This window comes from Herbaspirillum sp. GW103, from assembly GCF_000261365.1.
Classification (GTDB): Bacteria; Pseudomonadota; Gammaproteobacteria; order Burkholderiales; family Burkholderiaceae_D; genus Herbaspirillum.
Map to the genome: position 1 here is coordinate 403,701 of NZ_AJVC01000004.1, position 57,671 is coordinate 461,371.

46 protein-coding genes and 1 other RNA gene (1 of these 47 only partly in view) are annotated in these 57,671 nt (G+C 60.1%); 22 read left to right on the forward strand and 25 right to left on the reverse strand.

The genetic code is table 11. The annotated features are described in order from the left end of the window. A protein-coding gene (gene pepN / locus GWL_RS13990) for an aminopeptidase N (RefSeq protein WP_008331253.1) crosses the window boundary here: on the reverse strand, positions 1-1,249 show its 5' end (the start). It extends 1,448 nt beyond the left edge of the window; the window shows 1,249 of its 2,697 coding nt (coding positions 1-1,249); it begins with the start codon at positions 1,247-1,249; the stop codon falls past the left edge of the window. Positions 1,250-1,673: 424 nt separating this feature from the next. Here pepN and GWL_RS13995 point away from each other — a divergent pair, with 424 nt between their 5' ends. Further along, complete coding sequence (locus GWL_RS13995; protein WP_008331254.1) at positions 1,674-2,327, forward strand: DUF4136 domain-containing protein; 654 nt, start codon at positions 1,674-1,676, stop codon at positions 2,325-2,327. Between the two features lie 6 nt (positions 2,328-2,333). On the opposite strand, the gene GWL_RS14000 is transcribed toward GWL_RS13995, so the two are convergent. The 6 genes from GWL_RS14000 to GWL_RS14020 all read right to left on the reverse strand — a co-directional run bounded on the left by GWL_RS14000 (position 2,334) and on the right by GWL_RS14020 (position 8,628). Continuing rightward, entirely contained in the window at positions 2,334-3,269 is a 936-nt protein-coding gene (locus GWL_RS14000) for a DMT family transporter (protein ID WP_008331255.1), read from the reverse strand. Positions 3,270-3,376: 107 nt separating this feature from the next. Beyond that, positions 3,377-4,465 carry an ABC transporter substrate-binding protein gene (locus GWL_RS14005; protein WP_008331260.1) on the reverse strand — a complete coding sequence of 363 codons (1,089 nt, stop codon included), beginning with the start codon at positions 4,463-4,465 and terminating at the stop codon, positions 3,377-3,379. A gap of 260 nt (positions 4,466-4,725) precedes the next feature. Then, entirely contained in the window at positions 4,726-4,896 is a 171-nt protein-coding gene (locus tag GWL_RS23670; protein ID WP_008331263.1) for a hypothetical protein, read from the reverse strand. A gap of 48 nt (positions 4,897-4,944) precedes the next feature. Continuing rightward, complete coding sequence (locus GWL_RS14010) at positions 4,945-5,919, reverse strand: quinone oxidoreductase (RefSeq protein ID WP_008331264.1); 975 nt, start codon at positions 5,917-5,919, stop codon at positions 4,945-4,947. A 75-nt stretch (positions 5,920-5,994) separates the two neighbouring features. Next, positions 5,995-6,915 (reverse strand): DMT family transporter, encoded by a 921-nt coding sequence (locus GWL_RS14015; RefSeq protein WP_008331269.1) that lies wholly within the window; start codon positions 6,913-6,915, stop codon positions 5,995-5,997. 69 nt (positions 6,916-6,984) lie between these two features. Beyond that, positions 6,985-8,628, reverse strand: coding sequence for a helicase HerA-like C-terminal domain-containing protein (locus GWL_RS14020; protein ID WP_008331276.1), 1,644 nt, complete (start codon positions 8,626-8,628; stop codon positions 6,985-6,987). A gap of 228 nt (positions 8,629-8,856) precedes the next feature. On the opposite strand from GWL_RS14020, the gene GWL_RS14025 reads away from it, so the two are divergent. The 14 genes from GWL_RS14025 to GWL_RS14090 all read left to right on the forward strand — a co-directional run bounded on the left by GWL_RS14025 (position 8,857) and on the right by GWL_RS14090 (position 23,309). Further along, entirely contained in the window at positions 8,857-9,582 is a 726-nt protein-coding gene (locus GWL_RS14025; protein ID WP_008331277.1) for a YebC/PmpR family DNA-binding transcriptional regulator, read from the forward strand. A 72-nt stretch (positions 9,583-9,654) separates the two neighbouring features. Continuing rightward, a complete protein-coding gene (gene purD / locus GWL_RS14030; RefSeq protein WP_008331278.1) occupies positions 9,655-10,923 on the forward strand; it encodes a phosphoribosylamine--glycine ligase in 1,269 nt (422 codons plus the stop codon). 178 nt (positions 10,924-11,101) lie between these two features. Next, a complete protein-coding gene (locus GWL_RS14035; protein ID WP_008331279.1) occupies positions 11,102-11,932 on the forward strand; it encodes a mechanosensitive ion channel family protein in 831 nt (276 codons plus the stop codon). A gap of 133 nt (positions 11,933-12,065) precedes the next feature. Continuing rightward, complete coding sequence (gene hemF, locus GWL_RS14040) at positions 12,066-12,986, forward strand: oxygen-dependent coproporphyrinogen oxidase (RefSeq protein ID WP_008331280.1); 921 nt, start codon at positions 12,066-12,068, stop codon at positions 12,984-12,986. Then, entirely contained in the window at positions 12,986-13,654 is a 669-nt protein-coding gene (locus GWL_RS14045; RefSeq protein ID WP_008331281.1) for a nicotinate-nucleotide adenylyltransferase, read from the forward strand. The genes hemF and GWL_RS14045 overlap by 1 nt, the downstream gene beginning before the upstream one ends. Continuing rightward, on the forward strand, positions 13,654-14,418 hold the full coding sequence (gene rsfS, locus GWL_RS14050) for a ribosome silencing factor (RefSeq protein ID WP_008331282.1): 765 nt from the start codon (positions 13,654-13,656) through the stop codon (positions 14,416-14,418). The genes GWL_RS14045 and rsfS overlap by 1 nt, the downstream gene beginning before the upstream one ends. After that, on the forward strand, positions 14,418-14,888 hold the full coding sequence (rlmH, locus tag GWL_RS14055) for a 23S rRNA (pseudouridine(1915)-N(3))-methyltransferase RlmH (RefSeq protein ID WP_006464668.1): 471 nt from the start codon (positions 14,418-14,420) through the stop codon (positions 14,886-14,888). Before rsfS ends, rlmH begins: the two co-directional genes overlap by 1 nt. Positions 14,889-14,945: 57 nt before the next feature. Next, on the forward strand, positions 14,946-15,560 hold the full coding sequence (locus tag GWL_RS14060) for a nucleoside triphosphate pyrophosphatase (protein WP_008331290.1): 615 nt from the start codon (positions 14,946-14,948) through the stop codon (positions 15,558-15,560). Next, entirely contained in the window at positions 15,557-17,020 is a 1,464-nt protein-coding gene (gene rng / locus GWL_RS14065) for a ribonuclease G (RefSeq protein ID WP_008331299.1), read from the forward strand. The genes GWL_RS14060 and rng overlap by 4 nt, the downstream gene beginning before the upstream one ends. Before the next feature lie 81 nt (positions 17,021-17,101). Continuing rightward, positions 17,102-18,328: an O-antigen ligase gene (locus GWL_RS14070; protein ID WP_008331301.1), complete on the forward strand. Its 1,227-nt coding sequence runs from the start codon at positions 17,102-17,104 to the stop codon at positions 18,326-18,328. A gap of 46 nt (positions 18,329-18,374) precedes the next feature. Beyond that, positions 18,375-20,117 carry a lipid A export permease/ATP-binding protein MsbA gene (gene msbA, locus GWL_RS14075; protein ID WP_008331303.1) on the forward strand — a complete coding sequence of 581 codons (1,743 nt, stop codon included), beginning with the start codon at positions 18,375-18,377 and terminating at the stop codon, positions 20,115-20,117. A gap of 2 nt (positions 20,118-20,119) precedes the next feature. After that, positions 20,120-21,223, forward strand: a complete 1,104-nt coding sequence (locus GWL_RS14080; protein WP_008331305.1) for a glycosyltransferase family 9 protein — start codon at positions 20,120-20,122, stop codon at positions 21,221-21,223. After that, positions 21,223-22,209, forward strand: coding sequence for a glycosyltransferase family 8 protein (locus GWL_RS14085; protein WP_008331307.1), 987 nt, complete (start codon positions 21,223-21,225; stop codon positions 22,207-22,209). Before GWL_RS14080 ends, GWL_RS14085 begins: the two co-directional genes overlap by 1 nt. Positions 22,210-22,271: 62 nt before the next feature. Then, complete coding sequence (locus GWL_RS14090; RefSeq protein ID WP_008331309.1) at positions 22,272-23,309, forward strand: glycosyltransferase family 9 protein; 1,038 nt, start codon at positions 22,272-22,274, stop codon at positions 23,307-23,309. A 21-nt stretch (positions 23,310-23,330) separates the two neighbouring features. On the opposite strand, the gene GWL_RS14095 is transcribed toward GWL_RS14090, so the two are convergent. The 3 genes from GWL_RS14095 to dnaE all read right to left on the reverse strand — a co-directional run bounded on the left by GWL_RS14095 (position 23,331) and on the right by dnaE (position 29,212). Next, positions 23,331-24,758 (reverse strand): O-antigen ligase, encoded by a 1,428-nt coding sequence (locus tag GWL_RS14095; protein ID WP_237713575.1) that lies wholly within the window; start codon positions 24,756-24,758, stop codon positions 23,331-23,333. Then, positions 24,692-25,684 carry a glycosyltransferase family 8 protein gene (locus tag GWL_RS14100; RefSeq protein ID WP_157174249.1) on the reverse strand — a complete coding sequence of 331 codons (993 nt, stop codon included), beginning with the start codon at positions 25,682-25,684 and terminating at the stop codon, positions 24,692-24,694. The genes GWL_RS14095 and GWL_RS14100 overlap by 67 nt, the downstream gene beginning before the upstream one ends. A gap of 69 nt (positions 25,685-25,753) precedes the next feature. Further along, positions 25,754-29,212 carry a DNA polymerase III subunit alpha gene (gene dnaE / locus GWL_RS14105; protein WP_034350853.1) on the reverse strand — a complete coding sequence of 1,153 codons (3,459 nt, stop codon included), beginning with the start codon at positions 29,210-29,212 and terminating at the stop codon, positions 25,754-25,756. Between the two features lie 219 nt (positions 29,213-29,431). Between dnaE and GWL_RS14110 the strand changes: the two genes are divergently transcribed. After that, positions 29,432-30,313 (forward strand): sulfurtransferase, encoded by an 882-nt coding sequence (locus tag GWL_RS14110; protein WP_034350854.1) that lies wholly within the window; start codon positions 29,432-29,434, stop codon positions 30,311-30,313. A gap of 85 nt (positions 30,314-30,398) precedes the next feature. Here the strand turns inward: GWL_RS14110 and GWL_RS14115 are convergent, their stop codons facing one another. Both GWL_RS14115 and GWL_RS14120 read right to left on the reverse strand, forming a co-directional pair. Beyond that, positions 30,399-30,974 (reverse strand): flavodoxin family protein, encoded by a 576-nt coding sequence (locus GWL_RS14115; protein WP_008331321.1) that lies wholly within the window; start codon positions 30,972-30,974, stop codon positions 30,399-30,401. Between the two features lie 101 nt (positions 30,975-31,075). Then, positions 31,076-31,777: a pirin family protein gene (locus GWL_RS14120; protein ID WP_008331323.1), complete on the reverse strand. Its 702-nt coding sequence runs from the start codon at positions 31,775-31,777 to the stop codon at positions 31,076-31,078. Between the two features lie 149 nt (positions 31,778-31,926). On the opposite strand from GWL_RS14120, the gene GWL_RS14125 reads away from it, so the two are divergent. Together GWL_RS14125 and gluQRS are read left to right on the forward strand one after the other, a co-directional pair. Then, positions 31,927-32,865 (forward strand): LysR family transcriptional regulator, encoded by a 939-nt coding sequence (locus GWL_RS14125; protein ID WP_008331325.1) that lies wholly within the window; start codon positions 31,927-31,929, stop codon positions 32,863-32,865. Next, positions 32,862-33,755 carry a tRNA glutamyl-Q(34) synthetase GluQRS gene (gene gluQRS / locus GWL_RS14130; RefSeq protein ID WP_008331327.1) on the forward strand — a complete coding sequence of 298 codons (894 nt, stop codon included), beginning with the start codon at positions 32,862-32,864 and terminating at the stop codon, positions 33,753-33,755. Before GWL_RS14125 ends, gluQRS begins: the two co-directional genes overlap by 4 nt. 24 nt (positions 33,756-33,779) lie before the next feature. Here gluQRS and GWL_RS14135 read toward each other — a convergent pair whose 3' ends face one another. Together GWL_RS14135 and GWL_RS14140 are read right to left on the reverse strand one after the other, a co-directional pair. After that, a complete protein-coding gene (locus tag GWL_RS14135) occupies positions 33,780-35,243 on the reverse strand; it encodes a DEAD/DEAH box helicase (RefSeq protein WP_008331329.1) in 1,464 nt (487 codons plus the stop codon). A gap of 325 nt (positions 35,244-35,568) precedes the next feature. Beyond that, on the reverse strand, positions 35,569-36,252 hold the full coding sequence (locus GWL_RS14140; RefSeq protein WP_008331332.1) for a fumarylacetoacetate hydrolase family protein: 684 nt from the start codon (positions 36,250-36,252) through the stop codon (positions 35,569-35,571). Between the two features lie 297 nt (positions 36,253-36,549). Here GWL_RS14140 and GWL_RS14145 point away from each other — a divergent pair, with 297 nt between their 5' ends. Continuing rightward, positions 36,550-38,361: a tetratricopeptide repeat protein gene (locus GWL_RS14145; RefSeq protein ID WP_008331334.1), complete on the forward strand. Its 1,812-nt coding sequence runs from the start codon at positions 36,550-36,552 to the stop codon at positions 38,359-38,361. Positions 38,362-38,533: 172 nt separating this feature from the next. Further along, complete coding sequence (locus GWL_RS14150) at positions 38,534-39,538, forward strand: glucokinase (protein WP_034350855.1); 1,005 nt, start codon at positions 38,534-38,536, stop codon at positions 39,536-39,538. A gap of 168 nt (positions 39,539-39,706) precedes the next feature. Here GWL_RS14150 and ffs read toward each other — a convergent pair. Both ffs and ubiD read right to left on the reverse strand, forming a co-directional pair. Continuing rightward, positions 39,707-39,805, reverse strand: an RNA gene (gene ffs, locus GWL_RS23045) — signal recognition particle sRNA small type. A 163-nt stretch (positions 39,806-39,968) separates the two neighbouring features. Then, positions 39,969-41,453: a 4-hydroxy-3-polyprenylbenzoate decarboxylase gene (gene ubiD / locus GWL_RS14155; RefSeq protein WP_008331348.1), complete on the reverse strand. Its 1,485-nt coding sequence runs from the start codon at positions 41,451-41,453 to the stop codon at positions 39,969-39,971. A 463-nt stretch (positions 41,454-41,916) separates the two neighbouring features. On the opposite strand from ubiD, the gene GWL_RS14160 reads away from it, so the two are divergent. After that, positions 41,917-42,912 carry a lytic transglycosylase domain-containing protein gene (locus tag GWL_RS14160; protein ID WP_034350857.1) on the forward strand — a complete coding sequence of 332 codons (996 nt, stop codon included), beginning with the start codon at positions 41,917-41,919 and terminating at the stop codon, positions 42,910-42,912. A 143-nt stretch (positions 42,913-43,055) separates the two neighbouring features. Here the strand turns inward: GWL_RS14160 and GWL_RS14165 are convergent, their stop codons facing one another. From GWL_RS14165 to dusA, 5 genes are all read right to left on the reverse strand, one after another. Then, entirely contained in the window at positions 43,056-44,237 is a 1,182-nt protein-coding gene (locus GWL_RS14165) for a pyridoxal phosphate-dependent aminotransferase (RefSeq protein ID WP_008331352.1), read from the reverse strand. Positions 44,238-44,331: 94 nt separating this feature from the next. Further along, positions 44,332-44,802, reverse strand: a complete 471-nt coding sequence (gene nusB / locus GWL_RS14170) for a transcription antitermination factor NusB (RefSeq protein ID WP_008331354.1) — start codon at positions 44,800-44,802, stop codon at positions 44,332-44,334. A 104-nt stretch (positions 44,803-44,906) separates the two neighbouring features. Beyond that, positions 44,907-45,392, reverse strand: coding sequence for a 6,7-dimethyl-8-ribityllumazine synthase (ribH, locus tag GWL_RS14175; protein WP_008331356.1), 486 nt, complete (start codon positions 45,390-45,392; stop codon positions 44,907-44,909). A gap of 57 nt (positions 45,393-45,449) precedes the next feature. Beyond that, positions 45,450-46,571, reverse strand: coding sequence for a bifunctional 3,4-dihydroxy-2-butanone-4-phosphate synthase/GTP cyclohydrolase II (gene ribBA, locus GWL_RS14180; protein ID WP_008331358.1), 1,122 nt, complete (start codon positions 46,569-46,571; stop codon positions 45,450-45,452). A 66-nt stretch (positions 46,572-46,637) separates the two neighbouring features. Further along, positions 46,638-47,708: a tRNA dihydrouridine(20/20a) synthase DusA gene (gene dusA, locus GWL_RS14185; RefSeq protein ID WP_050978138.1), complete on the reverse strand. Its 1,071-nt coding sequence runs from the start codon at positions 47,706-47,708 to the stop codon at positions 46,638-46,640. A gap of 59 nt (positions 47,709-47,767) precedes the next feature. On the opposite strand from dusA, the gene GWL_RS14190 reads away from it, so the two are divergent. After that, positions 47,768-48,814, forward strand: a complete 1,047-nt coding sequence (locus GWL_RS14190) for a site-specific integrase (protein ID WP_237713576.1) — start codon at positions 47,768-47,770, stop codon at positions 48,812-48,814. A gap of 241 nt (positions 48,815-49,055) precedes the next feature. On the opposite strand, the gene GWL_RS14195 is transcribed toward GWL_RS14190, so the two are convergent. From GWL_RS14195 to GWL_RS14210, 4 genes are all read right to left on the reverse strand, one after another. Further along, positions 49,056-51,212 carry a hypothetical protein gene (locus GWL_RS14195; protein WP_034350860.1) on the reverse strand — a complete coding sequence of 719 codons (2,157 nt, stop codon included), beginning with the start codon at positions 51,210-51,212 and terminating at the stop codon, positions 49,056-49,058. Positions 51,213-51,356: 144 nt separating this feature from the next. Then, positions 51,357-52,604: a hypothetical protein gene (locus GWL_RS14200; protein WP_008331364.1), complete on the reverse strand. Its 1,248-nt coding sequence runs from the start codon at positions 52,602-52,604 to the stop codon at positions 51,357-51,359. A 401-nt stretch (positions 52,605-53,005) separates the two neighbouring features. Further along, positions 53,006-53,701: an endonuclease NucS domain-containing protein gene (locus GWL_RS14205; protein WP_034350866.1), complete on the reverse strand. Its 696-nt coding sequence runs from the start codon at positions 53,699-53,701 to the stop codon at positions 53,006-53,008. A gap of 208 nt (positions 53,702-53,909) precedes the next feature. Beyond that, positions 53,910-57,032 carry a type ISP restriction/modification enzyme gene (locus tag GWL_RS14210; RefSeq protein ID WP_008331366.1) on the reverse strand — a complete coding sequence of 1,041 codons (3,123 nt, stop codon included), beginning with the start codon at positions 57,030-57,032 and terminating at the stop codon, positions 53,910-53,912. Between the last annotated feature and the right edge of the window lie 639 nt (positions 57,033-57,671).

A 57,671-nucleotide genomic window follows, 5' to 3' on the forward strand; every position in this document is an offset into this window, starting at 1 on the left:
ACAGGTCCATGCCCTTGCGGAAGCCATCGCGGCCCAGCAGGGTCTGATACATGCGCACGACCTCAGCGCCCTTTTCGTAGACGGTGACGGTGTAGAAATTGTTGATTTCGACGAAGGAGTCAGGACGCACCGGGTGTGCCATCGGACCGGCATCTTCCGGGAACTGCGCCTGGCGCAGCACGCGCACATCATCGATGCGCTTGACGGCGCGGCCGCTGTCGCTGCCGATCATGTCGGCCGAGAATTCCTGATCGCGGAAGACGGTCAGACCTTCCTTCAGGGACAGCTGGAACCAGTCGCGGCAGGTGACGCGGTTGCCGGTCCAGTTGTGGAAATACTCGTGGCCGACCACCGCTTCGATGTTGGCGAAGTCGACATCGGTGGCGATGCGCGGATTGGCCAGCACGTACTTGGTGTTGAAGATGTTCAAGCCCTTGTTTTCCATGGCGCCCATGTTGAAGTCACCGACGGCGACGATCATGAAGCGGTCCAGGTCGAGGTCCAGGCCGAAGCGTTCGACGTCCCAGGTGATGCTGTTCTTGAGCGAATCCATGGCGTGCTGGGTCTTGTCGAGGTTGCCCTCTTCCACCCACACCTGCAGCAGCGCATCACGGCCCGAATGCAGGCGCACGGTTTCTTCCTGGCAGACCAACTGGCCGGCCACCAGGGCGAACAGGTAAGAGGGCTTCTTGAACGGATCTTCCCACTTGGCATAGTGGCGGCCATCGGGCAGGTCGCCCTGCTCGATCAGGTTGCCGTTGGACAGCAGCACCGGATAGCGGGCCTTGTCGGCGCGCAGCATGACGGTGAATTTGGCCATCACGTCCGGACGGTCCGGGAAGTAGGTGATCTTGCGGAAACCTTCGGCTTCGCACTGGGTGAAGAAATTGCCGTTGGACACATACAGGCCCATCAACGAAGTATTGCGGTCCGGATGCACCAGGGTCTCGATCTCCAGCGTCACCTTGGCCGGGGCGGCGGGGATGGTCAGCACACCGCCGGCGATGCGGAAATCGCCCTGGGCCTGCGAGAGCGTCTTGCCGTTCAGGCGCAGGGCCACCAGTTCCAGCTCTTCGCCGAAGAGCACCAGGTCGCGGCCGCGGGCGGCGGGGTTGCGGGTCAGAGTAATGCGGGTGGCTACACGGGTGTCGGCGGGATCAAGGTCGAAACCCATCTCGACGGTGTCGGCCAGGTAGTTGGGAGCGGCGTAGTCTTTACGGTAGATCGTCTGGGGCGTATCGGTGCGCATGGAGGCCTGTCCGGGAAGGGAAATGGAGGTCAAAAATGATGGCTAAGGTGAAGGCTAAGACAGCAGGAAGCCAATTCAGGTGCAGCAAAAACCCGATTTTACCAATCATCCCGCACTGCGCGAATGGAATCGGCCTGAATTGCTGCGCCGCCCTCCCTCAGGGACCATCGGCGGGAAACATGGTTCATATCGCCCTCTGGCCAGTACAATGACCAAACCGGCACTTGCCCCGCATCGGGATGCGCCGGGCAGGCGCCATGCGGCTTTGCGGCGAGCACTCGCCGCCCGGGATCAAAATGGCCTCGCGCAGAGTCTGACCAGGCCCGGCTTTCTGCCTTTTGCTTCATATCGCCGCGCAAGCGCCCTGCCCATGGCATCCTGGCCTTGCACCCGATGCCGGACCTTTTTCTGATGGAGTTCGTTCATGAAACGCTGGCTTTACCCCCTTCTTGCAGCGGCCAGCTTGCTGCTCTCCGGTTGCGCCTCGGTCATCGAGAGCAACGTTACCGCTTTCCACGCCTGGTCGCCCGGCGACAACCAGAAGGACTATGCCTTCGCCCCGGCCAAGGACCAGGAAAACGACCTGCAATATCAGAACTATGCCGGCCTGATCCGCCAGGAGCTGCAGTTCCTGGGATTTACCGAGGCACGTGATCTGAAGTCGGCGCAATTGCAGGTCAGCTTCAGCTACGGCATGAATACCGGGCAGGTGGTGGTGAGCCAGCCGGCCTACGATCCCTTCTTCTATGGTCCGGGTCCGGGCTGGGGGCGCTTCGGACCACGTCCGTTCGGCTTCTACGGGCCTTATGGTCCCTTCTACGATCCCTTCTGGTATGGCGCACCGATGCAGACGACCAGCTATCCGGTCTTCCTGCGGCGGCTGCAGATCGGCATCAGCCAGGCCAGCGACGGCAAGAAGCTGTTCGATGTGGTGGTGGACAGCGAAGGCCAGCGCGCTGGATTGGCGGAGGCCATGCCGGCCATGGTACGCGCCGCCTTTGATGACTTCCCCGGCCCCAGCGGGGTGACGCGGCACATCCGCATCAAGGTCGACAAGAACGGCCAGCCGGAGGACTGATCGTCCTCAGCCATGCGGCGGCCGTCCCAGCCGCTTGCCCAGTCCCCAGATGCTCAACAGCAGCAGCGCGCCGCCCAGCCACTGGCTGGGGCTCAGGGTCTGCCCCAGCAGCAGGGCCGCCAGCAGCACGGCGGTGAGCGGCTCGATGAGCGTGGCCACGGTCAGGGCCGTAGGGGTCAGGCGCGCGGCGCCCCAGCTGAACACCAGCAGCGCCAGGGCCGCCGTGACCACGCCCAGGTAGAGATACCAGGCCTGCGGCGGCAGGCCGCTGGGCCAGTGCAGCGGCCGGGCCAGGCTGGCCAGGCCCATCACCAGGGCCGCCACCACGGTCAGGCAGGTGGCCGATGGTCCTGCCCCCAGGGCCGCGGAGAGCCGTCCGCTGACCAGCGTGAAGCCGGTATAGAGCAGCGCCGAGGTCACCGAACAGAGCAGGCCGATCACCAGGTCCATCTGGCCCGACCCCGCCGTATCGGCGCTCTGGTGCCGCGCCACGATCAGCACGGTGCCGCCCAGGGCAGCGGTCAGTACGGTCGCCAGCGTCCAGTCCAGCCTGTCCTGTCCGCGCAGCAGCGCGATCAAGGTGGAGAACACCGGCGGCAGGCACAGGGCGATGAGGGTGGGAATAGCCGCGCCGATGCGCTCTATCCCGAGGAACCAGCACAGCACGTAACCCGCCATGGTGGTACCGGCCAGCAGCACGGGCAGCAGCAGCGTGCGCAGGGTTGGCAGATGGATGCGGGTGCCGAACACCAGGCACAGGAAGACGGCACCCACCGCAAAGCGCCAGAAGGAGATGTCGCCGGGAGCAAAACCGTATTGCGCGATCAGGATGTTGACCACCAGGGCACCGGTGCCCCACAGGAAGCCGGCGCTGCAGGCGGCCATCAGCGCCACCCCCGAGTAATGGGGCGCAGCCAGGGAAGGAGAACGGGAGCCGGTCACGGTAAGTCCTTGCAATGAAGGTGGCGGGGGCGTCCGACCGGTCGCCGGGCGCAGCGCCACAGTGTAGCCCAACACCGACCCGGCCTGCTGGCCCGCCGCGCTGCCCCTCAATTGATGAAGCGCCCGCCCGTGCCGATGGCGGTCAGGTCGACGAAATCCGAACCGCTGTGATCGGTGCGGCTGAAATGCAGACTGAAACCGCCACCATCGTAGTTGGCCGGGGTGATGCTCTCCAGCGCCCGGATCAGGCCGGCGCGCGTGAGATGGGGACCGGCGCGGCGCAGGCCCTCCACCAGCACGCGGGCAGCGATGTAGCCCTCCAGACCGATGAAGTTGCAGCCCGCACGCGAGGCGCTGCTGTCCATGGCTTTCTGATACTCATAGACGATGGGCAGTCTGGCCTTGTTGGGGAACGGCACCACCTGGGTAATCTCGGTGCCGACACCGGCCTGCTGCAGGCGCGCGGCCAGCGACTGGCTGCCGACGAAGGAGTAATTGGAAAAACCTCCCAGATAGCCGGCTGCGCGCATGTGCGTGATGAGCGCGGCCGCCGGTCGATACGACACCGCCTGGATCACCACATCGGGGCGCATCTGCATGAATTTTTCTGCCGCGGCCGAAACCTCATCGCTGTTGCGCTCGATGGGCCGGCTGCCCACCAGGGTCAGGCCGTAGACGCTCACGCGCTGGCGCAGGTTCTCCAGCAGGCTCTTGCCCAGCTCGTCGTTCTGGTAGAACACCGCCACCCTCACCCGTCCATTGCCTTGCAACTGGCGCAGGAGGAAGTCGGTTTCCTGCGCGTAGCTGGCGCGTACGTGGAAGATCAGGCGATGGAAAGGCTCGCGCAGGGCGACCGCGCCCGTGTGCGGCGCAATCAGCGGAATACCGGCCTCGCGGATGGCCGGCAATGCCGCCAGGACCGTAGGCGTGCCGGAAAAGCCGAACAGCGCGAAGACCTTGTCGCGCCAGATCAGTTGCTGGGTATTGGCCAGGGTGCGTTCAGGATCGTAGCCGTCATCCAGACTCAACAGCCGCACGCGTCGGCCATGGACGCCGCCGCGGGCATTGACCTGGGCAAAATAGCCGCGCGCTCCTTCCTGAAAATCCCGGCCGACCTCGGCGGCCGGTCCGGTAAAGGGCGAGGACTGGCCCAGGACGATCTCTTGCGCTGTGACCCCGTTCTCGGCTGCCGCCATCCCGTGCAGGCCGCATGCCCACGCCAATGCCAAGGCCAGTCGGCCACACCGGACGACGACCGTACGCCAGCTCCTTCCCATCTCCCTCTCCCGCCAAAAATGTTCTCCCTGGAGGCGCTCGGGTGAAGAAACTCACCCAAACGTCAAAGGCTGCATTTGACGATCAAGACGGAGAAAAATGCGCGATCTGCGCATAGTCGTGAGCAAAAACCGATAACTTGCGAGATCCATGCCGAATAATTTCGATATTCGGCAAAAAACTAGGAAAAATAGGCTTCGCTGGCAAAGGTGATGAAGACGATCATGAGCACCGCGCAGATCAGCACGACCAACAGCCGCCCGAACTTGGGCGAGCCGTCGTTGCCTGTGGCCTGCTCGGGGGGATGCCCCATGGGGTTGTCGAGGCCGGGCTCGCGCGGTGGCTGGTCCATGAGGCTTTCTCTTGTGGCTGGCGTCAGTCGGGATGAATCAGGCGGCCATCAGGGGATCAGGATGGTCGAACCGGTGGTCTTGCGCGCTTCCAGGTCGGCATGCGCCTGGCCTGCATCCTTCAAGGCATAGCGCTGGTTGATCTCGATGCTGATCTTGCCGCTCTCGACCATGTCAAACAGGTCACCGGCGGTGGCGTCGAGTTCGGCGCGGGTGGAGATGTAGTTGCCCAGCGAAGGCCGGGTCAGGAACAAGGAGCCGCGGGAAGCCAGTTCGGACACGCCGAACGGCGCCACCGGACCGGAGGCATTGCCGAAGCTGACCATCATGCCGCGCGGGCGCAGGCAATCCAGCGAGCCGGTGAAGGTGTCCTTGCCGATGGAGTCGTAGACCACCGGGACGCCCTTGCCGCCGGTAATTTCCTTGACGCGGTCGACGAAGTTTTCGGTCTTGTAGTTGATCACGTGGGCAGCGCCATGTTCTTTGGCCAGCGCAGCCTTCTCGTCGCTGCTGACGGTGCCGATCAGGTTCACACCCAGCGCGCGCGCCCACTGGCAGGCGATCAAGCCGATACCGCCGGCCGCGGCGTGGAACAGGATGGTCTCGCCGGGCTGCACGACATAGGTCTGGCGCAGCAGGTATTGCACGGTCATGCCCTGCAGCATCATGGCGGCGGCGGTATCGAAACTGATGGCATCGGGCAGCTTGACCAGGATGTCAGCGGGCATCACCCGCGCTTCGCAGTAGGCCCCATTGGGGCGGCCTGCGTAGGCCACGCGGTCGCCGACCTGGAAACCGGCCACGCCCGGCCCCACCGCTTCGATGGTGCCGGCGCCTTCCTGCCCCAGTCCGGCGGGCAGCGGCTGGGGATAGAGACCGGAGCGGAAGTAGCAATCGATGAAGTTCAGGCCGACGGCAGCGTGGCGGATGCGGACTTCACCGGGGCCTGGCTCGCCCACTTCCACGTCCACGTATTCCATCACTTCGGGGCCGCCGGTCTTGCTCATGCGGATTGCTTTTGCCATCTGGGTCTCCTGGTTGGTGGTTGGTGCTCGGTTTCGCGCCTGAAAATTCACTTTTGTAAGGCAGTATAAAACGCCTCAGCGCTTCTTGCGCGACAGCAGCCACATGCCGGCCAGCACCAGTGCGGTGCCGGCCAGCTGGATGCCGGTGATGGGCTCATCCAGCAAGACCGCGCCCATGAACAGCGTCGACACCGGCCCCACCAGCCCGGCCTGGGCGGCAGTGGGCGCACCGATGCGAGAGACCGCCACCATGGTTAAGAACACCGGCAGCACGGTGCAGAACACGGCGTTGAACAAGGACAGCTGGTACACCGCCGCCACCTGCGTGACCAGATCAGAGGGAGCGCGCAACACGAAGAACTGGATCACGCAGGCCACGCTGGAGACGCACATGGCATAGGCCACCAGCCGCACTGCGCCGACCCGCCTGACCAGCTCGCCGGAAGCAATCAGATAGATCGAATAGCTCAAGGCCGAGCCCAGCACCAGGGCACTGCCGAGGAGGACGTTGCTGCCGCCGGTGTGCAGATCATGCTGCAGCACCAGCACGGTGCCGAAGTAGGACACCAGCAGCGCGCCCCATTCGATCGCACCGACCTTGCGCTTGAAGAAGAAAAAAGCGATCAGCATCACGAAGGAAGGGGTGAGGAACAGAATCAGCCGTTCCAGCCCGGCGGAGATGTATTGCAGCCCGAGGAAATCGAGGAAGCTCGACAGGTAATAGCCCATCAAGCCCAGCACCACGATGCGCAGGACGTCGGCGCGCGCCAGCGGCGGCTGGGTGCGGGCCTTCCACAGTGCCACGGCGGCAAACATGGGGAAGGAAAACACCATGCGCAAGGTGATCACCATGACCGCATCGACCTGATAGCGGTACATCAGCTTGGCCACGATGGCCTTGGCGGAAAAGAAAATGGCGCCGACGATGGCCAGCAGCAAGCCGCCCAGGAAGGCCTGGCGCGGGGTGGAATGGACGGGGGAGTGAGCGGCAGTCATGGCCGCGATTGTAAACCCTGGGCTGCCCGCGCGCCGTACGGATGTCCGGACAGCGCGGGCGGTGGCGGATCAGCGTTTCTTCATCAGGGTGCCGAGCACGCCGCGAATGAGTTCACGGCCAACCTGCGAACCGATGCTGCGCGCGGCCGACTTGACCATGGCCTGCAAGGGCGAATCGCTGCGGCGGCTGCCACTGCCGCTACCGAAGATGCCGCCGGCGGCATCCTTGAGCAGATCCCCCAGGCCGCCGCTCTGGCCTTGTGACGGTGCGGGCGATGGCTGTGGCCGGGGTGGCGGCATGCGCGTACCGCCGCCGGGACGCGAGGTGCTGGCCGGGGCCGGTGCAGTGCGGCCAGCCGAAGCGCCCCAGGCGTTGTCATCCACCGGTGCCGGGGCTTCTTGCGGGACCGGGGCCGGGGCGGACTGCGGTTGCTGCACGGCACGGCCTTTCAGGCGTTCATAGGCCGATTCGCGGTCAATGGCCTGTTCGTAGACACCGGCCACCAGCGAGGACGCGATCAGGGCACGCCGCTCCGGGTCGCTGAGCGGACCGATCTGCGAGGCCGGTGTCAGCACGTAGCCGCGTTCGACCATGTTGGGCCGGCCCTTCTCGTCCAGGAAGGACACCAGGGCCTCGCCCACCCCCAGTTCGGTGATGGCCTGGGCGGTGTTGACCATGGGATTGGGACGGAAGGTCTCGGCGGCGGCCTGCACCGCCTTCTGGTCGCGCGGTGTGTAGGCGCGCAGGGCGTGCTGTACGCGGTTGCCCAACTGGCCCAGTACGGTGTCGGGGATGTCCAGCGGATTCTGGGTCACGAAATAGATGCCCACGCCCTTGGAGCGGATCAGGCGCACCACCTGCTCGATCTTCTGCAGGAGCGGCTTGGGGGCTTCATCGAAAAGCAGGTGCGCCTCGTCGAAGAAAAAGGCCATCTTGGGCTGGTCCAGGTCACCCACCTCGGGGAGGTGCTCGAAGAGCTCCGAGAGCATCCACAGCAGGAAGGTGGAATACAGGCGCGGCGCGTTCATGAGCTTGTCGGCGGCGAGGATGTTGATGACGCCGCGACCTTGCGCATCGGTCTGCATCCAGTCCTCGATGTTCAACATCGGTTCGCCGAAGAAGCGGTCGCCACCCTGTTCATCGATGGCGATCAGGCCGCGCTGGATGGCGCCCACGCTGGCGGCCGAAATGTTGCCGTATTCGGTCTTGAACTGCGCCGCGTTCTCGCCCACATGCTGCAGCATGGCGCGCAGGTCCTTGGTATCGAGCAGCAAGAGGCCGTGATCATCGGCAATCTTGAAGACCAGTTGCAGCACGCCCTGCTGGGTGTCGTTCAGGTTGAGCATGCGGGCCAGCATCAGCGGTCCCATGTCGGAGACGGTGGCCCGCACCGGATGACCCTGCTCGCCATAGACGTCCCAGAAGGCTACCGGCGCGGCGGCCCAGGCGGGCTCGGGCAGGCCCAGCTGGGCCAGGCGCGCGCTGGTCTTGGGCGAGTTGCTGCCGGCCTTGCCCAGACCGGAGAGGTCACCCTTGACGTCCGCCATGAAGACTGGCACGCCGATGTCGGACAAGGCCTGGGCCAGCACCTGCAGGGTGACGGTCTTGCCGGTGCCGGTGGCGCCGGTGATGCAGCCGTGGCGGTTGGCCAGTTGCGGCAGCAGGCACAGCTGCACCCCTGAATGGGTGGCGATCGGAAGCGGATTAATCATGTCGGCTCGGCCTCGAAGGCAAAAATGATGGGGTGGCGATATGGTAAAATGCCCGCCCGATTATAGTCAGAACATGGCGCCAGGAAATGTATTATCGGTCCTGCCTGCGCCGGTCCCCTTCTGCAGCGATGCGTCACCTGCGCCCCACGGTCTTGCCGAGGCGCCCCGGAGCGCGGTCTGGGCAGGCGGGGCGGTTCTGGCCTCACTCTCTCGCAGGAAAGATTGAACATGGCTGGACACAGCAAATGGGCCAATATTCAGCATCGTAAAGGCCGTCAGGACGAAAAGCGCGGTCGCGTCTGGACCCGTCTGATCAAGGAAATCACCGTCGCCGCCCGCATGGGCGGAGGCGATCCGGACACCAACCCGCGCCTGCGCCTGGCCGTGGACCGCGCCTCCGACGCCAACATGCCCAAGGACAACGTGACCCGCGCCATCCAGCGCGGCACTGGCGCCCTGGATGGCGTGAACTATGAAGAAGTGCGCTATGAAGGTTATGGCATCAACGGCGCGGCCATCATCGTCGACTGCATGACCGACAACCGCGTCCGTACCGTGGCCGAAGTGCGTCACGCCTTCTCCAAGTTCGGCGGCAACATGGGGACCGAAGGTTCGGTGGCCTTTCTCTTCAAGCACTGCGGCCAGCTGATGTATGCGCCCGGCACCGATGAGAATGCGGTCATGGAAGCGGCGCTGGAAGCCGGTGCCGAAGACGTCATCACCGACGACGAAGGCGGCATCGAAGTGCTGACCGCCCCCAACGACTTCGCAGCCGTCAAGTCCGCCATGGAAGCGGCCGGCTTCAAGGCCGAAGTCGCCGAGATCACCATGAAGCCCTCCACCGAAACCGTGTTCGCCGGCGAGGATGGCGTCAGGATGCAGAAACTGCTGGATGCGCTGGAGAACCTGGACGATACCCAGGAGCTCTATACCAATGCCGTGATCGAAGAATAATTCACCTGAATTGAACCGATTCGGACAACACGCCCCTTTCCGCCCCATTCGCCACTTATATCTTCCTATCCCATGAAAATCCTAGTTGTTGGCTCCGGTGGCCGTGAACATGCGCTGGCCTGGGCCATTGCCAAGTCGCCGCGCATCCAGACGGTCTATGTTGCTCCCGGCAATGGCGGCACTGCGCTCGACGAGCGCCTGCAGAACATCGCCATCACCGATCCCGTGGCCCTGGCCGACTTCGTCGAGCAGGAGCACGTGGCACTGACCGTGGTCGGTCCGGAAGGCCCGCTGGCTGCCGGTATCGTCAACGTCTTCCGTGCCCGCGGCCTGAAGATCTTCGGCCCCACCAAGGAAGCGGCCCAGCTGGAAAGCTCCAAGGACTTCGCCAAGTCCTTCATGCAGCGCCATGCGATCCCTACCGCCGAATACCAGACCTTCTCGGACGTTGCCGCCGCGCATGACTACATCGCCCAAAAGGGCGCGCCCATCGTCATCAAGGCCGACGGCCTGGCCGCCGGCAAGGGCGTGGTGGTTGCCATGACGCTGGAAGAAGCGCATACGGCCGTGGACATGATGCTCTCCGACAACAAGCTGGGCGACGCCGGTGCGCGCGTGGTGATCGAGCAATTCCTGGCCGGTGAAGAAGCTTCCTTCATCGTCATGGTCGACGGCAAGAACATCCTGCCGCTGGCCACCAGCCAGGACCACAAGCGCCTGCAGGATCATGACCAGGGTCCCAACACTGGCGGCATGGGTGCCTATTCGCCCGCGCCCATCGTCACCCCGGCGCTGCATGCGCGCGTGATGCGCGAAATCATCGTACCCACCGTGCAGGGCATGGCCAAGGATGGCATCCCCTTCTCAGGCTTCCTGTATGCGGGCCTGATGATCGATGCCGACGGCAATCCCAAGACGCTGGAATTCAATTGCCGCATGGGCGATCCGGAAACCCAGCCCATCATGGCGCGCCTGAAGACCGATCTGCTGACCGTGTTTGAACACGCCGTCACCGGCACGCTGGACAAGGTCGAACTGGAATGGGACCGCCGCACCGCACTGGGCGTGGTCATGGCCGCGCACGGCTATCCGGAAGAACCGCGCCGTGGTGATCTGATCACCGATATCCCGGCCGAAACGCCCGATTGCGTGACCTTCCACGCCGGCACGGTCCTCAACGGTGACAAGCTGACCACCAACGGCGGCCGCGTGCTGTGCGTGGTGGGTCTGGGCGACAGCGTCAAGGTCGCGCAGAAGCACGCCTATGACGCTGCCGACCTGATCCACTTCGCCGGTTCGCAGATGCGCCGCGACATCGGCTGGCGCGCCTTGAAGCGCTAAGCCGGGCCGCATGCCGTCCCCATCCCCCGCAACGCCCTGCGTGTTGCGGGGGATTTCATTTGGCAGGCGTGCGCAGCGCTGCAACAAAAATGGCGCCCCCACCGCCCAAGCCTGACGGGCGTTTGCGGGCAGCATGCCACCGCCACAACCCGCATTCCGAGAAAAAAAGGACATATCGATGCCAGACCACCTGCTCAATGTTGAAACTTTGATCAACCTCTACCTGGTTCCCTTCGGGCTCAAGGTGATCGCCGCCATCGTCATCTGGATCGTCGGCGGCCTGTTCATCAACACCTTGTCCAAGGTCGTGCGCCGCGTGCTGACGGCGCGCCAGTTCGAGACCACCCTGATCAACTACGCCAGCTCGGCCATGCACGTGATCCTGCGCATCCTGCTGGTAATGGGCATCCTGGAAGTGTGCGGCATCCCCACCACTTCCTTTGCCGCCATGATCGGTGCGGTCGGCGTGGCGCTGGGCGTGGCCTGGTCGGGCCTGCTGTCGAACTTCGCGGCCGGCATCTTCCTGGTGGTGCTGCGCCCCTTCAAGGTGGGCGACTACATCACCGCGGCCGGCCAGACCGGTAGCGTCTCCGACATTGGCCTGGTGACCACCATCATCACCACCGACAACAACCTGCGCGTGATCATCGGCAACAACAAGCTGTTCTCGGAAAACATCATCAATTACAACGTCAACGCCACTCGTCGTACCGACCTGCGTTGCCAGATTGCCTATGGGGTCGATCCTCAGGAGGCCATCGCCAAACTCTCCGAGCGCATCAAGGCCATCCCCAACGTGCTGCAGACGCCGGCCCCTGGCATCGTGATCCTGGAATTCAATGCCACCGGGACCCTGATTGCCCTGCGCGTGCACGCGCCCACCCCCAACTTCGGCCAGGTCTACAACGACGTGCAGAACGCCATCGCCGAGGTCTGCCTGAAGGAAGGCTGGCCGGCACCAGCGACCTATCAGGTCAACATCGCGCCGACACAGCCGCCGCAAAACTGAGGCCAATGCCCCACAAGGCCGCCCCGGCAAGGCGCACGGAGCGGCTTTTGGCGCCCCAGCCAGGGGCGCTCAAGGTACAATGGCGGGTTGGAACGCATTTCCGTCCAGTAACCGTGCATCAGAGCGACCCGCCGTGACCCACCATTCCAACGCTTCCACCAACACTGCCGCCGTCAAGGCTTATCTGCAGGACCTGCAACAGCGCATCGTCGCGGCCCTGGAAGCCGCCGATGGCAAGACCTTCCTGTCGGATTCGTGGGAACGCCCCGAAGGTGGCGGCGGCACCTCGCGCCTGCTGGAAGAAGGAAACCTGCTCGAACGTGGCGGCGTGGGCTTCTCGCACGTGATGGGCAAGAACCTGCCGCCTTCGGCGGCGGCCAACCGCCCGCAACTGGCGGGCCGGGCCTGGGAAGCGATGGGCGTGTCGCTGGTGCTGCATCCGCGCAATCCCTACGTGCCGACGGTGCACATGAATGTACGTTTCTTCACCACCCACGCGGAAGGCGAAGAAGCAGTCTGGTGGTTCGGCGGCGGCATGGACCTCACGCCCTACTACGGTGTGAAGGAAGATGCAGTCCACTTCCACCGCACCTGCCGCGCTGCGCTGCAGCCCTACGGTGAGGACCTGTATCCGCGCTTCAAGAAGTGGTGCGATGACTATTTCTACCTGAAGCACCGCAAGGAGCCGCGCGGTGTCGGTGGCATTTTCTTCGATGACTTCAACGCCCTGCCCTTCGAGCAAGCCTTTGCCCTGCAGCGCAGCGTCGGTGATGCCTTCCTGGACGCCTACTTGCCCATCGTAGCGGCGCGCCGCGGTACGCCCTATGGCGAGCGTGAGCGCGACTTCCAGGCCTATCGCCGGGGACGCTATGTGGAATTCAACCTGGTCTTCGACCGGGGCACGCTGTTCGGGCTGCAATCCGGTGGCCGGACCGAATCCATCCTGATGTCGATGCCGCCGCTGGTAAAGTGGCGCTATGACTGGCATCCCGAGCCGGGCAGTGCGGAAGCGGCGCTGTATGCCGACTTCCTGGTGCACAAGGAATGGCTGTAATGGCGCCGCCTGCGGCGCAGCGCTGCATCGCCGTGCTCGGCGGCAGCTTCGATCCGGTGCACAATGGCCATGTCCTGCTGGCCGAGCATTTCGTGCAGTTGCTGCAGCCCGACGAGCTGCGCGTCATCCCCACCGGCAATCCGTGGCAGAAGCACGGCTTGCAGGCCGCCGCGGCCGATCGTGTGGAAATGGTGCGGCGGGCCTTCGATCGCCAGCAGGTACCGGTCGTCATCGATGAGCAGGAAATCCGTCGCGCCAGCGCGACCTATACCATCGATACCCTGCGCGCCCTGCGGGCCGAACTGGGACCGGAGGTGTCCATCGTGTTCCTGATGGGCGCGGATCAGCTCCAGCATCTGGACACATGGCAGCACTGGCAGGAACTGTTTGACCTGGCGCACCTGTGCGCCGCCTCGCGGCCTGGCTTCGCGCTGGCCGACACGCACGTGCCGCCGGCCGTGAGAGAAGAATTCAAGCGACGCAACGCTGCGCCGCAAGAGATCCGCAGCACCCCGCACGGATACGGCTACCTGGCCCTCGGGCTGGCGGTCGATATCTCGTCGACTGAAATCCGTGCCCAGCTGCAACGCGGCACCCGACCCGATTCGCTGATTCCGGGCAGGGTGCTAGACTATATCGAACAACAACATCTGTACCGAACTCAATAATGGACATCAAAAAACTGCAAACCCTGGTCGTGGACGCCCTGGAAGACGTCAAGGCCCAAGAAATCCGCATCTTCGACACCTCGCACCTGACCAGCCTGTTCGACCGCGTGGCCATTGCCTCCGGTACCTCGAACCGTCAGACCAAGGCGCTGGCCGCCTCGGTGCGCGACAAGGTCAAGGCCAAGGGCGGCAATGTCGTCAGCGTCGAAGGCGAGGACACCGGTGAATGGGTGCTGGTCGACCTGGGTGACATGATCGTGCACATCATGCAGCCGGCCATCCGCACCTACTACCGTCTGGAAGAAATCTGGGGCGACAAGGAAGTCAAGCTGGGCGCGGCCAAGCGCACCGGCACCTCGGCCGCCGCCAAGCGCGCCGCCGTCGACGAAGCCCCGGCCCCCAAGACCCGCCGTACCCGCGCCCAGGCTGAAGCCGTCGAAGCCAGCCAGGCCCTGGACGACGACGAGGACGCACCGAAGAAGCCGGCCCGCAAGCCGCGCGCCACGGCCACCAGCACCACTACCGGTACGCGCGCTGCCGCCGGCACGACCCGCACCACCCGTGCCACCGGTACCAAGACCACGACGGCCAAGACCACCACCACCCGTGGCACGGCCGCCGGCAGCAAGACCACCACCACCAAGGCCGGCACCACCCGCAAGGCGGCAGCGCCCAAGACCCCGACCGGCAAGACCGTGCGTGTGGCACCGGCCAAGAGCGAGACCGCCAAGAAGCCGGCCGCCAAGCGTTCCAGCAAGGCTTGATGCAGCTGGTCATCGCGGCCGTCGGCCACAAGATGCCGGCGTGGATAGAAACCGGCTTCCAGGAGTATGCCAAGCGCATGCCACCGGAATGCCGGATCATCCTCAAGGAAATCAAACCCGTCGAACGCTCCGGCAGCCGCACCGCAGAAACCGTGATGGCCCAGGAGCGCGAGAAGATCGAAGCGGCGCTGCCCAAGGGCGCGCGCGTGATTGCGCTGGACGAGCGCGGGCGCGACTGGACCTCGGTGCAGTTGTCGCAACAGCTGGTGCAGTGGCAGCAGGACGGGCGCGACGTGGCCTTCGTCATCGGCGGGGCCGACGGACTCGATCCCGGCTTCAAGGCCGGGGCCGACACGCTCATCCGCATCTCCAGCATGACCTTGCCGCATGGCATGGTGCGGGTGATGCTGGCCGAGCAGTTGTACCGCGCCTGGTCGATCACCCAGAACCATCCGTATCACCGCGCCTGACGGCGTCCACCGCCGGCTTCCGGCCTTCCGGTACCGGCTCTTGACATCCCTGGCTCAATGAAACAAGCGGACCACAAAATCTACCTCGCCTCAAAAAGCCCGCGCCGTCGCGAACTGCTGCGCCAGATCGGCATCGATTTCGAACTGCTGCTCTCGGACAAGGAAGTCGACGAGAGTGTCCTGCCCGGCGAAGCCCCGCTGGACTATGTCGCCCGCGTTACCCGCGCCAAGCTCGACAGCGCCCAGCAGACCATGATCCTGCGCCAGTTGCCGCACCGCCCGCTGCTCTCGGCCGATACCACCGTGGTGGTCGATGACATGATCCTGGGCAAGCCGGCCGATCACGATGAAGCCGTGCGCATGATCACCCTGCTCTCCGGCCGCACGCATCAGGTCTTGACCAGCGTGGCCGTGGGCGTGACGCACGGGCTGGACACCGACGTCTGGCAGATCGTGCAGCAATCCGACGTCAGCTTCGCGCCGCTCACCGAGCAGGCCATCGCTGCTTACTGCAATACGGTGGAACCCTACGACAAGGCTGGCGCCTATGGCATCCAGGGCCTGGCTTCAGTGTTCATCAGTCATATCGTGGGCAGTCATTCCGGTATCATGGGACTGCCGCTCTTCGAGACGGCTCAACTATTACAACAAGCGGGCGTGCGCATCCTATGAGCGAAGACATCCTCATCAACATCACGCCGCAGGAGACGCGCGTGGCGCTGATCCTGCAAGGCGCCGTGCAGGAACTGCACATCGAACGTACCCTCTCGCGCGGCCTGGCCGGCAACATCTACCTGGGCAAGGTGGTGCGGGTGCTGCCGGGCATGCAGTCGGCCTTCATCGATATCGGCCTGGAGCGTGCGGCGTTCCTGCATGTGGCCGACATCTGGGAGGCCCGTCCGCACGATGGTCAGAATGCGCCGGCCATTCCCATCGAGAAACTGCTGCATGATGGCCAGACCATCACGGTGCAGGTCATCAAGGACCCCATCGGCACCAAGGGGGCGCGGCTGTCGACGCAGATCTCCATTGCCGGGCGCATGCTGGTCTATCTGCCGCAGGACAAGCACATCGGCATCTCCCAGCGCATCGAGAACGAAGCCGAGCGCGAACTCCTGCGCAGCAAGGTGCAGGCGCTGTTGCCGCCGGAAGAAAAAGGCGGCTTCATCATCCGCACCATGGCAGAGGATGCGTCAGACTCCGACCTGCAGATGGATGTGGAATACCTGCGCACCACCTGGGCCACCATCATCAAGCAGGCCAAGACCAAACCGGCACCGACGCTGCTGCATCAGGACCTGTCGCTGGCGCAGCGGGTGCTGCGCGACTTCGTTTCCGACCAGACCGCTACCATCCAGGTCGATTCGCGCGAGAACTTCCACATGCTGCAGGAGTTTGGCGCCATCTACACGCCCTCGGTGCTGCCCAAGCTGATGCACTATCGCGGCGAGCGGCCGCTGTTCGACCTGTACGGCGTGGAAGAGGAAATCGAGCGAGCCCTGGGTCGCCGGGTGGACCTGAAGTCGGGCGGCTACCTGATCGTTGACCAGACCGAAGCGATGACCACCATCGACGTGAACACGGGCAGCTTCGTCAACGGTCGCAACTTCGATGACACCATCTTCAAGACCAATCTCGAAGCGGCGCATGCCATTGCCCGCCAGCTGCGGCTGCGCAACCTGGGGGGCATCATCATCCTGGACTTCATCGACATGGAGAGCGCCGAGCACCGCCAGGCCGTGCTGGCCGAACTGGGCAAGGCGCTGCAGCGCGACCGCACCAAGATCTCGGTATCGGGCTTTTCCACCCTGGGGCTGGTGGAAATGACTCGCAAGCGCACCCGCGAATCGCTGGCCCATATCCTCTGCGAGACCTGCCCGGCCTGCAAGGGGCGCGGCCAGGTCAAGACGCCGCGCACGGTGTGCTACGAGATCCTGCGCGAGGTCATGCGTGAGGCCAAGCAGTTCAATCCGCGCGAATTCCGCATCCTGGCCTCGCAGGTGGTGGTGGACATGTTCCTGGAAGAGGAATCGCAGCACCTGGCCATGCTGGGGGACTTCATCGGCAAGCCGGTGTCGTTGCAGGTGCAGAGTGATTATCAGCAGGAGCAGTACGACATCATCCTGATGTAATTGCCCCGCCAGCCGACGGCCGCAGCGCATGGATTACAATGCGCACTTCGCGGCCGGTTGCCGGTGCTTTCGTGCTTTTCCATGCCCATCTATAACTCCTTCGCAGTCTTCCTCCTGTTGGCAATCTCCCTGGTCATCGCAAGCGGCTTCTCGCTGGGTGCAGCCATGCTGGTACTGGGTGCTGTCGTGCTGTTTCGTCCGAACACACGGCGCGCACGGCTGGAGCGCGACGACTGGCTGCTGATGGCTGTGCTGGCCGGTTATTTCGGGGTGCATATGGTGCTCAACCTGGCGCATCAAGCGCCCGGCCGTGAGTACGACGCCCCCCTGCGCTTCCTGCTGGCCATTCCGGCCCTGTTGCTCTTGCGCGCCTTCCCACTGCAAGCTGCTGCCCTGTGGAATGGCGCTACCGTGGGGGCGATTGGCGCGGGCCTTCTCAGTCTTTGGCAATGGTTGGTGTTGGCGCTGGAGCGTCCCGGCGGCAGCACCAATCCCATCCAGTACGGCAACATCAGCGCCCTGCTGGCCATGCTGGCGGCCTGTGCTCTGGCGCGGGCCATCCAGTTGCGCCAGAGTCTGCCCTGGAAGCTCCTGCACGCCGCCGGCGTGCTGCTGGGCCTGGCAGCCTGCCTGTTGAGCGGCAGCCGTGGCAGCTGGCTGGCACTACCCTTCTGCGCCCTGGTGGCAGGCTGGCTGCTGCTACGCGCCGGCCAGGGCCGGCTCATGCTCAAACTGGCGACAAGCGCCTTGGTTACCATCGCGTTGCTGGCTCTGCTACCCAATTCCCCGCTGACAGCGCGCATGCGTCTGGCCGTTACCGAAGCGGATCAATACGCTCGCAGCGCCAATGCTGATTCGTCGGTGGGGGCCCGCCTGGAAATGCTGCGCGTGGGCCTGCAGCTGGCCCCGCAGCATCTGCTGCTGGGCTGGGGCAAGGAAGGCATGATGCAGGCCAAGGCACAGATGGTGCGCGATGGTCTTGCCTCGCCCTCGATCCAGGAACACACCCATTTGCACAATGAATACGTCGATGCCTTGGTCAAGTACGGCCTGCCTGGACTGCTGACGGTGACGGCACTGTTTCTGGTGCCGCTGGGCCTGTTTGCCACCCGCCTGCGTCGGTCGGCAAACCGGGAGGTCCGGCTGGCGTCGGCTGCGGGCGTGATGCTCATGCTTAGCTACTTGGTGTTCGGCCTGACTCAGGCGTTCCTGACGCACAACAATGGCGTCATGATGCTGGGCTTCCTGATCGCGATCTTGTGGTCACTGTCGCAGCAACAGCCTGTCGGCACGGCGAACACGGCATAATCTCTCTTTTTTCGTTACCTGCCTTACCCGCAAGCAAGGATCCCCGATGCTGTCCAACAACATGAAACGCCTGGCTGCCCTGCACTGGCCCTACAAGAAGCGGCTGGCGATCGCCTTCATTGCCATGATCGTCACGGCGGCCACCGAGCCGGTGGTGCCCTATATCTTCCAGGTGCTGCTGGACAAGGGCTTCGTGGGCAAGCCGGCCTTTTCGCTGTGGCTGGTGCCGGCGGCGGTGATCGGCATCTTCTTCATCCGCGGTATCGCCACCTTTACCAGCTCTTACATGATGACCTGGGTCTCCACCCGCATCCTCAATGAACTGCGGCGCCAGATGTTCGCCCGCATGCTGGACCTGCCGGTGCAGTTCTATGCAACCAATACGGTGGGCAAGGTCATCAATTCCATGATGTTCGAGGTGCAGCAGATCATCGACATGGTGACCAAGGTGTTTACCTCCATCCTGCGCTCGGCCCTGACGGTACTGGGTCTGCTGGCCTGGCTGCTGTACCTGAACTGGGTACTGACCATCGTCACCCTGGTACTGCTGCCGCTGGTGACCATCGTGGTGCGTACCACCGGCAAGCGCCTGAAAAAACTCAATCGCGACTCGCTGGCGGTCAATGCCGAGATGACCCAGGTGATCGAGGAAACCACGCGCGCCCAGCAAGTCATCAAGATCTTCGGCGGCCAGGACTACGAGAAGGAACGCTTCAACCGTCGTGCCGAGAACCTGCGCAGCTATACGATGCGCATGACGGCGGCGTTTTCCTCGACGGTGCCGATCACCCAGCTCATGACCGCCACCGCGGTGGCCGTGGTCATCGTCATGGCGCTGATCCAGTCCGGCAATGGCCAGATCACCGTGGGCGGGTTCGTGTCCTTCATCACGGCCATGCTGATGCTGCTGGCCCCGCTCAAACAACTGGCCGAGATCAACGGCCCCCTGCAACGCGGCATGGCCGCTGCCGAAGAAGTCTACAAGCTCATCGACAAACCCACCGAACGCACAACAGGCCAAGCCCTGCCCCGGCGCGCGACCGGCCAGCTCGATTTCGTCGATGTCAGCTTCGCCTATCCCGGCCACGAACAACTGGCGCTCAAGAACATCAACCTGCACGTCGAGGCCGGTGAAACCATCGCCTTCGTGGGCATGTCCGGGGGCGGCAAGTCCACCCTGGTGAGCCTGGTACCTGGCTTTTACTCGGCTACCTCCGGCGAGATCCTGCTCGATGGGCGTCCCATCGAAACCATCTCCCTGCTCAGCCTGCGCCAGCAGATCGCCATGGTGAACCAGAACACGGTGCTCTTCGACGACACCCTCGCGGCCAACATCGCCTATGGTGATCCCCAGCCGGACCCGGCGCGCGTAGAGGCAGCCGTGGAAGCCGCGCACCTGACCGACGTGGTGGCGGGCCTGGCTGACGGGCTGCAGACCCGCATCGGCGACAATGGCTCGCGCCTGTCCGGCGGGCAGCGCCAGCGCGTAGCCATTGCCCGTGCCATCTACAAGGATGCGCCCATCCTGATCCTGGACGAGGCCACCTCGGCCCTGGATACCGAATCCGAACGCGCGGTACAGGCCGCACTGGACCGGCTCATGCAGGGCCGCACCACCTTCGTCATCGCCCACCGTCTGTCCACCATCGAACGCGCCGACCGCATCGTGGTGCTCTCGCATGGACAGATCGCCGAGATTGGCAACCATCAGGAGCTGCTGCAAAAGGAAGGCGTATATGCCAACCTGTACCGCCTGCAGTTCTCCCAGCAACAGGAAGCCTCCGCCTGACCATGCACCAACACGACACCCTGATCCCGGCAGAACTGCTGCAGAAGTCGGACAAGATCCTTTTCATCGCCCACCTGGCCCTGGGAGATTTCACTTACCTGCAAAACTTCTTCAAGGGCTTTGCCGCGCAGAACCCGCATATGAAGATCCATCTGTGGGTGGACGAAGTAAGGCGCACGGCCGATGCAAGCCAGTGGCCGCACCTGAAGAAATACGCCCTGTACGACTGGACCGCCGCCTGCCCCTTCTTCGCCAAGGTCTATACCCGCACCTACAGCCCTGAGCTCTATCGCGAATCCATCGCCGAGGCGCGCCGCGAGGACTATCCCATCGTGGTCTCGCTGGCCACCCTGCGTCCGCACCTGTATGCAGCACTGGCGCGCGAGATCAGCCCCGAAGGCTGGGTGGTGGGCATGAAGAAATCAGTCAAGCTGTTCCAGCCGCATCATCTGCTGGCTTATCGCAAGCTCGATGCCGCCATGCCCCCCTATCGCAGTGCCACGCCGGAGCATCACATCAGCGATGTCTATGCGCACTGGTTCCAGCAGCTCAGTGGCTTGGACGTCAGCGGCGCAGCACGCTTCCCCTTTGTCGATATCCCGGCGCAGTGGCACCAGTACGCGCAGGACCAGCTGGAGGCGTGGCAGTTCGCGCCGCGCAAGGGCAAGCTGGTCTTCATCAATCCCTATGCCAAGACCAGGAAACGCTGCTGGCCGCTGGAACATGTAGCCGCATTGATCCAGGCCATGCAGGCGCGCGCCGGCTGGGAAGATGCCTGCTTCATCGTCAACGCCGTACCGCAGGAACTGGCCCATGCGCGCGAGGTGATCGGCCGTTACGGCCTGCAGCGCACCCGGCTCTTCAGTGCCGAAGAAAACTTCTTCCAACTGCCGGCCATGCTCGCCTGTTGCGATCTGATCATCTCGGTGGAGACGGCGGTGATGCACCTGGCCAATGCGGTACGGGTACCGGTCATCGCCCTGATGCGCCAGAAGAATCCGGAGTGGGTGCCGGTCGACCGCGACCATAGCACCGTCATTACCGCGCCCGGCCGCCGCGACTGGGTCAAGGCGGTGACTGTCGAACAAGTCATGAAAGCCATCTGATGAACGTCCCCACCCAACAAGAGATCATGGCGGTACCGGAGAATGGCAAGCCGTCCTTCCATATCGCCTTTTGCGTCGACAACAATTATTTCCGCGCCATGGGCGGCACCATCGCCTCCATCGTGGCCAATAATCCGGACCAGCATTTCACCTTCCACGTGCTGGCCTTCGAGGTGTCCGAAGACCATCAGCGGCGCCTGAAGCAACTGGAATCGATGTATCGGGTCAAGACCGAGTTGCATCAGTTAAGGCTGGAAGACTTCGCCCAGTTCTCGCATTTCCTCGGCCATTCCCACTATTCGCTGTCGATCTTCACGCGCCTGGTCATCCCCACGGTACTGGCCAAGCTTACCGACCGGGTGCTCTACCTGGATGCCGATATCCTCTGCTTCAACCGCCTCGATGAACTGGTGAACATGGATATCGCTCAGGAGATCGCCGTGGTGGTGCCGGATGCACCGGTCACGCTGCAGCGTCGCGTGGCAGCGTTGGGGCTGGCGCACAACGAGTATTTCAACGGCGGCGTGATCTTCATCAATATCCCCAGATGGCTGGCGGAGGATATTACGTCCAAGACCCTGGATGCACTGCTCAACAGCAAGACCGACATGCGCTTCCCTGACCAGGATGCGCTCAACATGGTCCTTAACGGCCGCGCGCGCTATTTGTCGCCGAAGTGGAACTACCTGTATGACCTGATCCACGACCTGAACGTGAACAAGTTCGCCCTCAAGCCCGTAGGCAAGGCCATCTTCGTGCACTTCGCCGGTGCCGTGAAGCCGTGGGCGGCATGGAGTCGGCACGAAGCCTGCACGCTATTCCGGCGCTACTTGGATATCTCGCCCTGGGCCGATATGGCGCTGGACCAGGCGCCGCGCAATACCAAGGAGCTGCGCATGCACTCGCGCTTCATGTACCGGCAGGGACGCCCGCTGGAAAGCCTGAAGTGGTATCTGCGCTACCTGCGCAAACGCCGCGCCCGCTGATCACTGCAGGGCTCCTACGCATACTTTGATCAACCAGAAGAACAGAATTACACGCTTTCGTCATGCCGATCACCAGCAAGCATATTCTCATCAGTCGCACCGACAACATCGGCGACATCGTGCTGACCCTGCCCATGGCAGCGCGCCTGAGGCAACTCAATCCGGGCGTGAAGATCAGCCTGCTGTGTCGCCGCTATGCGGCCGACGTGGTGCGCTATTGCAACGACATCGATGAAGTGGTGGAAGAAGAAGAGGTGGCCGATGATCTTTACGGCTTCCTGCGCGGCAGCGACATCGATACCGTGATTCTGGCCCAGCCCAACCGTGAACTTGCCAAAGCCGCTTTTTTGGCGCGCGTGAAACACCGTATCGGCAATGCGCGCCAGAAGGTGTACCAGCTAATCTACTGCAATGACCGGGTACGCTTCAGCAAGGGCCTGTCGGAGAACCACGAGTCGCAGATCAATTTCGAGTTCCTGCGGCCCTATGGCGACAACCACATTCCGAACCGCCAAGAGATTCCCGACCATTACCATTTCACCGTGCCGCACGATGCGGAGATCGCGGCCGGTTTTGCGCCTTACCGCTTCAACCTGATCCTGCACGCCAAGTCCAACGGGCATGGCCGCGAGTGGCCGGTGGATTACTACATTGCGCTGGCTCACACGCTGGGGCAGCATCCCGGAGTGCAGATCTGGCTGACCGGCAGCGCCGGTGAAGGCGAATGGCTGCAGCAGAATGCGGTTGCCCTGCTGGCCCTGCCAAATGTCATCAATACCTGCGGCAGCATGAGCCTGGCGCGACTGACCCAATTCATTGCGCAGGCCGATGGATTGATCGCCAGTGGTACCGGTCCGCTGCACCTGTCGGCGGCCATCGGCCAGCGTACACTGGGCCTGTTTCCGCCGACCCGCCCCATGCATCCGGGACGCTGGGCGGCCTTGGGCAAGCGCGCCAGCAATCTGTGCACAGACCAGGCGCCTTGCACTGGCTGCGAGAAACTACGCATCATGACCTGCGACTGCATGCGCAAGATCACCCCGGACCAGGTGCTCGCTGTGGTCGCACGCTGGGTCGAGGAAAAGAAGGCGGGTGCCTGAGCTCCCGCTCAGTGCAATCACTCAGGCGTTCGCTTGCAACTGCTGCTGGCGTTTGAGGATGCAAGTCAGGCAGTAGGCGATGCCGATGCCGTAGAAGGGATAGCATTCCCACCACAGGAAGACCACGTCCACCAACCCCAGCACCATGAAACCGGCCACCAGCGACAAGCCCATGGCTGCACTACTGCGGATCTCGCGATCAGTATGGCGGCACTGGCGTGCAAACATCCATAGCGGCACCAGATAGATGGCCAGCAGGGCCAATGCGCCCATACTGCCCAGGCGCACCATCATGAACAGCATCTCATTGTGGGAATGCGGAAAGGTCGCGGCCTGGGTCGTGATGATCTTGCGGTCAGCCAGTTCCTCCAGCGCCGTCTGGTAGCGGTCGATGCCTACGCCCACCAGCGGATGTTCCTTGAAAAGGACCCAGGAACCGTTCCACAACTGTAGCCGGGTTCCCAGGGAAGTATCTTTATCAGAGCCGGCAGAATACTGCTGCAGGTCCACCTGTGCCGCGATCATGCGCTCTTTGATCGAATGGCCGAACGTCAGGCTCGCTGCCACGATCACCACGAACACGCCGAGCGCGGCCAGCTTGTAACTGCGCCTGATATGCTTCAGGGCCATGCTGGAAATGGCCGCATAGACGGGGATGGTCATCCATACGCCGCGCGAGCCCGACAGGTAAGCCATGTAAAGGCCCGCGCAAAGCCCCGCCAATTTGCTGAAGGTGACCAGCCGGGAGTCTGAATGAGTCCAGCCCAGCGACAGCATGCCGAAGACGCCGAGCAGCAATCCCATATGGGCACAGATGATGATGGGAATGAAGTCCGTCCCGTAGCGATCATTGCCGCCGTCGGAAAGCACATACATCTTGATCAGGGTCAACATGGCGCCCAGCACGATTGGCCATTGCAACTGCTTCAAATACTCCAGCGGGAGGAACAGCATCAGCCAGAACATGAAGAGGAACAAGGCCAGACGACTCTGCGCGTCATACGCCCGGCTGGCGTAATGGCCCGTGACGAGCTGATTGATCAGTACCGCGACCAGGGGCAAGGCCATGGACAGCGACACCATCCAGTACTTGCGCAGGAAGGACGGGAAACTCCATCCTTCAGGGCGCAGGCCAAGGGCTGCAGTTGCCATGCCGGTCAATACCATCAGGCTATAGGTGACGCCAGCCGAGCGGTCGATGACGAGCGCAAATGCGAAAAAGAAAGCGAACAGCAAGGCGACAAAATATTTCAGGTAACGCAAGGAAGACTCCAGATGTCCAGCATTGAAATTCGACTTGCCAAGATCGTCAAGCAAGCCTCGGACCGCCAACGGGCAGGTCCAACCGAGTAGATAAACGGATCGGGGGCATGTACCCTGTTTCAGCGCTTTTTCGATGCTGAACGTTTGCGCAGATAGCGCAAGTGCATGCAAATGCCCTCTTTCCATCTGCCATGCTTCATCAGCGACTTGGAATACAGCTTGAATTCACGCGCGGTACGCGGCGGATCCAGAGGCATGTCGCTCCAGGACGACCTGTCCTGTACTTGCAAGAACACTTTCCGGGCATCGTGCAGGCACCAGTCCTGCCACGGCTTGACGGGGCCGGTGAAATGCATGAACACGACCTGAGGCGGCACCACCAGTTCACTTTCCCCACGGCTGGTGTAGTCGACCAGGTGATAGCGGGTGTTCCATTCGTCGCCAATGTAGACCACCCGACCATTGAGCGCCACGTTGAGCGCATCTTGGTCGGCAAAGAGCAGTTGCTGCGTGGACAGTACCGTCAAGGCACGGGTCTGTACATCCGCCCTGATCCATTCCGGCACATTGATGAGCATCACCCCGGCGTTGAAGTACTCCGGCTTGGCCAGGCCCAGCGTGGCGATCTGGGTCTTGGCCGTCGTCGACACCTCGTCATGCACGGCCGCCGCAATGGCGCCATCGAGCTCGATGGCGTGCAACGCCGCGATGCTGCCGAAGCACAGCAGATCGGCATCAAGGTAAAGAACGCGGTCGGAGATGCCGTGCAGCAGATTGGGAATCAGCAGGCGGATGAACGTCCCAAGCTGATGCTGGGCGAAGCAGGGAAAAGCACGGAAGGCGTCCAGCATGTGAGCATCCAGCAGATGCGTACGAATGTCCAGGTCATACCTCTGCGCCAGCCGGTCGAGACGGTTGCGGCTATCTTCGGAGACTGCGAACGCAAAGACGTGGAAGACAAAACGCTGCTGTGCATTGTGTTGCAGCAGCGAAACTATGGCCGCACCCATACCGCGGAAATAGCCGCTGTCCACGCCGAAGGCCACGTGCAGCGCCCCACCCGCGCTGCCTTGGGGGACATTGCCGCCCCCGGTTTCTGATGTTGTTTTCATTGTTGGTTGCACGGCTTGTCACCGTTGTCTGTGTTTTGCTTATCGGGCTTGCTATTTCATTGATCGATTTCAGTATTCGACGACGACGGCTTCCTTCCCAAACGACGCCACCAGCGTCGACTGCAGACTGTCGCTGGGATTGACGCGCCAGGCATCGCCCAGCACCACCTCGCAGGCCGCATCGGCCTGGCGATAGCGCATCACAAAGGGCAGGCCCTGCTCCTGGCGATGCGCAGCCAGCGTATCGCGCAGGTGATTCGGGTCGATCGCCTTGTTGAGCGACACCACCATGCGTACGCCATACTGGATGCGCGCCGCGCCCAGGTCCATGACCTTGTCGGCGGCCACCCGCAGGCCGCCATTGAAACGGTCTTCCGACACCTTGCCCGAGACCACCAGCAATTCGTCTTCCTTGATGAGATGCTTGAAGGGCTCGAAGAGTTCGTTGTAGATCGTGGCTTCGATCACGCCCGTGCCATCGTCGAGCGTGCAGATCACCAGCTTGCCGCGCTGGGTCATCTGCACCCGCACCCCGGTGATGATGCCGGCCAGGCTGCGCGGCTCCCACGAAGGTTCCAGGCTGGCGATCTTGGTGCGCACGAAGCGGCGCACTTCCTTTTCGTAGGCCGAGAACAGATGGCCGGAGAGATAGAAGCCCAAGGCGCCCTTCTCTTCGGTCAGGCGCTGCTTGTCGCTCCAGGGCGGTACCTGCACGTATTCCAGCGGCGCTTCCAAGTCGCTGTCGTCACCGCCGAAGAGGCTGACCTGGTTGGCCGATTTCTCGGCCTGCTCGGCACTTTCCCAGGCCAGGTTGACCGAGGCCTGCAAAATCGCGCGGTCGACCTTGAAGCAGTCGAAGGCACCGGCGCGAATCAGCGAATCGATAGTACGACGATTGATCTGCTTCTTGTCCACCCGCTTGGCGAAGTCGAACAGGTCCTTGAAGGGGCCGCTCTTGCGCGCCTCCAGGATGGCTTCGATGGCGTTCTGACCGGCACCCTTGACGGCACCCAAGCCATAGCGGATCTGGGTGGCCTTCTTGCCCGGCTCGCCCACCGGCATGAAGCGGTAGTCGGACTTGTTGATGTCCGGCGGCAGGATGGCCAGCTTGCAGATGTCGATCGCATCCTCGATCAGGATCTTGACCTTGTCCGTATCTTCCATGGCCAGCGACAAGTTGGCGGCCATGAACGCGGCGGGGTGATGCGCCTTCAGGTAGGCGGTGTAGTAGGACAGCAGCGCATAGGCGGCCGCGTGCGACTTGTTGAAGCCGTAGCCGGCGAACTTTTCCATCAAGTCGAAGATCTCGTCGGCCTTGGCCTGGTCCAGCCCGTTCTTGGCCGCGCCTTCGCGGAACAGTTCACGGTGCTTGGCCATTTCCTCGGCCTTCTTCTTGCCCATCGCCCGGCGCAGCAAGTCGGCGCCGCCCAGCGAGTAGCCGCCGATCACCTGCGCCATCTGCATCACCTGCTCCTGGTAGACCATGATGCCGTAGGTCTCGGAGAGGATGCCCTCGGTACGCGGGTCAGGATAGTCGAAGGCTTCGCCGTGCTTGCGCTTGCAGAAGTCGGGGATCAGGTCCATCGGGCCCGGACGGTACAGCGCCACCAGGGCGATGATGTCCTCGAAGCGGTCGGGACGTGCGTCCTTCAACATGCCCTGCATGCCGCGGCTTTCCAGCTGGAACACGGCGACCGTCTTGGCCTTGGTCAGCAGCTCATAGGACGGCCGGTCATCCAGCGGCAACTTGGCCAGATCGAAATCGGCCATGGCCGGATCGAGCATGCGGATGTAGCGTACCGCACGGTCAAGGATGGTCAGCGTGGTCAAGCCCAGGAAGTCGAACTTCACCAGGCCGACGGCTTCCACGTCGTCCTTGTCGTATTGCGAGACCACGCCCGAGTCGCCACCCTGGGTGTAAAGCGGGCAGAAATCGGTCAGCTTGCCGGGTGCGATCAGCACGCCACCGGCGTGCATGCCGATGTTGCGGGCGATGCCTTCGACCTGCTGGGCCAGGCCCATCAGCTGCTTGACCTCTTCCTCGTTTTCCAGGCGCTCCTTCAACAGGGGCTCTTCCTCGATGGCGTCGGCCAGGGTGACCAGCTTGCCCGGCTTGAAGGGGATCAGCTTGGAGATGCCATCGCAGAAGTTGTAGCCCAGGTCCAGCACGCGGCCCACGTCGCGCACCGCGCCCTTGGCGGCCATGGTACCGAAGGTGGCGATCTGCGAGACCGCATCCTTGCCGTAGCGGTCCTTCACGTACTGGATCACGCGGTCGCGGCCTTCCTGGCAGAAGTCGATGTCGAAGTCGGGCATCGAGACGCGTTCCGGGTTCAGGAAACGTTCGAACAGCAGGTTGTAGCGTAGCGGGTCGAGGTCGGTAATCAACAGGCAATACGCCACCAGTGAACCGGCACCCGAGCCCCGGCCGGGGCCGACCGGCACGCCATTGTTCTTGGCCCACTGGATGAAGTCGGCCACGATCAGGAAGTAGCCCGGGAACTTCATCTTGATGATGGTGCTGTTCTCGAACTCCAGGCGCGCCTCGTAACGGGGCCGCTGCTTCTCGCGTTCGGCTTCGTCGGGGAACAGCTCCTTCAGGCGCACTTCCAGGCCGGCCTTGGTCTGGGCTACCAGGAAATCGTCGATGCTCATGCCGTCCGGCGTGGGGAAATCCGGCAGTTGCGGCTTGCCCAGTTGCAGCACCAGGTTGCAGCGCTTGGCGATTTCGACGGTATTGGCTATCGCACCCGGCAGGTCGGCGAACAGCTCTGCCATCTCGGCCTGCGACTTGAAATATTGCTGCTCGTTGAAGCGCTTCACCCGGCGCGCATTGGCCATGATCTCGCCTTCGGCGATGCAGGTGCGGGCTTCGTGGGCGATGAATTCCTCAGGGCTCTGGAACTGGATCGGATGCGTGGCCACGCAAGGCAGGCCCAGCTTGGCACCCAGGGCCACGCTCTGGCGCACCTGCAGTTCCATGTTGGCCTGGCCGGCGCGTTGCAGTTCCAGATAGAAGGCGCCGGGGAAAATCTCGGCCCAGCGGCGCGCGCAGGCTTCGGCCTGGGCCAGGTTGCCGTTGTCGATGGCCTGGCCGATGTCGCCCATGCCGGCCCCGGACAGGGCGATGAGGCCGTTGCCGCCATCCTGGTGGCGCAGCGCGTCCAGCCATTCCATGCGCACTTCGGCGCGGCCCTTGTATTGGTTGTTCAGCCAGGCTTGGGACAATACTTCACACAGTTGCAGGTAGCCATGACGACTCTTGATCAGGACCAGCAGGCGGAAGGGCTTTTCGCGGTCGGCGTCGTTGGTGATCCACAGGTCGCAGCCGGCAATGGGCTTGACGCCCTTGCCGCGCGCTTCCTTGTAGAAACGCACCATGCAGAACAGGTTGGCGAGGTCGGTCACCGCCAGGGCGGCCTGTCCATCCTTGGCGGCGGCCTTGACGATATCGTCGATACGCACCAGCCCATCGACGATGGAGTACTCCGAGTGCATACGGAGGTGTACAAATTGCGGGGTAGTCATAGGGTAGCCATTTTACCGGAGCTTGCGATCCTGACCGATTCCGTTTGATCTCGATTTGTGAGAAATATGAAGACTTTACACAAATCCAATCCGGGTCAAGCGACCGACCGCCTTGATCTGCATCAGAGAAGCTCAAGGCGTACGCCAAATAACTGCGGCCACCCGGACCACACGGTTATAATGCTGACGATTCAAAGACTTACAGTTGAGTACGCCATCATGCAGTCCCCGCAGACCCCCTACGTCAACATCGCCGCCTACAAGTTCATCAGCTTCGATGACACCGCTGAAAAGCGTCCGGCTTTCCTGGAAATTTGCCAGAGGAACAATCTTCGTGGCACCGTGATCCTGAGCCCGGAAGGCATCAACCTCTTCCTGGCCGGCCTGCGCCATGAAATCGACGCCTTCCTGGCCTGGTTGCGCGCCGATGCGCGATTTACCGACCTGATCGTCAAGGAAAGCTATTCCGAGAAGCAGCCCTTCACCCGCATGCTGGTGAAACTGAAGGCTGAGATCATCACCATGAAGCATCCGCTGATCAAGCCTGAGCTGGGTCGTGCGCCTTTCGTGGAAGCCAGGGAACTCAAGCGCTGGCTGGACCAGGGGCACGACGACGAAGGTCGTCCGGTGGTGATGGTGGATACCCGCAATGGCTTCGAGGTCGATGTGGGTACGTTTGACAACACGGTGGACTACCGCATCAGCAAGTTCACCGAATTCCCGCAGGTGATCGAGGAGCACAAGGCCGATTTCGAAGGCAAGACCGTGGTCACCTTCTGCACCGGCGGCATTCGTTGCGAAAAGGCTGCAATTCATATGCAGAACATCGGCTATGACCATGTCTACCAGCTCGAAGGCGGCATCCTGAAGTATTTCGAGGATGTCGGCGGTGCCCATTACAACGGCGACTGCTTCGTTTTCGACTATCGCACTGCCCTGAGCCCGGAACTGAAGGAAACCCAGACCGTCCAATGCTTCGCCTGCCGCGCCGTGGTCACCCCGCGTGAACAGATCTCGCCGGATTACGTGCCGGGCAAGTCCTGTCCGCATTGCGCGCCCAGGCAGCGCGCAGCGCAGCAAGCCAGTTCTGCCGCCGCCTGACCGCTGTCCTGCCCGGCAACGAAAAAGCCGACCCCGCGAGGTCGGCTTTTTTACATCTTCAGAATTGCAATGCAGACAATGAATCTTATTTCTTGAACTTGGCCGCCGTTTCCACCACGCGCGCACCGAACAGCTTGGCTGTTTCCAGGTCGCCCGGCAGCGGGCCTTCTTCCGGCGAGGAGTCCGACGGGCTTTGCGCCATCAGGCCCGAGAAGGAACCGACGAAGTTGATGTCATTGCGCTGGGCAGCCTTGCTGTTGGCAGGCATCAGGCCGGTGCCGACCCAGATCATGCTGTGCTGCATGCCCAGCGTGAACAGGTAATGCAGGGTCGAGAGCTTGTCGCCGTTCATGGTGGCCGAGTTGGTGAAGGCGGCACCGACCTTGTCCTTCCACTTCTGGCTGAACCAGGGCTTGGAGGAGGCGTCGGCGAACTTCTTGAACTGCCAGGAGACCGTGCCCATGTAGGTCGGCGAACCGAAGATGATGGCATCGGCCGCATCCAGGCTGGCCCACTGTGCATCGGTGATGGTGCCTTCGGCACTGATGGCGATCAGCTCGACATCGGCGCCGGCAACGCCTGCCGCGCCAGCCTGCACGGCTTCGGCCTGCTTCTTGGTGTGGCCGTAGCCGGAGTGGTAAACGATGGCAACTTTGGTCATGACGAAATTCCTTCTCTAGAGAGTGAAGTGACGCGGGGAAAACCGCCGGTGTGATCGGTACCGGCGGGCTTGCTACTGCAACCCTGCCTGCGCTGAAATGCTCAGCGCGGCAGGTCGAACAAAAGCACTTCAGCCTTCTCGCCGCCACTGATGTCAATGCGGTCGACCGCACTGAATTTCACGGCGTCGCCGGCTTGCAGCGCCTGGCCATTGACGCTGACCTTGCCGCGAGCCACATGTACATAGCCCAGGCGGCCTGGCGGCAGGGTGTACCCGGCCGTTTGTGCGCCATCGAACAGGCCGGCGTACAGTTGGGCATCCTGGTTCATGCTGACCGAACCGTCACGGCCATCGCGCGAGGCCACCAGACGCAGCTTGCCGTCCTTGTCAGCGGCCGAGAAGTGCGCCTCCTGGTAGCCCGGCTCAGCCCCGGCGCGGTCGGGCATGATCCAGATCTGCAGGAAATGCGTGGTGCCGTCCTGCGAATGGTTGTACTCCGAATGACGCACGCCCGTGCCGGCACTCATGCGCTGCACGTCACCGGGACGGATCACGCTGCCATTGCCCATGCTGTCCTTGTGCGCAAGTTCACCTTCGAGCACATAGGAAATGATCTCCATGTCACGGTGGCCATGGGTACCAAAACCCTGCCCTGCGGCCACGCGGTCCTCGTTGATCACCCGCAGCGGACCGAAGCCCATGTGCTTGGGATCATGGTAGTCCGCGAAGGAAAAGCTGTGATACGAATCCAGCCAACCGTGGTTGGCGTGGCCACGATCGTTCGCTTTGCGAAGTTCCATCATGTCAACACCTCTTTCTTGAGTGGGACCAAACCGGAATTGATTTAGTCAAAATGTTTGTCGATGGCGTCACTATAGAGGCTAACTTTTTCGCAGATAAGGTCTAAAATCCGTAGTGTTCATTCAAAAAATTTAAACAAGCGGAGCTCGACGTGAACCTCACCCTGGAATCCCTGCTGATCCTCGACATGATCGACCGCAAGGGCAGCTTTGCCGCCGCCGCCGTGGCCCTGGACCGGGTGCCCTCGGCCCTGACCTACAGCGTGCGCAAGCTGGAGGATGACCTCGATGTGCTGCTGTTCGACCGTCGCGGCCACCGGGCCCAGTTGACACCGGCCGGCCTGCAATTGTTGCAGGAAGGCCGACACCTTTTGCTGGCCGCCAGCGATCTGGAGCAGCGTGTCAAGCGCACCGCCACCGGACGCGAGACCGAATTGCACATCGTGCTCAACAGTCTGATTCCCTTCGAGAAGATGCTGCCGGTCATCGAAGCCTTCGACCGCGAAGAGTCCGGCACACGGCTGCGCTTCACGCCCGGCGTGCTGACCGGCGCCTGGGAAAAGCTCATCGAAGGCCGTGCCAACCTGGTCATCGGGGTCACGCTGGACGGGCCGGAAGTGGTGCGCACCAGCGGGCGCTTCCAGATGCAGGAGCTGGGTGCGGTGGACTGGGTGTTTGCAGTGGCGCCGACGCACCCGCTGGCCTCGGCCACCGAACCGCTGTCGGCAGAGCTGGTGCGCAGCCACCGGGCCATTGCCGTGGGCGACAACAGCCAGTCCCTGCCGACACTGACCATGGGCCTGCTGTCGGGCCAGGAAACGCTGACGGTGGCCACCGTGGCCGACAAGCTGCAGGCCCAACTGGCCGGTCTCGGTTGCGGCCATCTGCCGCGCATCTGGGCCGCGCCCTACCTTGCCACCGGCGCTCTGGTGGAAAAGCAGACCCTGGCGGCCAAACCCAATGACAACTTCATGGTGGCCTGGCCCAAGGCCGAGCAGGGCAAGTCGCTCAAATGGTTCATCCAATACCTGGCACAGCCGCATGTACGGCAATCATTGATCGGACCGATCCCCCTGCGGGAGCAGATGTGAGCGGTCATGCCTATGTCGGCCGCTTCGCGCCCTCGCCTTCCGGTCCGCTGCATGCGGGCTCGCTGGTGGCGGCGCTGGCCAGCTACCTGGATGCGCGTGTACACGCAGGACGCTGGCTGCTGCGCATCGAGGACATCGATGAGACCCGCACCGTGCCCGGCGCGGCCGACGACATCGTCGCCACACTGGCGGCGTTGGATATGCACTCGGATGGACCGGTCCTGGTACAGAGCCAGCGCAAGGCACGCTATCAGCTTGCACGCGAGCGTCTGGGCGCGCTGGCCTACCCCTGCGGCTGCAGCCGCAAGGAAATCGCGGATTCCAGGGTGGGCACGGCCAGTGATGGTGCCGCGCTCTATCCCGGCACCTGCCGCCACGGATTGGCCCCCGGCAAGACGCCACGCACGCTGCGGCTGCGCGTGCCCGATGCCGGCCAGCCCGGCGAACGGGTGCAATTCACGGACCGCTGGCTGGGGCCACAGGTCCAGCACCTGGCCTCGGAAGTCGGGGATTTCGTGCTGCAGCGGGCTGATGGCTTCTGGGCCTACCAACTGGCGGTAGTGGTCGATGATGCCGAACAGGGCGTCACCGACATCGTGCGCGGCGCCGACCTGCTGGACTCGACGGCACGGCAGATCTACCTGCAGGGACTGCTGGGCTATGCGACGCCGCGCTACCTGCACGTGCCGCTGTTGATGAATGCGTCGGGAGAAAAGTTTTCCAAGCAGAACGGTGCCCAGGCGCTGGACCTGGGCCAGCCGCTGCAGGCCTTGCAGCAGGCGGCGGCCTTTCTTGGACTGGACACGGGCGCAGCCCGTGACAGGGAAGGATTCTGGACCCTGGCGCTCACCGGCTGGGGAGCGCGTTTCGGTCCGGGCGCAAGCGCATGATCGACGCCAGGCCCGATGTCCGCATCAGCGCTTGGGGATGCCGCCCAGCAAGGCCGCAACCTTGGGCTTGGGACGGTTGTTCTTCGCCAGCTCCGGCTTGGTGGAAACGGTTTCGGTGGTACTGGGTTCGTATGGCTTGAGGAACCACGGATCAACCTTCTCGCGCCGGGCCACCGGTGCGCCGCCTTCGCGACTGCTGCGGCTGCGCTCACCACGTTCACTGCGTTCACTGCGTTCACCACGCTCGGGACGTTCACCGCGCTCACCGCGTTCGCTACGCTCGCCACGTTCGTGACGGGCACGCGGGGCAAAGCCGACCAGTTCGGCGCGCTCAAACTTCTTCTTGATCAGCTTTTCGATATCGACCAGCAGGCGTTCATCCTTGTCGCAGAACAGCGAGATGGCGTCACCCGAAGCGCCCGCGCGACCGGTACGGCCAATACGGTGCACATAGTCTTCGGCGTTGTAGGGCAGATCGTAGTTGATGACGCAAGGCAGTTCGGCAATGTCCAGGCCACGGGCGGCCACGTCGGTGGCCACCAGGACCTCGATCTGCCCCTGCTTGAAGGACTCCAGCGCCGCCATGCGCTCGGACTGGGTCTTGTCGCCATGGATGGCAGAAGCCTTCACACCTTCGGCCACCAATGTGCGCGCCAGGCGCGAGGCACCGATCTTGGTATTGGAAAAGACGATCACTTGCTTCAGTTCGCGCTGGCGAATGATGAAGCTCACAGCATCGGCCTTGGCCGCCTCCTCGACTTTGTAGATGGTCTGGCTGACGTTTTCTGCCGTGGCATTGCTGCGCGCGACTTCGATGGTCACCGGATTGTTCTGGAAGCTGGCGGCCAGCTTCTTGATCTCGGGCGAGAAGGTGGCCGAGAACAGCAGGTTCTGGCGCTGCTTGGGCAACAGGTTGATGATGCGCTGCAGATCCGGCAGGAAGCCCATGTCCAGCATGCGGTCGGCTTCATCCATGACCAGGATCTGGGTCTGCGACAGGTTGACCGTCTTCTGCTGCACGTGGTCCAGCAAGCGGCCCGGGGTGGCGATGACGATTTCCACACCGGCACGCAGGGTGGCGGTCTGGGGTGCCATGTCGACGCCGCCGAAGACCACGGTGGAGCGCAGCGGGGTGAAGCGGGAATAAGCCTTCACATTCTCGGCCACCTGGTCGGCCAGCTCGCGGGTCGGGGTCAGGATCAGGGCGCGCACCGGATGACGGGCGGGGGAAGCGCTGTGGCTGGCATGCGCCAGCAGGCGCTGGATGATCGGCAGGGAGAAACCGGCGGTCTTGCCGGTGCCGGTCTGGGCTGCGCCCATCACGTCCCGGCCTTGCAGCACCACTGGAATGGCCTGGGCCTGGATCGGAGTCGGATGGACGTAGCCTTGTTCGGACAAGGCCTTCAGAATATCGGGCGAGAGGCCGAAATCTTCAAAGCGGACGGCAGGTGCAGCCGGTGCTGCGGACGCGGACGTGGTGTCGGACATGGTTTATTGCGAACGGTGCGACAGCGCCGCGGCAGCCGCCAGGCGGCTCCGGTGCATGGGGTGCATGCGCACGGGTTCTGATTGCTTTCTGTGTTGAAGTGTTACGGGCGAACCGGCCAATTGCTGCGCAGCCGGGCGCTTCGGATGATGCAAACGCCAAAAACGATGCTGACCGGGCGGACGACTTGCAATGCCCGGAATTCCTTGCGGAACTCCGTATTATACGCCGCATCGCCGCCGGCTTCATGACAGTTTGGTTTCCGCCCGGTACCGAGGGCCTGTGCAGCGCTGCGAAGAAGCCGCAGCGCCCTCACCTCCAGGGTGTTCAGCCGATGGTGATGTTGATGTCCGGCAAGCCGTCCACATGCCCTTGCAACTGGTCACCCTTGATCACCGCACCCACGCCTTCGGGGGTGCCGGTGTAGATCAGGTCGCCGGGGAACAGCTCGACCAGGCCGGACAAATAGGAAATGGTCTCGGCCACGTTCCAGATCAGGTCCGAGAGATCGCCCTGCTGACGTACCTCGCCGTTGACCTTGAGCCAGACGGCACCCTTGTCCGGATGCCCGCACTGGGCCACCGGCACGATGGGCGCACAAGGTGCGGACTGGTCGAAACCCTTGGCCATGTCCCAGGGGCGCCCCAGTTTCTTGGCCTGCGCCTGCAGGTCGCGACGGGTCATGTCCAGGCCGACGGCGTAGCCATAGACCAGTTCCAGCGCCTTCTCCACAGGGATATCGCGCCCTCCGCCGGACAGTGCCACCACCAGTTCGATCTCATGATGATAGTCCGCCGTCGCCGCCGGATACGGCACCACGGCATCGGTCGGCACGACGGCGTCAGCCGGCTTCATGAAGAAGAACGGCGGCTCGCGGTCAGGGTCATGCCCCATCTCGCGGGCGTGGGCGGCATAGTTGCGACCTACGCAATAGATGCGGCGAACCGGGAACGGCGCACCGCCGACCACCGCAACGGTGGCCTGGGCGGGGGCGGGAATGGCGAAACTCATCAGGAAGACTCCGTGGTGGCGCATGCAGCTGCATGCGGTGGATGAAGAACCGGTCATGGCCGGCTTGGCGAGCGCATCAGTTGTCTGATGTCCCGGTAGTGTAAAAGAAAAGCGCTGGCCCCGCTTGCAGCTCACCCGGCCTCTCTCTCCTACCCGACGACCCGCCATAGCCCGCAATTGGAGGGCGATTGCCCCGGTAATCCGCCAGCAGAAAGCCGGCGAATTTGGGACACTTGCCACTTGCCACTTGCCACTTGTCGGCGCTGCCGGCACTTTCTCCTCATCTCGACTCGATCCATGCACCCGCAAGCCAACGCTTCTCTCATCCTGTTGCAAAAAGCCCTGGCACTCCACCAGAAAGGCCAGCTGGCGCCGGCGGAAGACCTCTACAAGAAGGTGCTGGCGAAGCTGCCACGCCATTTCGAGGCCAATTATCTGTACGGCATGCTCAAGCTGCACCAGGAAGAGTGGGAAGCCGCCGAGGCGCAACTGGCCAAGGCGATCGAACTCAATCCCGACCATCCCGATACCTATTTCGATCACGCCGGGGCCCTGGTCCATTTGGGCCGAGATGCCGAGGCAGTGGAACGCTACAACCAGATTCTGGCGCAGAACCCGGCCTTCGCCGATGCCCTGCTGGCGCGGGGCGCCGCCTTGCGTCGGCTCGATCTGAACCGGGAAGCACTGGAGGATCTGCAGCAAGCGGTGCGGCTGGTGCCGGACCATGCCGATGCCTGGTTCCAGTTGGGCAATCTCCAGCACGAGCTCTACAGCTATCGCGATGCGCGCGCCAGCTATGAACGCGCGGTCGCGCTGCGCCCAGATTTCATCGAGGCCTGGTTCAACCTGGGCAATGCCTGCAAGGACAGCTACCAGTTCGAGGAGGCCCTGCGGGCCTTTGACCGTGCGCTGGCGGTGCAGCCCGACTTTTTCGAAGCCCAGTCCAACCGGGGCTTCGTCCTGTTCAAGATGCAGCGTCCGGAGGAAGCGCTGGAAGCCTACGACCGCGCCCTGGCGCTCAGCGACAGCTCCCCGGACCTGTGGTTCAACCGGGCATCGACGCTGGAACAACTCTCGCGTTTCAGCGAGGCCAGCCAATCCTATCAGCGGGCGCGCGAACTCAGCCCCGAGAGCCATTCGGCTCAGTGGAACGATGCCCTCCTGAAACTGCGCCTGGGTGAGTTCGCCAAAGGCTGGCCGGCCTATGAATCCCGCTGGAAGACCGCGCAGATGCGTACGCAGGTACGTCAGTTCCTGGAGCCGCTCTGGCTCGGTCTGCAACCGCTGCGAGGCAAGACCATCCTGATCCACGCCGAACAAGGCTTTGGCGACACCCTGCAGTTCGTGCGCTACCTGCCGCGGGTGGCCGGTCTCGGCGCCCGCGTCATCCTCGAAGTGCAACCCGCGCTCAAGCGCCTGCTGGCCGGGGTACCGGGGGCTGCCGAAGTCATCGGCAGCGACCAGGACACGCGTCCCGCGTTCGACTATCACTGCCCGCTGATGAGCTTGCCGCTGGCCTGCAAGTCCTTCAGCGAAGCCGACATACCGCGTGCGCCCTATCTGCTGCCCGAGTCGGAAGCCTGGGCAGCCTGGCTGCAACGTCTGCCGCACAACCGCGCCCTGCGGGTCGGCCTGGTCTGGGCAGGTAGCTCGGCCCAGACCCACCCGGATGCGGTACGGATCGACAGCGAACGTTCGCTGCCCTTCTCGGCACTGGCACCGTTGGTGGAACTGGCGCATGAGCATGCGCAACTGGAGTTCTATTCCTTGCAGGTGGGCCAGGCCGCGCTGGAGCAGCTGCATGCCCATCCGCTGGCCAGCCAGGTGCAGGATTGCGCCGGCGCATTGCATGACTTTGCCGACACCTCCGGCCTGCTCGCCAATCTCGACCTGCTCATCAGCGTCGATACCGCCGTCTGCCACCTGGCGGGCGCCCTGGGCAAGCCAGTCTGGTTGCTCAACCGCGCCAATACCTGCTGGCGCTGGCAGCTGGAACGCAGCGATACCCCCTGGTATCCGACCATGCGCCTGTTCCGCCAGCGCCAGACCGGCGACTGGAGCGAGGTCATCACCGAGGTCCGCAGCGCCCTGCTACAACAGTTGGCCTGATGCTGTTACCATGCGCGCCGATACGGATGACCCGCTCATCCGTCGGAACCTGGCGCGCCGGCTCGCCTCATACCCTGTAACGCAGCTGCGGCCCGATCTCTCTGACACTGTGACAGGCGGCACCGCCCAGCGCCCTGCCGCCTGCCGGCATGAAGAAAACAAGGACAAGACGATGCAAGCCCCCACCCTCTCCCCGAGCAAGTCTCCCCACGCCGCTGGTCCGCGCCTGCTGGCCGACATTGGTGGCACCAATGCCCGTTTCGCGCTGGAAACTTCACCCGGCCATCTAGAACAAGTACAGGTCCTGCGCGGTGCCGACTATCCGCAATTCACCGATGCCGTGCAGGCCTATCTGAAGCTGGCGGGCCAGCCCGCCGTCAAGCACGCGGCGGTGGCCATTGCCAACCCGGTGCAGGGCGACCAGATCAAGATGACCAACCATGACTGGGCCTTCTCCATCGAAGCGGCGCGCCAGTTGCTGGGCTTTGATCTGCTACTGGTGGTCAATGACTTCACGGCACTGTCCATGGCGGTGCCGCAACTGCGCGCTGATGAGTTGCAGCAGATCGGTGGCGGCGCGCCCAAGGTGGGCCAGCCGGTCGGGCTGGTGGGCGCCGGGACGGGACTGGGCGTGGGCGGACTGGTGCGCGGCGACGGCCACTGGCTGCCGCTGGCCAGCGAAGGCGGTCACGTCGCCTTCGCCCCGGCCAATGCACGTGAAGCGGCTGTGCTGGCCTATGCCTGGCAGTTTCATGAGCACGTGTCGGCTGAACGCCTGGTCTCGGGGCCCGGGCTCGAATTCATCCATCGTGCACTGCTGGCCATCGATGGTCATCCGGCTGCCGAACTGAAGGCCGCCGGAATCGTGGACGGCGCACTCAAGCAAGGCGACGCGGTCTGCCTGGAAACGCTGGACCTGTTCTGCAGCATGCTCGGTACCGTTGCAGCCGATCTGGCGCTGACGCTGGGTGCACTTGGCGGCATCTATATTGGTGGCGGCGTGGTACCGCACCTGGGCGAATACTTCGCGCGTTCGCCCTTCCGCGCACGCTTCGAGAACAAGGGCCGCATGTCCGTGCTGACCAAGGCCATTCCGACTTATGTGATCACGGCGCAATATCCGGCCTTCACGGGCGTGTCAGCGATCCTGGCCGACCGGCTGGATCCGTACGAGTAAGAACAGGTAGCGCTGCGAGGTTTTGCAGGAGGCTGATGCGGCAGATTCGCGTCAGCCTTTTTTATGGCATCGCGCGAGACGGCAACAGCTCAACAACGAGAAAAAATCTGATGAGGTGAGTCGAGGGGGAGGACCTGCCGGAACAACAGAAGAAACAGAAGAGAGATAAGAGGCGAGCCTTGTCTGCGGCACTTGCGGGAAATGGCTGTGGCTGCTTCGTTCCCGACCTGACCAGGTTGACCATGCCACAATGCGCAGGGGCCCGCCGGGGTGCATTGTATCGCAGTTCAGCGACTTGCCGCCAGAGAAATCATTGCAGCGCATCAGAAAGTGAAAAGCCGCGCGAATTGCCTAAACAATTTACGCGGCTTTTTGCATGAAGCTTCATATGTTCGTCAGGCGCGCCATACCGGGTGCGCGCCCTGCCCGCTCAGATGCCGAGGTCCTTCCAGATGGCATCGACACGTTTCTTCACGTCGTCGCTCATCACGATGGGCGTACCCCATTCACGGCTGGTTTCGCCGGGCCACTTGTTGGTGGCATCGATGCCCATCTTGCTGCCCAGCCCGCTGATGGGCGAGGCGAAGTCGAGATAATCGATGGGCGTGTTGTCCACCATGACGGTGTCACGCACCGGATCCACACGCGTGGTGATGGCCCAGATCACTTCCTTCCAGTCGCGGATATCGACATCCTCATCCACCACCACGATGAACTTGGTGTACATGAACTGGCGCAGGAAACTCCACACCCCGAACATCACCCGCTTGGCATGGCCGGCGTAAGATTTCTTCATCTGCACCACCGCCATGCGATAGCTGCATCCCTCTGGAGGCAAGTAGAAATCGGTGATTTCGGCAAACTGCTTCTGCAGCAAGGGGACGAAAACTTCATTCAACGCCACACCCAGCACGGCCGGCTCATCGGGCGGTTTGCCGGTGTAGGTGGAGTGATAGATGGCATCGCGCCGCATGGTGATGCGGTCGATGGTGAAGACCGGGAACCAGTCCTGTTCATTGTAGTAACCGGTGTGATCGCCATACGGCCCTTCGAGCGCATGCTCGAATCCGGAGGCGTGTTTTTCATCCGGATAGATATGCCCTTCCAGCACGATCTCGGCCGAGGCCGGCACGCGCAAGTCGCTGCCCATGGCCTTGACCAGTTCGGTACGGCTGCCGCGCAGAAGACCCGCGAACTGGTATTCGGAGAGACTGTCGGGCACTGGCGTGACCGCACCTAATATAGTGGCGGGATCGGCACCCAGGGCCACCGCGATCGGATAGGGCTTGCCGGGATTGGCAATGCAGTGCTCGCGGAAATCCAGAGCGCCGCCGCGATGGGCCAGCCAGCGCATGATGACCTTGTTCGGACCCAGCACCTGCTGGCGATAGATGCCCAAGTTCTGGCGTTTCTTGTTCGGCCCCTTGGTGACGACCAGGCCCCAGGTAATCAGGGGCGCAATGTCGCCCGGCCAGCAGTGCTGGATCGGCAGGCGCGACAGGTCCACGTCCCGGCCCTCCCACACCACATCCTGGCAGGGTGCCGAGCTGCGCTCCTTGGGTGCCATGTCCCACAGCGACTTCACCAGCCCGCCCAGGTCCAGCACATCCTTGATGCCCTTGGGCGGCTCCGGCTCCTTCAGACGCGCCAGCAAATGACCGATGCGGCGCAGTTCACTGATGCTGTCGGCCCCCATGCCGAGTGCCACGCGATGGGGGGTACCGAAAAGATTCGCTAAAACCGGGATATTTTTTTTGTCGACCTGCTCAAAAAGAAGCGCCGGACCTTCCGCCCGGAGGGTACGGTCGGCGATTTCGGTCATCTCCAGATGTGACGACACGGGGTGTGAAACACGCTTGAGCTCACCTTTTTGTTGCAACTGGGAAATAAAATCCCGCAAATCAGTGTATTTCATACTTTTTAACAAATTTCTTTTTGCATCACAGCCGGCTCAAGTAACCCCGGCAAACGCTTGATTCTATTGAATTTTGACGAAAGGCCACATGCAATATGATACACAAAAGTTATAAAGAACCAATTTCATAGTATTGACTCGATATAAAGTGGCTTCTACAATGCGCCCACTCTAAACCGAAGAGGTGAGCCGTGGGCTCGTAGAGGCTTGATCGAAAACAGTCAAGCCTAGCAAGGTATCCAGGGAACCGGGGTCCCAGCAACTCAAGAAGTGTGTCCAGGGCGTCAGCCCTACCCCCCGAAACATGCCATCCGACGGCAGGGCCAGCAGGCCTCGCGGATGGCCTTGCCGTAACGCCTTGCGACGGTAACGCAATAGATTGCAGCGACGACAGTTCAGCCGTTTGGTCTTCACTTCTTGGCCAGGCGCGCCCTGTTTTTGCCGCAATAACGCAGGAGGTTCAATGTCCAACCAAGCTTCCGAGGCGCCTTTAGCGGGCGCCCCGCAGATGGTTCGCCGCGTGGATTTCCGGAATTTCTCCGGGAATGTACGCATTGCTCAATTTTTCGGCATCGCTCATCGTCTGCTGACGATACTCGGCATTGCCGCGTTGTTTGTTCTGGGTCTGATGTTCTTCAATCCCGACCTGGCCGACAAGCTGATCAGCATGTCGCCCTTCTCGGACGCCACTGAAGAAGTCCAGGAAGCGGAGGCACCGGCCACGCCGGCGCTGGCCGACCTGATGGCCCCGACCGCGCCGATGGCCACCGTCAGTGCACTGGCAGGTGCGGCTGCGGCCAGTTCGGTGCGGCACGCCAACGCACCGATCCAGGCCCTGTCGCCGGAAGAACGCCAGTTGCTGGGCAATCCGCGCCAGCAGAAACTGGTGACCAACTGGCTGGCCAAGCGCTATCGTGTGGCCAGCGATGCAGCTGACATGCTGGTCTCGGCGGCTTACCTGACCGCGCGCGACATCAAGCTCGATCCGCTGCTGATCCTGTCGGTGATCGCCATCGAGTCGCGCTTCAATCCCTTCGCCGAAAGCCCCATGGGTGCGCAGGGCCTGATGCAGGTGATGGCCAAGGTACACCACGACAAGTTCCAGGAGCTGGGCGGCATCAAGGCAGCCTTGAATCCGGTCGCCAACATCCGCGTCGGTTCGCAGATCCTGAAGGAATATGTGACCCGTGGCGGCTCGGTGGAAGCCGGCCTGAAGAGCTACGTGGGTGCGGCCGACATGGCCAATGATGGCGGTTACGGTCTCAAGGTGCTCTCCGAGTACCAGAACCTGAAGCAAGTGGCGATGGGCAAGAACGTGTCGATCTACACCACCGCGACCATCAAGCTGCCGCCGGCCTCCTCGGGTGTCTCGGCCAGTGCCGCACAGCCCAAGGCTCCTGCCAACAACGTGGCCTCGGCATCCAAGCCCAAGACCGAAGAACAACTCGCCGCCCTGTAATATTGCTGGATACAGGTTGGTGTGTTGCGATGTGAATATTACCGGTATTCAGCACGCACGAAAAAGGAGCCCTCGGGCTCCTTTTTTTTTGCCTGTCCACTGGCAGGCAAGGCTGGCAGGCAAGGCTGCAGCCCTGCCCTGCTTCAGGCTGCCTGGCGACGCCGCTCGAAGAATACGCGCAGACGCGCCACGGCCTCCTGCAGGTTTTCCAGCGAGGTCGCATAGGACAGTCGGATGAAACGTCGCGCCGTAGAGGGGCCGAAGTCCAGCCCTGGCACCAGCACCACGCCGGCCTCATTGAGCATGTCCAGGCTGAGCTGGTCGGCATCATCGGACAGCGCGCTGCAATCGGCATAGACATAGAAGGCGCCGTCGGGCACCACCGGCACCTTGAAGCCCAGGCTTTCCAGGGCCGGCACGATGTAGTCGCGGCGACGCTTGAACTCGGCCTTGCGTTCTTCATACAGCGCAATGGTCTCGGGCGTGAAGCAGGCCACGGCCGCATGCTGGGCAATCGAGGACGCACAGATCAAGAGGTTCTGCGCCAGCTTCTCGACCTGCGGCACCAGGGCCGGCGGCAACACCAGCCAGCCCAGGCGCCAGCCGGTCATGTTGAAGTACTTCGAGAAGCTGTTGATGACCACCACGTCCTCGCCCAGCGACAGCGCCGAGAACGGCGCGCCTTCATAAGACAAGCCCTGGTAGATCTCATCGACGATGGTGAAGCCGCCACGCTGGCGCACTTCGCCCAGGATGGCCCGCAACTCGTCGGGGGCGATCGAGGTGCCCGTCGGATTGGAGGGGGAGGCCAGCAACACGCCGCGGGTCTGCTCGCTCCAGTGCTCGCGCACCATCTGCGCCGACAGCTGGAAGCGATGCTCGGGACCGCTGGCGATGAGCCTGGCGCGTCCCTCGAAGGCCGCCACGAAATGACGGTTGCAGGGATAGCTGGGGTCGGGCATGAGCACTTCGGTATCGCGCTCGACCAGCGCCGCGCAGGCTAGCAGCAAGGCGGCGGAGGCACCGGCGGTAATGACGATGCGCTCCGGCGCGATCTCCAGGCCGTAGACGCTGCGGTAGTGCTCCGAGATGGCAGCCCGCAAGGCCGGCAAGCCGGTGGCCGAGGTGTACTGCATCTTCCCTTCGGCCATCGCGCGGGTGGCGGCCTCGACCACGGCGGGTGGTGCGGTGAAATCAGGTTCGCCGATGCCCATGTGGATCAGGTGACGGCCCTGCTGGGCCAGGATATCGGCCTTCTTGGACAATTCCATCACATGGAAGGGAGCGATGTGCTGCAAACGTGAAGCAAGTTGGTTCAGGTTCATGCGCTAATTCCAGACAACATGGGCAAAAAAGACAAGACGGCGCCCAAGCCAACGGCGCCGTCCAAACACGAGCAAATCAGCCGACGACAGCAGATCAGCGGCGACCGGCTGCTTCCACTTCGGTGCTGCGCGCCTGGGCGGCGAAACGGTCCAGTACGCCATTGACATACTTGTGACCGTCGATGCCGCCAAAGGACTTGGTCAGTTCGACCGCTTCATTGATGACCACCTTGTAGGGGATCTCGATGTGGTTCTGCAACTCGTAGGCACCGATGAGCAGGGCGGCGTGCTCCACAGGCGAGAGTTCCTTGATGGGTCGATCGATCAGCGGCGAGAGGCCTGCACGCAGCTTGTCGGCATCACGGATGGCCCCGGTGAGCAGGGTGTCGAAATGTTCGGCGTCGGCCTTGTCGAAACCGTGGGCTTCGCGGATGTGGGCTTCGATGGCGCCCGCGTCCTCGTGATTGAGCAGCCACTGGTACAAGCCCTGCAACGCGAACTCGCGCGCGCGGTGACGCGGGGTGCGGTTCTTGTTCGAATTGGCGTGTGGAGTTTTGTTCGACATGATGAATGCGGCCGGAGCCTTGGATAACTGAAACAAAGGAATGCGAGTGCCGGCACAGGCCGGCGGAACGGCAGCGGGATATGCACCCCGCCGCTGCCTGTGAATTATTCTTCTTCGGTCGCCTGGCCGAGTTCTTCCAGCACGATGGACAGGTTGGCCATTTCCACGGCCACGCGCGCGGCATCGGCGCCCTTCTCGGCCATGCGGACTTCGGCTTGCTCGTCGTTTTCGGTGGTCAGCACGGCATTGGCGATGGGCAGACCGAAGTCCAGGCCGATGCGGGTGATGCCGGCGCCGGATTCGTTGGAGACCAGTTCGAAGTGATAGGTCTCGCCACGGATGACCGCGCCCAGGGCGATCAAGGCATCGAACTGTTCCGTCTCGGCCATCTTCTGCAATGCCAGGGGAATTTCCAGGGCGCCCGGCACGGTCACGTGCAGGATGTCTTCATCGGCCACGCCCAAGTGCTTCAGTTCGGCCAGGCAGGACGCCAGCAGGCCGTGGCAGACGTCTTCGTTGAAGCGTGCCTGGACGATGCCGATGCGCAAGCTTTCGCCATTGAGGTCTGGTTCATAGGTTCCGATGGTCATGGCTGTTCCTTCTTGATAGGTTGACTTGCGTAATTCTTGATACGTCGGGCGGCAGGCTCACGCGCCTTCGCGTGCCTGATAACCGGTCACTTCCAGCTGGAAGCCGGCCATCGAGGGCATCTTGCGCGGGCTGGCCAGGAGCTTCATCTTGCACACGCCGATATCCTTGAGGATCTGGGCGCCGATACCGTAGGTGCGCAGGTCCATGCGGTCGGCGCGGCCGGGCTTGGCGGCCTCGGGCGTACCGACCTTGTTGAGTGCACCGAACTGGTCGAACATCTGCTGGGCCGACTCTTCGCAGTTGAGCAGCACGATCACGCCGGACTCGGCTTCCTGCACGGCCTTCATGGCCGCCGCCAGGTTCCAGGAATGGGTGGTCACGCCGGCTTCGAGCAGGTCCAGGATGGAGACCGGCTGGTGCACGCGCACCAGGGTTTCACGACCCGGCTCGATGTCGCCGCGCACCAGCGCCAGGTGCGCGCCGCCCGAGGGGGTGTCTCGGTAGGCGATGGCCTTGAACGTCCCGTGCGCGGTCTGCATCTCGCGCTCGGCCACGCGTTCGATGATGCTTTCGTTGCGGCTGCGGTAATGGATCAGGTCGGCGATGGTACCGATCTTCAGATTGTGCTTCTCGGCGAACTCCAGCAGGTCCGGCAGGCGCGCCATGGTGCCGTCTTCCTTCAGGATCTCGCAGATCACGGAAGCGGGGGTAAGCCCGGCCATGGCCGTCAGGTCGCAACCGGCTTCGGTGTGACCGGCGCGCATGAGCACCCCGCCCTTTTGCGCGCGCAGCGGGAAGATGTGGCCCGGCTGCACCAGGTCCGACGGCTTGGCGCCCTTGGAGGCGGCCACCTGGATGGTCCGGGCGCGGTCGGCGGCAGAAATCCCCGTGGTCACGCCTTCGGCGGCTTCGATGGAGACGGTGAAATTGGTACCGTAGGCGGTACCGTTGCGGCTGGCCATGAGCGGCAGGTCAAGCTGGTCCACGTGTTCTTCGGTCAGCGTCAGGCAGACCAGGCCACGCGCATGCGTGACCATGAAATTGATGGCTTCGGGCGTGACGAAGTCGGTGGCCAGCACCAGATCACCTTCGTTTTCGCGGTCTTCTTCGTCGACCAGGATCACCATGCGCCCGGCACGGAGTTCGGCAACGATTTCTTCGGTTGTAGCAAGTGGCATGTTCGCGCTCTTTTCCCAATTGGAACCCGCTATTTTAAAGGATTGCGGGCCTGCTCCGCTGGCCAATTACGCCATTGACCCGATTTGCGCAGCCTGGGCCGCCTGGGTGCGTTGCAAGGCTTCCAACAACAGGGCCGGATCGCCCAGCGCCAGGCGCTTAGAATCCGACAAGGTCTGGCGGAAGGCGCGTGCGCCGGGCATGCCGGTCAACAGGCCCAGCATGTGGCGGGTGATGCTGTTCAAGCGCAGGCCGCGCCCATTGTCGCCGTGCAATTCCAGCTGGCGCTTGATGTAGGGCAACATGGCCGCGATCACCTCGGCCCGGCTGGGCTGGCGACCACCGGGCAACTCGCCGTAGTAGCGGGCATCGAAGCTGGCCATCAGATAGGGGTTGTGATACGCCTCGCGACCCAGCATGACGCCATCGACGTGCCTGAGATGCTCATCGATCTCGGGCAAGGTCTTGATGCCGCCGTTGATGAGAATTTCCAGGTCGGGGAAATCCTGCTTCAGTTGATAGGCGTAGTGATACTTCAGGGGCGGGATCTCGCGGTTTTCCTTGGGGCTCAGCCCCTTGAGGATGGCGTTGCGGGCGTGGACGATGAAGGTCTTGCAACCCGCCTCGGCGATCTGACCGACAAAATCGCGCACGAAATCATAGGACTGCACGTCATCGATGCCGATGCGGTGCTTCACGGTCACATCGATGGACACCGCATCGCGCATGGCCTTGACGCAATCGGCCACCAGCGCGGGCTCGCCCATCAGACAGGCACCGAAAGCGCCCTTCTGAACGCGCTCGGAGGGGCAGCCGCAGTTCAGGTTGATCTCGTCATAGCCCCACTGCTCGCCCAGCCTGGCGCTGTGCGCCAGGTCGGCCGGCTCGCTGCCGCCCAGTTGCAGGGCCACGGGGTGTTCCTGCTCGTCGAAATCCAGGTGACGCGGCACGTCGCCATGCAGCAGCGCACCGGTGGTGACCATCTCGGTGTAAAGCCAGGTGTGGCGCGTGATCTGGCGGTGGAAGACGCGGCAGTGGCGGTCGGTCCAGTCCATCATGGGAGCGACCGAAAGTGTTCGAGGCGGTAAACTCGGGCTATTTCCAGCATTGACGCGGCTTTCCGCCGCCTTATTGGCCACTTCAGACTTCACGATATTTCACGAAAATAAATGGTTTATCATTCGCCATTGGACAAAAATTGGACAAAAAACAGATGGCGACATTCCAGAAAATTGGCAAGCGTTGGCGTGCGAGGATTCGGAGGAAGGGATTTCCCGCGCAGAGCGAGATGTTCGACACAAAGGCGCAGGCACAAGATTGGGCTTCGCGGCAGGAAGCCGACATGCGGGCGCTCAAATTTCAGGACGTCCGTATCATAGCAGACAAGACACTCGGCTCCGCTATTGACCGCTATGTAGAGGAGCAGACCCAGGTTAAACCGTTGGGCAAAAACAAAAAGGCAGTGTTGGCAACCTTGAAACGTTACCTTGGCAAGCTGACCATGCCCGAGCTGACAGGGGAAGCACTGATCGATTACGTAAAGGAACGAAAGGGTGCCGGTGCAGGCGGCGTGACGATTGCCATTGACCTAACATATCTAAGCAGCGTCCTCAAGGCAGCAAAGAACATTTGGCGCTGGCCGGTCAATCTGGAAGCAATCGCCCAAGCGCGGGCCTATATGGATCACATCGGCCTGTCGACCAGGTCAAAAGAGCGCACCAGGCGGCCAACGAAGATAGAGCTGGGCAACATCAGTACTTGGTTTGCGGTTAAGGTCCGACAAAAGGTACCCATGTCCGATCTTATTGCATTTGCAGTCGACACCGCCATGCGCTTGAGCGAGATCATCAACCTTAGATGGGTCGACCTGAACGAACAGGATCGGACCATAATAATCAGAAATCGAAAGCACCCTCGCGCAAAGATTGGGAACGACCAAGAGGTGCCACTCCTAGGCGATGCTTTCGCGATCATCAAGCGACAACCAAAGATGGACAAGGAAGAACGGATTTTCCCCGTCACGGAGGGAACGGTAAGCAGCCTCTTTCCACGTGCTTGCAAATCACTTGGGATCGAAGATTTAAGGTTTCACGACTTGAGGCATGAGGGAGTATCACGCCTCTTCGAGCAGGGTTACAGCATTGAGCAGGTCGCTCTGGTATCTGGGCACAGGGATTGGAAAATGCTCGCGAGATATACGCAGATCCGAGCTAAAGATCTACATCGTAGCCAACCCTTGGGATGATGATGACGACAGAGCGAATCGTAATTGCCCTCAGCAACGCCGCCTCCCCTTCCTTCGCATGGTGTGCGCTCCAACGGATTATGAGTTGGATTAACCCATTGATTTAGTTGAATATTGGCTCGCCCTCGCTCGTCACGTTTCGCCAAGAACCCACTATTTTTGTCACGATAGTTCATTTAGCTAAGGTCTAACAGTTACCTGGCAAAGCTTTATGAACTTCTTTTCTCGCGAAGCCCTTACCTTATGCAAGCGCTTTTACATCTGCATATAGCGCTCGTAAATGAGAAGAACCCATGTCAAGAATTGGTTCGTACATGAATGAGTTCAAGTGAATATTTTCAGGAGTCATCAAATTGACTTGCTCTAGCTTTTCCATTTCGTCAGAGGTTCCCAACGCGGCTCTTTTGTACTCTTTGAGAAGTTCGATAGTTTGGTTCTGAGTAATTGCGTCGACAAATCTTTGATTGTTAATTCGTTTAATCATATGCCTTTCGGCGACTAAGCGAATTGCTATCGATATCACGATCTTTTTTTCCAACTCAATATGATCGTCCTGTCCTACAGCTATCAAGTCCGCTTCAGCCATTAAAAGATCGATCACAAGCCTGGTTGGTGGAGTAAGCGCCAAATTCGCTTTATCAGTCAGTACTCTCTTGTAGATCTCACATAAATCACCGAGTGTAATTTGGTCAGTGTTCGGCTTTATATGCAGCAACGACGTCAGCGTCAAATAGTCAGTACTATGCCCACAATATTCGGCGAGATTACGCACAAATGGAATAGCAGAAATACAGTAGGAAGAGTCGCTCAAATTATTCCGCCAGAACATGAACGGATTGTTCTGATAGTGCTCCTGCTTCAAGGTCAACTTTCGTCCAATTTTTGAGGCCATGAGTTTGCATTCACGTCTCAAATTAAGACGACCACTAATACTGCGATAAAAATCGAAATTGTGAGAAAGAATGATGCAGTAGAAATTGCCGGAGCAAATGATGTCCTTGAGATATTCAATGATTGCGTATTTATTTTTGTAGTCAAAGGAATCGGCAATGTCGTCCACCAAGAGAATTGTTGGAGTCCCCTGTTTTTGCCTAGACTGAATTTCAAAAAGGATGTTGAGAATATATAGAGCGCGCTTTTCCCCTTGACTGAGAACCGTTAGAAGCGATTCACGAGCTACCTCCCCCTCTCGTTCACCGTCAGAAAACTTGAAAGCAATGGAGGGCTTTGTTCCTTTTAAAATTACATCTTCCTGATTCGCGACAGACATTTTGAAGGGCACAAAGAAACGTTTGTTAAAAGTAGCGACCACCCTTTCCCAATCGGTACGTTCCTCTTTAGCCTGCCTGACTGCAGCCTCTATAGTTACCTTTCCATCTTTGTACTGGATAAGAAATCGGTCATACAGATCTTTTTGATTTACTAGATAAGCAATCCAAAGATCTTTCTGTAGTTGCTTGAAATCTTTCAATCTTGGCAAGAGCTCTTGGTTATCAAACAAATAGTCTCTAAATTTTCTTAATTCTGTGTTTTGGATCTTCTTATCAAGAGCATCAAATCTTCCCATTAGCTCTTTATCTGTAAAAATCTTCTGACGCTCGTCTTCAATCTTCTGCGCCAACTCCGCCGCCGAACTGATTTCTTTTTTTCCATCCTTCGTCTGAAGATTTATGGTGTGCTTCGCAGCAAAAAAGCCATTGTCGGATAACTGCTTATTGACTGTACCTGCACTATAGTGATTGAACTGTTTGCTAAGCACGTCGGACCTGGAAACCAGGTCGTTGTAGCGCTGAATATATTCTTCCAGTTGATCTTTTATGGTGCCCGATTCAAGTAGTGCCAGAGTTTTTTCATTAAATAATTCGGCATACACAACGGAAGACAATCCATTAGGCTGAACACCCATGAGACTCTCCTCAAGAGACTCAAGCAATTCGGCTGTATTTTCCTTACCAAAAACTTTCAATAATTCTGCCTCTGGCGTGGCCGTCTTCCCCGTCAAGCCAGATAATTGTTTTAATTTTTTAAACAGATCGGATAGGCTTTCCGATATCGCTTTCAGGGCATTGTCATATTGCTGTTTTATCGTGGCATTTACCAACAACAGAGAAGTTCTCTCGGAAGAAAACTCTTGATTGTAGGGCTCGATTACGAAAATAGAATCACCAGCAACGCTCACTCCTGAGCCATCTTCGATTTTTCGGCTGGTCACTCGATCTGGAAAAATCACGTCAATTGATTCTGTTCCTTTGGCATGATCGCTAAATGTTTTAGACAACGACGTCTTCATAAAGCCATTGGGTGCATAGATGGCATATCCACGGCTGGCCGTGAAGTCGAAACAGTGAGTTAGATCGCTAATTCCATAGCAGTTTTTCAATTCCACTTTCAGCTTCATCTTTCCCCCTTAATTTTTTTTGAATCTATGCATCCAACGGAAAACTCGCTTTAAAAACACCCTTTCACTCGAAGTAGGTTTGCTAACGCAACAAGCCACTCTACAAGTGGCTTTTGACTAAAAGATTAATCACACTGCAAGGAATCATGCTGTGGTGTCGATCACACGTATTGAAGACTGATCTAGCTCAAGCCCTCGTCGATGCAGAAGGTCCCCCGCCCCCCTTTGCTCAGTTGTGTAAGCCTCGAGAAGACGATTCTTGATAAAACTCGGGGGCAACTCCCCAATAGCCGAGATATCCGAGCTTTGAGCGATCTGCACTAAGTTTCGTGTTACCTCCGCTTGCAGCTGGGCATTCTTCAACTTTTCGGCAGCCAATTGTTCTTTTTTTATTTCAACATCTAGAGCCTTGCTCTGCACTTCCAAGGCTTTGCTTTTTACCTCTAGCTGATGCAACTCTCCTGCTCGTTTTTCCTTGGCGTCGCTTAATAACGCACCTTGCACAGCTTGATAGATAGCGATCCCACTTTCTATAAGTGTTCCAAGCGGGCTATTTCTTACTACCTCCTTAACCTCTAACCCAGTTTTCTCCTTTTTGTTAACTAACGCCCTTCCCAGAACTCTATATTCGTCGTCCGCAATCCGTACGAAAACCAAAGGCCGTATCGTATGATCGAAGTAGTGGAAAAATTCCGTCAACAAGCGGGCAAGTCGTTTTGAATCACTCTTTTTTGATATTAGAAGCGCAAAGCGCTCTTCATCATTGAGCTCCTGAATAAGACCAATATCAGAAAATAATTTCTCTTTCCTTCTCTGATATTTCTCCAACACATCGACGATTTCTTGCTCTGTCACCGGGGTCTTTAACGTTTCCCCCGAATTGTTTCTATAACTCTTATCTGCTCTCTCTAGCGCTTGATCGATTAACAAGAGCTCGGCTTCTTCTAAATTGGACTCTTTTAGCTTTTCATAAACAAGCGAAACAGATTCCGTCGTCAGCGGCCGTACTTTTCTACTTTTCAGAAATGAGTTGACGTTAGAGAACGATCTATAAAGCAGGTGAAGCTCATAGCTTTCCTTAGTCGGAACCAGTGGATACGGCAAACCAATTGAGTAAAATTTTCTGGCCGCATCTCTACCTGCTAGAACATTCATTTCTGCGTATCTCTGATAGAGCGGGAGCGATTTATCGAAAACGAAAATATCGGTTGGTGATATTCCTTCTGCAAGAGCACTGGATATGGAATTAAGTAACTCAAACTTATAGTAGACAGTATTGAGCTTATTTAAGAAGCCAGCGATCTCCCACGGATACATGGGCTCATCTTTTTTTTGGACAAAGCGGACGAACACTCGCTTGTCAGTTCTTTTTCTATCGTAGTCGTCGAACATTTTTTATGTGTTTTCAATCTGCTCTTAGTTTGCAATCCAGCCGTTCTGACATTGGATCCCTACCGAGTAGAAAACTGGGAATCTTTATTATCAGTAACGCCTCCCTCAAAAGCGTATGTTGACGGCACACCTCAAAGCCTTATGCGACGCGGGACACTAGCTATGCATACAGTGCGCCAATTCGGGGTTTTGCGTTAGTTTGGGCAAAATATTCCCCAGCAAGAAAGCGGGGGATTGTCTCTCGAAATCCTGGCAGGATTTGTTATTCAGAAACAACGAGTGAAGCTTAACTAACACCCGCGTGTGAACCGCCATCGTTATATTCGAATTATGCTATGCGCACTAGCAACGCGGTTTCTCTGTAACTGCTGGAAAAATCATTTAGCTTAGTTGGTGCGACCCTAAGTTCCTTCAACACCAACTTTGTTAAAGGAAAATTGCACTCGGTAACTCACTAAAGACAGATCCGGTATTGCTTCAGCTGCATATCTAATCGAATCAGGAAAATCGCTCGCAATCACCATCCCGCGAGGACGCTGATTGTCAGTTCTTGCATACCATCCAAGATATCTTGCAATCTGCCCGATCACAGCGTCTTTTGCTTCCCCTACTTTTAACTCGATCACAACGCGGCGGCCACCAGAATCTTGGGCGAGTATGTCGACAATCCCGACCTCGATCCGCTCCTGCCTTGCTGTGAATGTAAGTCCTTTCTCGATCGCCCCAAGATTCCGAATTAGATGCTCTTCAACATCACGTTCGTAGGTGATTGATGCCTCTACTCGCTGCTCAATGTCTTCTTCATCGATAACCTCCGCATCTGCATCCGAAAGTCGCCAGATGTTCTTTCCATGAGTGTTTTCATCATATATATAGAACAGATCATTGTCAGCTTTGAATAAGAACTTCTCTGCCGAGGGGTGATGACGGTAGGCGGTCGTGTTATTAACTTGGCAGCCATATAAATGAGCGGTCAAGGTTCCAGGCTTCCATTGGCCGGGAAAACGCGCATCGATGTATTCTCTAATTTGTTTGCGCGTTGCTCCTGTCGGCGTGTCTTGCAAAACTGCTCTAATTGCCTGTGCCATAGTGCTCATCGAGAGACCTCGCTTAAAAAAATTTTACCGGGGTAATGCAGTAACGGATTATGCGTCAAAGGGCATATTGACGACACAGCGCAAAGCCACCACCGGCGCGGGGCACTGATTGCGCATACAGTGCGCATATTCACCAATTTGCGAGAGTTTGGGCAAAATATTCCCCAGCAAAAAAAGTAAGAGCACATATGTATTTTATGGCCCACTATCAGCTCAAAGTGTTTCGAAACTCATTCATGATACGGTCCGTTTCCATTAGGACCTTCAGAATTCGTTGGTAGTGCTTTACGTCATCAAACTTGAGCCTTCGCCCTATTCTGTCTTTCAACCACCTCTGCGCAGGTTGATAACCACCGATATAGCTGCTCCATGCAATTTCAGGCACGTCGGAGAAGCACTGAGTTGAATTTACCCATACATTCCCATTCTCGAAGCGAAGCGCGTTGACCACATTGTCGCCTTCACCGGTGAAGGGAAAGGGAGTACTGCCAATGGTCGCGGTATCGAGCAAGTGTAATTTCCGTAAATGCATACCCGTGGCCGATATAGACCAGAAGTCCCCTGGCGAATCTGGCCAAGGAATCCGCGGGAAATCGATTTTCAGAAATTCATCATACTTTTCCCTATAAACTGGGGAATGCAACACTCCGTAGATGTAGTCAAATATGGCTACTTCGTCAGGAACTCCGTGATCCGGGTGGGTGGCCATTCGCCGCAATTTCTTATAGAGCTTTTCATCAAAGTTGATTCTGCGGGTCTGATCAATGTCTGCCTTCTCCGGATACAAGTAAAGTGGAAACAGCGAATTACTGTCATAGGCATCATAGGTTTTATGGCCGCATATTGTGGTCGTTACAAGCGCCCCTGTTTGTTCTTTTTTAATCTTCGGGCAGATTAGTCCAAGGTTATTGCCTGCAAGCATATGACGCATGACATTAGCGCGCCATCGCCAAAGAATTCGGTTATCGAAGTAAGTAACACGCGTGTCAAATGGTCGGTAGTTGATTGGCACGCATGTAAATTTTTCCCGGGCCAAGGTCGCCTTGTTGCCGAGAATCCATTCCGCATAGTTTTTTCCAAGGTCATATTTGGCCTTGAGGGTCGCCTCAGAGTGGTCGTGTTGCACTAGATCACGAAGATTTTCCTGCAATTCGTCGGGAGTTTCTGCGATTGCGAAACCATCTCCCATGGAAACAATTCCAGTTACGTTCACTGACATCAATTCAGCGAGACCGAAACCTTTTTCATACTGCTCCGCCAACCCGTAATCGCGCGGAATAAACGCGTATTGGGGGGCCTGTACTTCGAGAGTACGGAAAATCAGCTTGTCAGGGTCACTGGAATTCAGCGCCTGATATTTCTCTTCGCGAGCCCCCCACAATTCGCCGTGCCGTACCACTGCAAGGCCTGGGTCAGTGCTCTCTTTTAGTTTTACGGCAATGATGATTGCTACGCCCTGCTGAATGTCGAAAACGTTTTTGTCCGGCTTCCCATCTGGGGCCACTTCCTTTTTGTGGGTATTACCATGCAAATCGAGGATATAAATCTTGTCGAAGGTATTAAGAAGATGCCATCGCATACCCCGAAAAGTCGGGTTGTCTAGATATCCGTGATTAGTAATAAATCCAACTACGCCGTCGCCATTCTTTTCAATTAAGTGCTCCGACAAACGGATGAACTTGACGTAATCGTCGTGTAACCAGTGCTTACGTTCTCTAAAGTGCACACCGTCCACATATTTGTAATCCTCAATCAATCCACTAATCCATTCGCCCATGTTGTGGGAGACGCCGGAATAGGGAGGATTTCCGATTACGCACATGATGGGCATATCGCGCTTGATGCTGTTGGCGTTCTTGACCTCATTCGATAGCCATTGCGCGAAGGGCAACGTTTGATTTGCGGGCTCCCCTTCTTCCAGCGAATTTGTCAGGTAAATTGACAGCCGCGGAGGACTGCCAGTTGGCTTGTAACCCAACTCAGTCAAGATCATGTCGAGTTTCATATGACACATTGCGTAAGACGCCATAAGAAGCTCGAAACCATGTAAGCGCGGGATCAGGTCATTTTCTATATAAGATGACCACATGCCCGGTGCAACGCCAGCAACTTTAGGAGCGATTGTCTTAATCACTTCTGCCAAAAAGGTGCCTGTTCCGGTGGCAGGATCAAGGATTTGAACTCGATGAACCTCCTTCTTAATGGTGATGCGCTTGCCTTTTTTGCTCTGACCGGTATCCCAATCGATGGCGACCTTGGACGTATCCGCAAGACCATCTGCTAGCCCGAAATCTGTACGGAGCACGTGATCCAGAGCACGAACGATAAATCTTACGACCGGCTCAGGCGTGTACCAAACGCCGCGCGCTTTTCGTTTGGATGGGTTGTATGCCGCTAGAAAGGTCTCGTAAAAATGAAGAAATGGATCATTCTGCCCTGTCAGCTTCCCGAAGCCTGCCATGATTTTTTCCATATTGGTGGCTTGAAACGCTCCAGCTAGATCATCGATGATCCATGCGATACGATCATCGAGATCATCCCCCGCTAAATATCTAAACAAGTTACGTAGAAAAGGATTTGACTTCGGTAGTAGCGTGAGCGCCTCCTGGCGGCTAAAGGTATCGACGGTGGTATCGTGAAGTCGAGCAGCGAACATGCCATACGCTATGGTTTCAGCGTAAATATCAGCAAAGTCCTCAATCGTAATGTCATGGATAAGATGTTCTTTGAAGGCACTAAACTGTTCTGACAGCTCCGTTTGCAAGTTTTGATCAGCAATTAGAGCATTACGAAGCACTTCCTTAATCAGCTGAGTTTTTCCGGCCATGATCTCGGCCAATATACGCGGACTCGTGATAGCCGGTGGCCGCTGTGATACGAAATCCTTCAGCAACCTGCCTAGAGCTTCGTATTGTTCAGGATTGGGCTGAATACCCATTAAGTAATCGGCGATGGTAACTGATGCGACTAATTCGCCATTACGGTAAAAGTCCCAATCAAGGCAATTGGTATATAGCAAGTTAGGCAATGCTTTGAGATAGCGCTCTTGCTGACGCTTATTAGCGTCCTTCATCCTTCTGAGGCCAACTCCGATATCTTTCGCCTCTGCGTGTCCAATAGCTAATTCACCACCATGGAAAATAAAATCAGGAGCTCCGCAAGCCTCACGCTTGGGTTCATTGATGGCAACAACCCCCTTCTTGAGTTTGTTAAATAGCGCCGTGAGCGCCGGACGATAAGAATGTTCTGTCGCGGCACCGGATTTGTGTACCGCTATCACGGTAGTGAGGAACGAGGCTACATCAGCGGCATGCGAAGCTGAGTTGGACATTAGATTTCTCTTTACTTATGTGGAATACGGCACGTGTGGACATTTTTGAAGTTAAATTCGCGGCCAACGCACGACATGAGCGCCCATCTCTGCAACGGATGAAAGATTGACGTGGTTGCAAATTATTAACAGACCAAGTTCTCTTGCCTAGTCACGTCCGCGCTTGATATGCGTCAGGACTGCATAATGACAAAAATGAGAGTTGGCTTGCAATACATATTTCCAAATTGACATTACGTTTGGCCATAAAAAACGTGCCACGTCTGCATCAAAATGCGTCAGATTTGATGTCCGTGGGGCGGGCCACCCGGCCAGGCTGGGCGGGCTTCGGCGCTTAACGCAAATTTGAGTCAAAACCGACCTATGTAGCGGGCAGGCGCGGGGTGGGGGCAACTGCGCGCGCCAGGCCTAAAGGGCTCCAAACAATTCCATATTGACAATAAATAGATATTCCCTCCTCCCCCTGCTCATCACCCTAGGTCCGCCTAAGGCCCTTTAGGGCATCTTTCTCGATAGATTGGAAAGTTTGCTTCACTGCCCAAAGTGAGCGCAACAGCGCATTCCTCGTGCGCCAGCGCTAACCTTGCTAGGAAATCAGGAGTCGCCCTTTCATCACCGTTGGCGATCCGGCGGCCTGTT

Coding starts and splice junctions, on each gene's coding strand:
- GWL_RS13995 (WP_008331254.1), top strand. CDS start 1,674: ATGAAACGCTGGCTTTACCCCCTTCTTGCAGCGGCCAGCTTGCTGCTC.
- GWL_RS14005 (WP_008331260.1), bottom strand. CDS start 4,465: ATGGCGGCAGCCGAGAACGGGGTCACAGCGCAAGAGATCGTCCTGGGC.
- GWL_RS23670 (WP_008331263.1), bottom strand. CDS start 4,896: ATGGACCAGCCACCGCGCGAGCCCGGCCTCGACAACCCCATGGGGCAT.
- GWL_RS14010 (WP_008331264.1), bottom strand. CDS start 5,919: ATGGCAAAAGCAATCCGCATGAGCAAGACCGGCGGCCCCGAAGTGATG.
- GWL_RS14015 (WP_008331269.1), bottom strand. CDS start 6,915: ATGACTGCCGCTCACTCCCCCGTCCATTCCACCCCGCGCCAGGCCTTC.
- GWL_RS14020 (WP_008331276.1), bottom strand. CDS start 8,628: ATGATTAATCCGCTTCCGATCGCCACCCATTCAGGGGTGCAGCTGTGC.
- GWL_RS14025 (WP_008331277.1), top strand. CDS start 8,857: ATGGCTGGACACAGCAAATGGGCCAATATTCAGCATCGTAAAGGCCGT.
- purD (WP_008331278.1), top strand. CDS start 9,655: ATGAAAATCCTAGTTGTTGGCTCCGGTGGCCGTGAACATGCGCTGGCC.
- GWL_RS14035 (WP_008331279.1), top strand. CDS start 11,102: ATGCCAGACCACCTGCTCAATGTTGAAACTTTGATCAACCTCTACCTG.
- GWL_RS14045 (WP_008331281.1), top strand. CDS start 12,986: ATGGCGCCGCCTGCGGCGCAGCGCTGCATCGCCGTGCTCGGCGGCAGC.
- rsfS (WP_008331282.1), top strand. CDS start 13,654: ATGGACATCAAAAAACTGCAAACCCTGGTCGTGGACGCCCTGGAAGAC.
- rlmH (WP_006464668.1), top strand. CDS start 14,418: ATGCAGCTGGTCATCGCGGCCGTCGGCCACAAGATGCCGGCGTGGATA.
- GWL_RS14060 (WP_008331290.1), top strand. CDS start 14,946: ATGAAACAAGCGGACCACAAAATCTACCTCGCCTCAAAAAGCCCGCGC.
- rng (WP_008331299.1), top strand. CDS start 15,557: ATGAGCGAAGACATCCTCATCAACATCACGCCGCAGGAGACGCGCGTG.
- GWL_RS14070 (WP_008331301.1), top strand. CDS start 17,102: ATGCCCATCTATAACTCCTTCGCAGTCTTCCTCCTGTTGGCAATCTCC.
- msbA (WP_008331303.1), top strand. CDS start 18,375: ATGCTGTCCAACAACATGAAACGCCTGGCTGCCCTGCACTGGCCCTAC.
- GWL_RS14080 (WP_008331305.1), top strand. CDS start 20,120: ATGCACCAACACGACACCCTGATCCCGGCAGAACTGCTGCAGAAGTCG.
- GWL_RS14085 (WP_008331307.1), top strand. CDS start 21,223: ATGAACGTCCCCACCCAACAAGAGATCATGGCGGTACCGGAGAATGGC.
- GWL_RS14090 (WP_008331309.1), top strand. CDS start 22,272: ATGCCGATCACCAGCAAGCATATTCTCATCAGTCGCACCGACAACATC.
- GWL_RS14095 (WP_237713575.1), bottom strand. CDS start 24,758: ATGGAAAGAGGGCATTTGCATGCACTTGCGCTATCTGCGCAAACGTTC.
- GWL_RS14100 (WP_157174249.1), bottom strand. CDS start 25,684: ATGAAAACAACATCAGAAACCGGGGGCGGCAATGTCCCCCAAGGCAGC.
- dnaE (WP_034350853.1), bottom strand. CDS start 29,212: ATGACTACCCCGCAATTTGTACACCTCCGTATGCACTCGGAGTACTCC.
- GWL_RS14110 (WP_034350854.1), top strand. CDS start 29,432: ATGCAGTCCCCGCAGACCCCCTACGTCAACATCGCCGCCTACAAGTTC.
- GWL_RS14115 (WP_008331321.1), bottom strand. CDS start 30,974: ATGACCAAAGTTGCCATCGTTTACCACTCCGGCTACGGCCACACCAAG.
- GWL_RS14120 (WP_008331323.1), bottom strand. CDS start 31,777: ATGATGGAACTTCGCAAAGCGAACGATCGTGGCCACGCCAACCACGGT.
- GWL_RS14135 (WP_008331329.1), bottom strand. CDS start 35,243: ATGTCCGACACCACGTCCGCGTCCGCAGCACCGGCTGCACCTGCCGTC.
- GWL_RS14140 (WP_008331332.1), bottom strand. CDS start 36,252: ATGAGTTTCGCCATTCCCGCCCCCGCCCAGGCCACCGTTGCGGTGGTC.
- GWL_RS14145 (WP_008331334.1), top strand. CDS start 36,550: ATGCACCCGCAAGCCAACGCTTCTCTCATCCTGTTGCAAAAAGCCCTG.
- GWL_RS14150 (WP_034350855.1), top strand. CDS start 38,534: ATGCAAGCCCCCACCCTCTCCCCGAGCAAGTCTCCCCACGCCGCTGGT.
- ubiD (WP_008331348.1), bottom strand. CDS start 41,453: ATGAAATACACTGATTTGCGGGATTTTATTTCCCAGTTGCAACAAAAA.
- GWL_RS14160 (WP_034350857.1), top strand. CDS start 41,917: ATGTCCAACCAAGCTTCCGAGGCGCCTTTAGCGGGCGCCCCGCAGATG.
- GWL_RS14165 (WP_008331352.1), bottom strand. CDS start 44,237: ATGAACCTGAACCAACTTGCTTCACGTTTGCAGCACATCGCTCCCTTC.
- nusB (WP_008331354.1), bottom strand. CDS start 44,802: ATGTCGAACAAAACTCCACACGCCAATTCGAACAAGAACCGCACCCCG.
- ribH (WP_008331356.1), bottom strand. CDS start 45,392: ATGACCATCGGAACCTATGAACCAGACCTCAATGGCGAAAGCTTGCGC.
- ribBA (WP_008331358.1), bottom strand. CDS start 46,571: ATGCCACTTGCTACAACCGAAGAAATCGTTGCCGAACTCCGTGCCGGG.
- GWL_RS14195 (WP_034350860.1), bottom strand. CDS start 51,212: ATGAAGCTGAAAGTGGAATTGAAAAACTGCTATGGAATTAGCGATCTA.
- GWL_RS14200 (WP_008331364.1), bottom strand. CDS start 52,604: ATGTTCGACGACTACGATAGAAAAAGAACTGACAAGCGAGTGTTCGTC.
- GWL_RS14205 (WP_034350866.1), bottom strand. CDS start 53,701: ATGAGCACTATGGCACAGGCAATTAGAGCAGTTTTGCAAGACACGCCG.
- GWL_RS14210 (WP_008331366.1), bottom strand. CDS start 57,032: ATGTCCAACTCAGCTTCGCATGCCGCTGATGTAGCCTCGTTCCTCACT.